Here is a 55,881-nt window from a genome sequence, read left to right as displayed (position 1 = left end):
CGGCGGCCAGGGTGTAGGTGCCGCTCGCCAGTTTGGCGATGACGGTGTCGGTACCCGAGGTGTCGGAAATCACGTCGCCGGCGACATCGACGATGTAGGTGTCGTCTCCAGCGCCACCGATGAGGCTGTCGATACCGGCGCCACCATCGAGGGTGTCGTTGCCGTCGCCACCGTTCAGGATGTTGACTGCGGCATTGCCGGTGAGGACGTTGTCCAGAGCATTGCCGGTGAGGTTGTAGGCGACGGTGTTGGTCAGGGTGGCATTCTCGAGGTTGTCACCCAGGGTGTAGGTGCCGTTGGCGGTGGCGATCGCGACCTTGACGAGGTCGGTGCCTTCGCCTGGATTCTCGGTGACGGAATCGCCGGTGCTGTCGATTACGTAGGAGTCGTCACCGGTGCCGCCGCTCAGGCTGTCGTTGCCGGTGCCACCGTCGAGGCTGTCGTTGCCGGCTCCCCCCTCAAGCGTGTCATCTCCGCCATTGCCCTTGAGCGAATCGTTTCCGGTGTAACCGTTCAGGAGATCGTTATATGCCGATCCATTGAAGGTGTCGTCGTTCTGAAAGATGTAGGAAATCAGACCGTTGGCATTTCCGCTATTCACATAGTTGGCAACGGTGACGGCGCTATAACTGCCACCTTTAATGTCATAAATCTTCCTTCCGAACTCATAGTAGTCCGTTGAGCTTACTGTGCCGGCAACAATTTGATCGTAAGCATACGTGAACCCTGACCCGTAATAATTCTGGACATAGTCGCCGCTGCTGATCTGGATCTGATTGGACGTTGCAATGGTGACGTATCCATACCAGGTTTGAGCATTGCTCATGATGGTCGGGTAGTAGGCGGTCGCTATGGCCATTGCTTGGTTTTCCTGTTGTGAGCCTGTGGAGATAGTTCTCTATGATCTTTGAAAAATAAGCAAAATGAAATTAAGACAAAGGTCATAGCCTTATCTGGGACCTTGTTGTTTGCCCGTGTTTATCTAGCGCTAATGCAGCGCATACTGCCCGGTCGATAGTTCAAAACTGAATAATTGCTCCACCCTGGAGCCGCCAGTTCAGGGCCCCCAGGGCGCGCGTTTGCCCTTGGTCTCCAGGGCGCAGGTCTGTGGATTGGCGGCGAGCGGGACGAAATGGCGGCTGTTGCCGTCGAGGGCGTCGATCGAGCCACTGGCGATGTCATATACCCAGCCGTGCAGGTTGAGCCGGCCTTGCTCGAGCGCCAGCGCGACAGCCGGGTGGGTGCGGATGTTGGCGAGCTGGGCGATGACGTTCTCGCGCACCAAAGCATCCATGCGCGCCTGCGCCGTCGCGTGCTGGCGCGCATCGATCACGACTTTGGCCGAATCGGCGTAGCGCAGCCAGTGCGCCACCGCCGGCAGGTGGGCCAGGCACTGGCCGGTGGCGATGGCGCCTATCGCGCCGCAATCGGAGTGGCCGCAGATGACGATGTCGCTGACCTTGAGCACGGCCACCGCGTATTCCACCGAGGCCGAGACGCCGCCCGGCTCCGGCCCGTAGCTGGGCACGATGTTGCCGGCATTGCGGATCACGAAAAGATCGCCCGGGTCCTGCTGGGTGAGCAGTTCGGGCACGACCCGGCTGTCCGAGCAGGTGACGAACAGGGCGCTTGGACTCTGTGCCTTGGCCAGGCGCTGGAACAGTTCGCTGTGTTCGGGAAAGACGTTCTGCTGGAAGTTCAGAAAGCCGTCGATGATTTTTTGCATGCGCTCAGTTCCTGTGATGGTTGCGGTAGAAATGGACTGTTTCTGCCAGGCGGCCGGGTGGAAAGTTCGGCCAGGACTGCCGGCGGCACGGCCAGACCTCGTGCCTTCGCCGATTTGATGGCGCTGTGGTGCGCCGCACGGTGGGCAGCCAGACCGGCCCGGCTGTAACCCTGCTGCACGACGCCGGGCGGCAGGCAGCCTCCGCCGCGTTGTTCCGCCGCCGCCAGGATCAGCGGAATCGACAAGCCGGCGCCGCGCTGCCGGGCGGCGATCCACAAATACGAACCGTGATAGAAACCGACGATGCGCCCGTCCCGGAACAGCGCGCTGCTGTAGCCGGTTGTCGCCTGGCGGATCGTATGGCGACCCAGATCGGTCAGCGGCGCTTGCCAGGCCAGCCCGGCCAGTCGCGCAAGCAGGCTGGCGGCCTCGTCATCGCTGACGCGCATCAGCTCGGAGGGATGCCGGATGCCGGCGCCGGCAAAAGCGATGAAACTGCGCTGCCATGCCGCTCCTTGTGGCGCGGCCAAATCGTTCAAATGCAATGTTGTGCAACCATGAAGCAAAAAGAAGCCCGCACGCGGCGGGCTAAACTCACTCCGAAGGAGAGGAGGAGGAGACAAGGCCAGTCTACCGAGGCAGCAAGGGGCATGGGGCAATGCTTTTTGATGTTATGCTTAAGTCTGGCTAATGCATGGCAAGTTGCCGGACGGCAGCCTGGCGGCCATTGCTTCGGCGTGGCGGCGTATCACTCCCGGAAAAGAAGGCGCAAAAAAAGCGGCCGTAGCCGCTTTTTGCCGATCTGTTGAGGGCCAGATCAGAATTCGTCCTTGACGATGGGGAAGCCGAGCGCATCCCAATCCAGCATGCCGCCGCGGTAGTAGTAAATCTTGTCCACCGGGAAGCCGTCGCGCACCATGGCATTGATCGCGGTCGGGCTTTGCGGGCAGACCGGGCCGTTGCAGAAGGCGTAGACCTTCTTGGCTTTGCTGCAATCCCACTTGCCGCCGGCCTTGCTGCAGCCGAGCTCGTCCATGCGCCCGGAAACCAGAGTGTAGGGAATGTGGTACGAGTTGGGGATGGTGCCCTTGATGCGGTCGTCCGGCTCACGCATGTCGACGATCAGTGCATCCTTGTCGTTCATGGCATGCAACATTTCGATTTCGGTGACCGGATGCACGCCGGGCACCGGAATCAGCGGCTGCAGCCAGCCCTTGTTCTTGGCGCAAGGCGTCATGGTGCGGGTGATGACGAAGGGGCCGTTCTTGGTTTGCACGACGAACTGCTTGTCTTCGCCGATGATGCGCAGCAGCTCCTTTTCCTGCGCCATGACGCCGGTCGTGACAGCGAGAATCGCCGCGGCTGCGAGTAGTTTCTTGATCATTGGTTTACGCCTCCTGTTATAGGTATAAGTGCCGCCACATAAGCGGTCACGAATATTCTAAATTAACAATGTTGCAGGCAGCAAACCGGCGTGTGTTCGGGTGGGCTTTCCCTGGCGCCGGGCCTGACGGTATGCTTGTCTGCCTGCGCCTATCGGTCGACCATGAAATTTTCGCGAATTTTCCTGAACCGCCTGCAAAACCAGGTCGACACCGCTGACACGGTGGTCGTCATCGACGTACTGCGCTCGTTTACGACGGCAGCGGTAGCGCTGGCCAACGGGGCGACGGCGATCTATCCGGTCGAGGGGATTGCGGCGGCACAGGTGCTGGCCGGGCGCATTGCCGGTGCGCTGTCGGTTGGCGCGGTCGGCGGCGGCGATCCGGTGCCCGGCTTCGATTTCGGCAATTCCCCGTCGGCCTTGCTGCCGGTCGACCTGCGCGGCCAGCCGATGGTGATGAGTACGGCGGCCGGTGTGCGCGGCCTGCAGCGTTACCGCCAGGCGCGCCGGCTCTACGCGGCGAGCCTGGTCTGTGCGCGGGCGACGGCGGAGGCGATCCGCGCCGCCGGGGCCGATGAAGTCTGTTTCGTGATCACCGGCGAATGGGTGGATCGCGATGGTGACGAGGACATCGCCTGCGCCGACTACATCGAGGCCCTGTTGTGCGGTCAACCGGTGGAACCTGCGGTATTTGCCGAACGGGTGCGCACATCCGATTTCGGCCGCCGTTTCACGGCCGGTACCTGGCCCAACCTGCCGCTGGCCGATCTGGATCTCTGCGCCGAGGTCGATCGTTTCGACTTTGCCATGCCGGTGCTGCACGACGGCGAGCATCTGGTCATTCGCTGATCTTTCAGGCGCCCGGCAGTGGCTCGGGCGGCATGGCTTTGCCGGTGTCGCGCTCTTCCAGCAGACTTTCGATTTTGCGGACCGCAGCGGTCAGCGGTTCGAGATAGCGCGCGGCGGCATCGGCGACCGGCATCGCCTTTTTCAGGAAGACGACGTTGATGCTGGCCAGCACTTGCCCCTTGTGGCGGACCGGCATGGCGATCGCCGCAATCTTGCTCTGCTGGCCCCATTCGCCTTCGTTGGCGGCGTAGCCCTGGCGCCTGACCTTTTCCAGCAATTGCTCGATCAGCACGCGGTTGCGCGCGAAATTGGCTTGCTCGTCGTTGCCGGCGACCAGCAGATGCAGCACTTCGCGCCTTTCCTCTTCGCCGCAGAAGGCGAGGTAGGCGCGCCCGGCCGAGGTGAACAGCACCGGCATGCGCTGGCGGATCATCGCGCGGTGGAAGGAGAGCGGGCTGAAGCGGTGCGTTGTTTCACGCACCAGCATGTTGTCGCCGTCGAGCGTGCACAGGTCGGAAGGCCAGACCACTTTTTGCAGCAATTCGCCGAGCACCGGGTTGGCGATTTCGGAAATCCATTCGTCGTCGGTGAAGCCGTCGCTGAGCTGGCGGATTTTCTGGTTCAGGCGGTAGCTGTCGTCGGACGCGCTGCGCCGGACATAGCCTTCGGCCTGCAGGGTTTCGAGCAGGCGGCGCACGGTGGTGCGGTGCAGGCCGGTCTTGGCGCTCAGCTCGGCGATGCTGGCCCAGCCGTCGGCCGACAGGTTGATCGCATGCAGGATGGCGAGGCCGCGGCTCAAACCCTGGACATGGCGATAGCTTGCACCGCTCGATGGTCGCATTTTTGTTCCATTTTTAAATAAAAGTTATTGTAAAAACAATGTTGTGCATATTGTGCACAATCCGGAGATAAATTTTCTTCGGCGCTTGCGTCTCCCTAGAATGGCCTCACCAAATAAAACAACGAGGCGTGGAGATGAAATCGATGGATCGCGACATGGATACCGGCCAGGCGCCGGCGCAAGACCGCTAGTTCAGCCGGTCAAGCTTATTTCCCTACCCACAATCTGGCCGTAACGCCCGGGAAGGCAAGCCCTCCCGACGGGAGCGGCTTGCCTGAAGTCTGCAAGGAGCATGCATGAGCATCAAGTTGAAATGCCTGTCGCACACGCCGTTACGCGGCCTCAACGACCCCGGCGCCGATGTCGTCCGCGAGGTCGATGAGATTCTCGCCAAGGCGCGCGCCGAAGTCGAAGCCTTCGACCCGGAGTTGATCGTCGTCTTCGCGCCGGATCACTACAACGGCCTGTTCTACGATCTGATGCCGCCGTTTGTGATCGCCACGGCGGCCGACTCGGTCGGCGATTACCAGACCCAGCTCGGACCGCTATCGGTCGACAAGGATCTGGCCCTCGAAATGGCCAAGTTCATTCTCGACAGCGACATCGATATCGCCATCTCGCACCGCCTGCAGGTCGACCACGGCTGCACGCAGACGCTGGAAGAAATGACCGGCAGCCTGACGCGCTACCCGGTGATTCCCATCATCATCAATTCGGTGGCGCCACCGTTCGGCCCTTATCGCCGGGTGCGCAAGCTCGGCGAAGCGGTCGGCAAGTTCATCGCCAAGCTCGACAAGCGCGTGCTGATCCTTGGCACCGGCGGTCTGTCGCACGAACCGCCGGTACCGCTGCTCGCCGGTGCACCGGAGGAAATCGCCAATTTCCTGATCGCCGGGCGCAACCCGACGCCGGAATTCCGTGCCGCCCGCCAGGCCCGCACCATCGCCACCGGCAAGATCTTCGGCACGCCGGACTGCGAGCTGACGCCGCTCAACGCCGACTGGGACCAGGCCTTCATGCAGCTGCTCCAGGACGGTCGACTGGCTGAAATCGACGATTTCTCCATCGAGGAGATTTCCCGCGCCGCCGGTCGTTCGACCCACGAAATCCGCACCTGGGTCGCTGCCTTCGCAGCGCTCGCCGCTGCCGGCAGCTACACCGCCCGCCAGGATTACTACCGCTCGATCAACGAATGGATTGCCGGCTACGGCGTGCTCAGCGCCGAACAGGCCTGATCCGTCGCTCGCCACCACACCGATGCATCACACCTTTGGAGATGTAAACACATGAACATGACCGAAACCCTGATCCCGAGCGAAGCTGAAATCGTCCAGCGCGCCCACGACATGATTCCCATGCTGCGCGCCCAGGCCGCCGACTGCGAAAAGAACCGCATGGTTTCCAAGGAAGTCATCCAGGCCTTCAAGGACGCCGGTTTCTTCAGGATCCTCCAGCCCAAGCGCTGGGGCGGCTACGAAATGAACCCGAACGTGCTCAACAAGGTGCTCATGGAACTGGCGCGCGGTTGCCCGTCCAGCGCCTGGAACGTCATGGTGCTCGGCGTGCATCCGTTTGAAGTGGGCCTGCTGCCGGCCAGCGTCGGTGACGAACTGTGGGGCGAAGACAATACCAAGCTCGTTTCTTCTTCCTACGCGCCTTTCGGTACGGTTTCCAAGATCGAAGGCGGTTACAAGCTGAACGGCGAATGGCTGACTTCCAGCGGCTGCGACCACGCGGCCGGCGGCGCCTTCGTCGGCGGCCGCGTCGAGGAAAACGGCGAACTGGTCTTCCGTTCCTTCTGGGTTCAGCGCAGCGATTTCGAGATCGTCGATGACTGGTTCGTCGTCGGCCTGGCCGGCACCGGCTCCAAGAAGCTGATCATCAAGGATGTCTTCGTTCCCGACTACCGCAGCCACGCCATCGGCGCCTACGACGAGCACTCGCACGGCGGTGTCGAGAATCTCTACAAGATGCCCTTCTTCTACGTTTTCTACGCTGCCGTGTCGTCGGTCATCATCGGTATGGCGCGCGGCATGGTCGATCTCTACGTCGAGCACATGGTGCCGCGTCAGAACCTGAACCAGGCGGTCGGCGCCGCGGTGAACGATCCGTTCATCAAGAGCAAGCTGGGCGAGGCCTACGCCAAGATCATCGGTGCCGCGTCGCGCGTCATCCAGAACACCGAGGAAGCCTGGAGCTTTGCTTCCAAGGGCCAGATGGTGCCGCTCGACATCCGCATCCGTCACTTCGCCACGAACCAGTTCACTGGCGGCGAGTGCTTCGAAGCGGCGCACATGATCTTCAAGAAGACCTCGACCCGCGGCGTCTGGATGAACTGCCCGATGCAGCGCCAGATGCGCGACATCCTGGTTGGTGCCAATCACATCACGCAGAACCAGGACAACATCGGCGACCTGCTCGGTGGCTACCTGCTCGGCAATCCGCTGCCGCAACCCAATCCGTTCGGCGCCAAGCCGGCCGCGACCACCCAGTACCAGTGAGGCGGGCATGAGCCAGGACATCAACCAACTGCTCGACTGGACGCCGAACGCCCGGCTGGCTGCCTTGCCGCCGGTCACTTCGGAAGAGCACCGCTACGGCATGCGCCACTTTGCCGTCGGCGTCACCATCATCACCGCCCGCGACGGTGAGACGCGCGCCGGCCTGACCGCCACAGCGGTCTGCTCGGTGACCGCCGATCCGCCCCGGCTGGTCGTCTTCGTCAACAAGAACGTCGCCGCCAGCGACGTCATCCTGAACAGCGGCGCGCTCTGCGTCAATGTGCTGGCCGGCGACCAGGAAGAGGTCGCCAAGGTCTTCGCCGGCATGCTCAAGGAAGTCCATGGCGAGGCCCGCTTCGAGCACGGCCGCTGGCGTGAGCTGGCGACCGGCGCGCCGACGCTGGATGGCAGCCTGGCCAATTTCGACTGCCGCGTCATCAAGGTGTTCGACGAAAGCACGCACCACGCATTTCTCTGTGAAGTGCTCGCCACCTGCGAGCGCAACGACGGTGAAGCGCTGATCTACCTGAACGGCGCCTTCCGCCGCATTCCGCAATAACGATTTTCCTACCCCATCGAGGAGACATAACAATGAAACCGAACAAGATCCTGAGCCTGTGCATTGCCGCCCTGGCCGCCACCCCGGCCTTTGCCGACATCAATATCGGCGTCATCGCCTCGTTGACCGGTCCGGCCGCCGCCCTCGGCGCCGAAACGCGTAAGGCCGTGGCGCTCTTCCCGGCCAGCGTCGGCGGCGAGAAGGTCAATTACATCCTGCTCGACGACGGCACCGACCCGACCAATGCCGTCAAGAATGCGCGCAAGCTGATTTCCGAAGACAAGGTCGACGCCATTCTCGGCCCCAACCTGATCAGCACCGCCGTCGCCATCGCCGATGTCGCCAACGGCGAAAAGACGCCGATGGTTTCCGTCGCGCCGCTCGACGTCTCTGGCGACAAGCGTGGCTACATTTTCCGCAGCGAGCCGTCGGCCGACCTGATGGTCAATCGTATCGTCGCCGACATGCTGGAAAACGGTGCCAAGACAGTCGGCTTCATCGGCTTCTCCGATTCCTGGGGCGAACTGCTCCTCAAGGCGCTGACCAAGGCGAGCGAAGGCAAGCTGCAGATCGTCGCCAGCGAGCGTTACGGTCGCGCCGATCCGAGCGTCCAGGCGCAGGTGCTGAAAGTCCTCGCTGCCAAGCCCGATGTGGTCTTCGTCGGCGCTTCCGGCACGCCGGCCGCGATGCCGCAGATCACGCTGCGCGAACGCGGCTTCAAGGGCCGGATTTATCAGTCGCATGGCGTGACCAGCAAGGAATTCCTGCGCGTCGGCGGCAAGAATGTCGAAGGGGCGCTGATCCCGGTCGGTCCGGTGCTGGTGGCCGAACAACTGCCGGACAGCCATCCGGCCAAGAAGAACGCCGTTGCCTTCGTCAAGGAACTGGAAGCCAAGAACGGCCCGGATTCACGCTCGACCTTCGCCGGCGCCTCGTGGGATGCCTGGCTGCTCGCCCAGAACGGCATCAACGCAGCGCTCAAGGCCAAGACCAAGCCGGGCACGCCGGAATTCCGCGCCGCGCTGCGTGACGGTATCGAAAAGAGCAGCAAACTGGTCGGCACCAATGGCGTCTACAGCATGTCGGCCACCGATCACGCCGGTTACGACGCCGCGGCCATCGTCCTGATCAAGGTCGAGAACAATCACTGGAAACTGGTCAAGTAATGGGCGCCGATCAAATGCTCAGTACTGAAGCCGCTGCCGCCCTGCTCATGGCGGCAGCCCGCAGCGGCCAGCCCATCGCGCCGCTGCGCGAGCGCCTGGCGGCGACCAGCCAGGAAGCCGCCTACGCCGTCCAGGAGGTCAATACCCAAGCCTGGCTGGCGGAAGGCCGCCGCCTGGTCGGCCGCAAGATCGGCCTGACCTCGCTCGCCGTGCAGGCGCAGCTGGGTGTCGATCAGCCCGATTTCGGCATGCTGTTTGCCGACATGGCGGTCGGTGACGGCGAGCCGGTGGCCTTGTCGCGCCTGATCCAGCCCAAGGTCGAAGCCGAAATCGCCCTGGTCATTGGCCGCGACCTGACGCACGAACGCCATACCTACGCCGACCTGATCGGCGCCACCGAATACGCCGTGCCGGCCATCGAGATCGTCGATAGCCGCATCGAGAAGTGGAACATCCGCTTCGTCGATACGGTGGCCGACAACGCCTCGAGCGGCCTGTTCGTGCTGGGCGGTCAACCGCGCAAATTGAGCGATTTCGACATCACCGACTGCGCCATGGAAATGCGCCGCGGCGACGAAGTCGTCTCGCGCGGCAATGGTCGCGCCTGTCTGGGCAGCCCGCTCAATGCGGCGATCTGGCTGGCCGACGTGATGGTGCGCTGCGGTCGCCCGCTGCTTGCCGGCGACATCATCCTGACCGGTGCCCTCGGACCGATGGTTGCCGTTAGCGAGCCCAGCCGCTACGACGTGCGCATCGCCGGTCTCGGCACGGTCAGCGCGCTGTTCGCCTGAACTTCATTCCCCACGGAGAAACCCCATGAAAAAAATCAAATGCGCGTTGATCGGGCCCGGCAACATCGGCACCGATCTGCTCTACAAGCTGCAACGCAGCCCGGTGCTCGAGCCGGTCTGGATGGTCGGCATCGACCCGGAGTCGGAAGGCCTCAAGCGCGCCGCCGAGATGGGCCTGAAAGTCACCGCCGACGGTGTCGACGGCCTGCTGCCGCATGTGCTGGCCGATGAAGTGCAGATCGCCTTCGACGCCACTTCGGCCTACGTGCATGCCGAAAACACCCGCAAGCTGAACGCCCTCGGCGTGTTGATGATCGACCTGACGCCGGCCGCGATCGGTCCCTTCTGCGTGCCGCCGGTCAATCTCAAGGAACTGGTCGGGCAGGGCGCGATGAACGTGAACATGGTGACCTGCGGCGGGCAGGCGACCATTCCGATGGTCGCCGCGATTTCCCGCGTGCAGAAGGTCGGCTACGGCGAAATCGTCGCCACGATCAGCTCGAAGAGCGCCGGGCCGGGCACGCGCAAGAACATCGACGAATTCACCCGCACCACCTCGGGCGCCATCGAGAAGGTTGGCGGCGCCGAGCAGGGCAAGGCGATCATCATCATCAACCCGGCCGAGCCGCCGCTGATCATGCGCGACACCGTGCATTGCCTGACGGTCGACACCCCGGATCAGGCCAAAATCACCGAATCCATCCACGCCATGATCAAGGAAGTCCAGAAGTACGTGCCCGGCTATCGCCTGGTCAATGGTCCGGTCTTCGATGGCAAGCGCGTCTCGGTCTTTCTCGAGGTGCAGGGGCTGGGCGACTTCCTGCCGACCTATGCCGGCAATCTCGACATCATGACCGCCGCCGGTGCGCGCACCGCCGAAATGTTCGCCGAGGAAATCCTCGCCGGGCGCCTGGTCCTCGCGCCGACCGCGACGGCCGGCGTCGCCAAGACTGCCGGTTGCGGCGCGCACTGAGCGCCGCACGAACCCCAGGAGAAAAAGATGAATCTCAAAGGCAAGAAAGTAACCGTCCACGACATGACCCTGCGTGACGGCATGCACCCGAAGCGCCACCTGATGTCGCTCGAACAGATGATCGATATCGCCACCGGCCTCGACGAAGCCGGCGTGCCGCTGATCGAGGTGACCCATGGCGACGGCCTGGGCGGCTCGTCGGTCAACTACGGTTTTCCGGCCCATACCGACGCCGAATATCTCGGTGCGGTGATCCCGAAAATGAAGAATGCCAAGATCTCGGCGTTGCTGCTGCCCGGCATCGGCACCGTCGATCACCTGAAAATGGCGCACGATCTCGGCGTCCATACCATCCGCGTCGCGACGCACTGCACCGAGGCCGATGTCTCCGAGCAGCACATCAAGATGGCGCGCAAGCTGGACATGGACACCGTCGGTTTCCTGATGATGGCGCACATGGCCAGCCCGGAAAAGCTGGTCGAACAGGCCCGCCTGATGGAAGGCTACGGCGCCAACTGCATCTACGTTACCGATTCGGCCGGCTACATGCTGCCGGACGACGTCAAGGTCCGCCTGAGTGCGGTGCGCGCCGCGCTCAAGCCGGAAACCGAGCTTGGCTTCCACGGCCACCACAACATGGCGATGGGCGTCGCCAACTCGATCGCCGCCGTCGAAGCCGGCGCCAACCGCATCGATGCGGCGGCTGCCGGCCTCGGTGCCGGGGCGGGCAATACGCCGATGGAAGTGTTCATCGCCGTGTGCGACCGCATGGGCATCGACACCGGTGTCGACACCTTCAAGATCAGCGATGTCGCCGAAGACCGCGTCGTGCCGATCATGGATCACGTCATCCGCATCGACCGCGATTCGCTGACCCTGGGCTATGCCGGCGTCTATTCCTCCTTCCTGCTGTTTGCCAAGCGGGCCGAGCAGAAATACGGCATTTCAGCGCGCGAGATTCTCGTCGAACTGGGCCGGCGCGGCATGGTCGGCGGTCAGGAAGACATGATCGAGGACACCGCGATCACCCTGGCGCGCGAGCGCGGACTGACCGTCTGATGAGGCCGGGGCGGACGCCTTGAGGCCCGTCCCGGTTTTTGCCCTGTCCTGATCGTCGACCGCTGCGCTTTGTCATCGCACAAGCGCAGCGTTTGCACTGGAGTTCTTCCGCATGGATGTTCAAATCTTCGCATTGCTGGCGCAGGACGGTATCACCAACGGTGCCGTCTATGCCTTGCTGGCCCTGGCGCTGGTCCTGGTGTTTGCCGTCACCCGGATCATCTTCATTCCCCAGGGCGAATTCCTCGCCTGGGGCGCCCTGACCATGGCGCTGCTCGAAAGCGGCCGTTATCCGGGCACCGTCTGGCTGCTGCTCGGGGCCGGCGTACTGACCCTGGGCGCCGATATCCTGGCCAGCCGGCCCGGACGCCGCCAGCTCGGCGGCTCGCTGCTCTGGAATCTCGCCTATCCGCTCGCCCTGGCGGCGCTGCTCTGGGTGCTGCCGCTTGGCGAGCTGCCGCAACTGCTCAAGGTGGTGCTCACCCTGGCCATCGTCGTGCCGCTCGGGCCGATGCTCTATCGCGTCGCCTTCCAGCCGGTCGCCGAGGCGCCGGTGCTGGTCCTGCTGATCATCTCGGTCGCCCTGCATCTGCTGATGGTCGGGCTCGGGCTGCTCGTCTTCGGTCCGGAAGGTTCGCGCACGCTGCCGTTTAGCGAGGCGCAGGTCGAAGTCGGATCGCTGCTGGTCGGCGGCCATACCCTGGTCGTGCTGGCGGTGTCGCTGCTGCTGATCGTCGGTCTCTACCTGTATTTCGACCGCACGCTGGCCGGCAAGGCCCTGCGCGCCACCGCCATCAACCGCAACGGCGCCCGCCTGATGGGCATCTCGCCGGCTTTGGCCGGCCGTCGGACCTTCTTCTTTGCGGCCCTGATCGGCACGCTGTCCGGCCTGCTGGTGGCGCCGCTGACCACGATCTATTACGACAGCGGCTTCCTGATCGGTCTCAAGGGCTTCGTCGCGGCGATCATCGGCGGCCTAGCCAGCTATCCGCTCGCCGCGGCCGGCGCCATCGTGGTCGGTCTGCTCGAATCCTTCTCTTCCTTCTGGGCCAGCGCCTTCAAGGATGTGCTGGTATTCACGCTGATCATTCCGGTGCTGGTCTGGCTGTCCTGGAAGACCCACCATGTCGAGGAAGAGGAAACGGCGCAGGTGGTGACGACGGCGCGGCGCGACGGCTGGATCAGCCCGCGTTTCGTGCTGGCGGCATTTTTGCTCATTCTGGCCGGTGCACCGCTGGTTTTGCCCGAGTTCTACGTCACGCTGCTCAACTACGTCGGCCTCTCGGCCCTGGTCGCGCTCGGCCTGGTGCTGCTGACCGGCGTCGGCGGTCTGACCTCCTTCGGGCAGGCGGCCTTTGTCGGCCTCGGTGCCTACACCACGGCCTGGCTCAGCACCTCTGCGGAATTGCCGGCGTGGCTCGGCTTCGCCGGCGGTTCGCCCTGGGCGGCATTGCTCATCGGCCTGCTGCTGACGGCGACGGTGGCCCTGATCATCGGTTCGGTGACGCTCAAGCTGTCCGGGCATTACCTGCCGCTGGGCACCATGGCCTGGGGGATCAGCCTGTTCTTCCTGTTCGGCAACATGGAATTCCTCGGCGGCCACGCCGGCCTCTCCAACCTGCCGGCGATCAATGTCTTCGGCGTCGAGCTGCTCGACAACCGCGCTTACTACTATCTGGTCTGGGCTTTCGTGCTGGCGGCGCTGTTCACCACCAAGAACCTGCTCGATTCGCGCGAAGGCCGCGCCATCCGCGCTCTCAAGGGCGGCATGGTGATGGCCGAGGCGATGGGCGTCGATACCTCGCGGGCGCGCATGGTGATCTTCGTCATCGCCGCCCTGCACGCCTGCGCCGCCGGCTGGCTCTATGCCCACCTGCAGCGCTTCGTGAACCCGACGCCGTTCGGCCTGCACATCGGCATCGAGTACCTGTTCATGGCCGTCGTCGGCGGTGCCGGGCAGGTCTGGGGCGCGCTGGTCGGGGCCGGGGTGATCACCGTCCTCAAGCAGTGGTTGGGCGACATCCTGCCCAAGCTGTTCGGTTCGGCCGGCAATTACGAAACCATCGTCTTCGGCCTGTTCATGATCGTCCTGCTGCACCGGGCACGCGACGGCCTGTGGCCGCTGCTCGCTCGCCTGCTGCCGGTGCGCATTGACGCCAAGGTGGTCGATCAGAATGCCGAGGCCTTGCCGAAAAAGGCGCAGCCGCCGCACGGCGAGGTCATCCTCGAAGCCAAGGCGGTGACGCGCAAGTTCGGCGGTCTGGTGGCCAACAACAACATGAGCCTGCATGTCGAGGCCGGCGAGATCCTGGCGCTGATCGGCCCGAACGGCGCCGGCAAGAGCACGATGTTCAACCAGCTTTCCGGCGTCGATACGCCGACTTCCGGCGAAGTGCTGTTCCGCGGCCAGCCGGTGGCCGGCCACAGCTCGCGTGAAATCGCGGCGCTCGGCATGAGCCGCACCTTCCAGCATGTCCGCCTGCTGCCCAACATGAGCGTCCTCGAAAACGTCGCCATCGGGGCGCATCGGCGCGGCAGCAAGGGTGTATTGCCGGCGGCCTGGCGTCTCGATCGCGTTGAAGAGGCGCGCCTGCTGCGCGAAGCGGCGATCCAGGTCGAACGCGTCGGCCTGGGCGAGTTCATGCACGTCGAAGCCGGCAGCCTGGCACTCGGCCAGCAGCGCATTCTCGAAATCGCGCGGGCGCTGGCTTCCGATCCCTGCCTGCTGCTCCTCGACGAGCCGGCCGCCGGCCTGCGCCTCAAGGAAAAGCAGGCGCTCGCCGAACTGCTCAAGCGCCTCAAGTCGGAAGGCATGGCGGTGCTCATCGTCGAGCACGACATGGATTTCGTCATGAGCCTGGTCGACCGCGTCGTGGTCATGGAATTCGGCGAAAAGATCGCCGAAGGCCTGCCGGAAGAAATCCAGAAGGATCCGGCGGTGCTTGAAGCTTATCTAGGGGGCGTCTGAGATGGCCAACGTACTTGAAGTCAAAGACCTCTCGGTCGCCTACGGCAAGGTCGAGGCGGTCAGCAAGATCAGCCTGGAAGTGGGCGAGGGCAAGATCGTCACCGTGATCGGCCCGAATGGTGCCGGCAAGACGACGACGCTGTCGGCGATCATGGGCCTGCTGCCGTCTTCCGGCCAGGTGGCGTTCGACGGCAGCATCGAACAGGTGCCGGAAGTCGAGCGCATGGTCGTGCGCGGCATGAACCTGGTGCCGGAAAAGCGCGAGCTGTTCGGCACCATGAGCATCGAGGACAACCTGCTGCTCGGCGCCTTTCAGCGCGACCGGCACGGCCATCGCGATCACCGGCAGACGATGGAGGAGGTCTATGCGCTCTTCCCGCGCCTGAAGGAGCGCCGGCTGCAGCAGGCCGGCACGATGTCGGGCGGCGAGCGCCAGATGCTGGCGGTCGGCCGCGCGCTGATGGCCAAACCCAAGCTGCTCATGCTCGACGAACCCAGCCTTGGCCTGGCGCCGCTGATCGTGCGCGAGATCTTTCGCATCATCGCGGAACTGCGCCGGCGCGGCGTCTCCATCCTGCTCGTCGAGCAGAATGCGCGCGCCGCGCTGCAGGTCGCCGACTACGCCTACGTGCTGGAAAACGGTGCGGTCAAGATGCAGGGCGAGGCCGAAATGCTGCGCAACGATCCGCGCGTCATCGAAAGCTATCTCGGCCTGGCGAGCAAGCACCAGGAACTGCTGTCGACCTGACGGCGATTGGAGAACAGACATGGAAGCACTACACATCATCGGCGAGGAGCACCAGTCGCTGGCCGCCATCCTGCATGCCGTCCGTTTCATGCTCAAGGAAGTTGCCGCCGGCAAGCTGGCGTCCGACCTGCCGCTCTTCCAGGCCATGGTGCATTACCTCGACGCCTACGCCGAGAAGCGCCATCACCCGAAGGAAGACCTGCTCTTCCGCCGCCTGCCGCAGCGCACCGCCGAAGGTGCCGAGGCGCTGGTCAAGCTCGGCCAGCAGCATGCCGCCGCGCCGCAGCGCATGGCGGCGCTGGAACAGGCGCTCGCCGCCTACGTTGCCGATGCCGGCCGGTTCAATGAGTTTGCCGCTGCCTTCGAAACCTATGCCGAGTTCTACCGCGAGCACATGCTGCTCGAGGAAGAAGTTGTCCTGCCCCTGCTGCGCAGCCACCTGACGCCCGCCGACTGGACCGAACTGGATCAGGCCTTCCGCGCCGAAATGGCCGCCAAGTCGGGCAAGGATGGCAATGAAGAGAATTTTTCCGCGCTTTTCTCGCGCCTGGTCGATTGCGCTCCGGCGCCGATCGGCTTCGGCCCGCGCCCGTTCGGCAACTGACCCCACCCCATATCAAGAAAGGAACACCCATGAGCACAGCACCCCTGAGCGAAGCCGCCAGCAGCCGTTTTGCCCGCATCAAGGAAGGCGATCTCGACCTGCAACTGCACTACAACGACTGCGGCAGCGGCGCCGAGACGGTGGTCATGCTGCACGGCTCCGGCCCCGGCGCCAGCGGCTGGGCCAATTTCAACCGCAACGTCGAGCCGCTCGTTGCCGCCGGCTACCGGGTCATCCTGATGGATTGCCCGGGTTGGAGCAAGAGCGATCCCATCGTGTGCACCGGCTCGCGCTCCGACCTCAACGCCCGCGCACTCAAGGGCCTGCTCGATGAATTGAAGCTCGATCGTGTGCACGTCATCGGCAACTCGATGGGCGGCCACTCCGCCGTCGCCTTCGCGCTCGCCAACCCGGGCCGCGTCGGCAAGCTCGTCCTGATGGGTGGCGGCACTGGCGGCCCCAGCCAGTTCGTGCCGATGCCGACCGAAGGCATCAAGCTGATCCAGGCGCTCTACCGCGAGCCGAGCATCGAGAACCTCAAGAAGATGATGGCCGTCTTCGTCTTCGACAGCAGCAGCCTGACCGAAGAGCTCTACCAGGCCCGCCTCGACAACATGCTGGCGCGGCGCGATCACCTGGAAAACTTCGTCAAGAGCTTCGCCGCCAACCCCAAGCAATTCACCGACTACGGCCCGCGCCTCGGCGAAGTCACCGCCCCGACCCTGATCATCTGGGGGCGCGACGACCGCTTCGTTCCCATGGACATCGGCCTGCGCCTGCTCTGGGGCATGCCCAACGCCGAACTGCACATCTTCAACCGCTGCGGCCACTGGGCCCAGTGGGAACACGCCGCCAAGTTCAACCGCATGGTGCGCGAGTTTTTGCAGGATTGAGCGGCGCTTTCGTCTCTGCGGTACCTTTTGCCGCCCTTGGGCGGCATTTTTTTGGTTTTGTGCCGTTCTGGACGGTCGACCGGTTGGAAAGGCCGGTTTTTGGAAATTGGCCAGGAGGGTTTGGCTGGCTAGCTAGCAGCCATTTTTATCGGATCCGGTTGGGATGGGTGATGTCTGGTGTGTGCCCTGAACTGCCGCTGCCAGCAATCGAAAGAGGCCACTCAGAAGCTTAGGGGATTGATACCAGACTCAATACTTCGGGAGGAGCCGAAATGCTTTGAACGAGCCCATCTTCTCCCCAAATGACCAAATATTCATCCCAATTTGCTGTCCAATATTTCCATTCGGCCTGGGATAATGCCTTTGTGCTATCGGTCCGCGGATAGCCTAGAGAGATAACGACTTGCTCCCGAGTCATTCCTTTGCATACTTTGCCGGCGGCAATTGCCTCCTGGATTCTCGGCGGATAATTCTTGATCCTAGTTTTTGGATCATTATTTACCATGAGCTTTGCCAAATACTGCTCTTTGGTCTCTTGTTTTCGACCGTAGTCATGGCCAATTCGCATTTCTCGCGAATCTATGAGCACGCTGGCACGGTTAAATCCGAAACCTTTTAGCACGATTGGCGTTCCAGCCGGAATCATTGGCAACGTTGTTTCATTTGTATCACTGATCCAATCGTCTTTGTAGTGAAGGTTGCAACATGTAAATTGTGCTCCAGCCATGGCTTTTTGAGCGTCTCCGGCTATTTCAAGATCAATAATCTTTTCACCGACTTGAGTACCTGTGTTCCACTCCGTAAGCCATACCTCTCTCCTTAGCGGTTCAAGTACGCCTGCGACCCGATAGATCATGTCAGGCTTAAGTTCCACATCAATTTCACCGGATACCTTTGCGAACGATGAGGGTCGTAATAGATACTCAATTGGCGCTGCCGTTCCAAACTGACCCGTAAGCGTTAAACGATGCTTTCCGGCAGCCACATAACGCTCCACTGGCATCGGATACAAGTTTCGTCCTCGCCCAATATTCGCGCGAATGCTTCGCTTCATCGAGTTTTCTTCGATGGGCGTACCGTCTACAGCAGTTAAAACGAAGAAAGCGGCCCGCCCTCCATCTTCGCTGAGTGCCGAGTCCCAGATAAGAGCACTTGGGTAATCGGGTTTGACGACAATATGGGTTTGGCTACATCCGCCCAACAGGAAAATACTCATTAGCGAAAGTGCTGAGCGAAATTTCATGACTTCCATAACATGGTTAGCGGCGTTGCTGATTGGGGAGTAACTGAACTTCATTGCAAATAATACGGACACGATTGAATCAACTCAAAATTTTTGAATGACAATGAGATTATCCGATGCCGCTCTCCTTATCAATCAACAATAATATGAGCAGAGCCAATGCACGCTATGGTGAACTTTCGTAGGGGCCGCTCCTGGTCGACTCCTTCCACCGAAAGCAAATAACCCCCACCGGTAAACAGCCCAAGGGCCGCGCTTTTGGCGCGGCCCTTGTCTTTTTGCCTGGTTGGCTCGTCGCCAATCTGTCGGGGTTGCTGTTCTCCCCTGGTCAGGCCTTACTACACTTGCTCAGTGCAACGACAGCACCCACTGGATGGCCGCTTTCAGGTCTTCGTCGCTGATCTTGTCGGCGCCGTGCGGGGTCATCGGGATTTCGCCCCAGTTGCCGCTGCCGCCGTGGCGGACTTTGTCGAACAGTTTGCCGGGGGCGCTCTTGTCGCCGTGGTATTTGGCGGCGACGTCCTTGTAGGCCGGGCCGACGCGTTTGACGTCGACGGCGTGACAGGCGACGCAGCGGGCCTTTTTGACGATATTTTCGCCGTCGACCGCCTGGGCCGCGCTGGTGCCGGCGAGCAGGGTGCCGCTCAGAATGAGGGTGAATAGTTGTTTGTGCATGGATGTTTTCCGATGGTTAAACGACGCCGGTGGCCTGCAGTTCGGCCCATTCCGCATCGCTGAACAGGCGCGAGCGGGTGAGAAATGACTTGCCGGTGTTGCCTTCGAGCGAGAAGGTGCCGCCGTGGCCGGCGATGACGTCGATGATCAGTTGCGAGTGTTTCCAGTATTCGTACTGGGAGGCGCTGATGTAGAACGGCACGTCGCCGATGTGGCCGAGCTGGATGTCGTAGGGGCCGATGCTCAGGTCGGTTGGCAGGTAGCAGTTGGGCGAGCTGTTGTCGCAGCAGCCGCCGGACTGGTGAAACATCAGGGCCGGGCCGTATTGCTGTTTCAGGAGCTCGATCAGTTCGAGCGTTGCCGGGGTGGCGATGACGCGGTCGACCATGTGAATTTCCCGAAAACCGGTGTCTGAAAAAAAGGGGCGGTTGCCCGCCCCCGAAGTTTGCCCGCAACTGGGCTAGTGGAGGAGATGCAGCGTTGCGCGGTTAGAAGAAGCCCAGTTTCTGTTCGGCATAGCTGACCAGCAGGTTCTTCGTCTGTTGATAGTGGTCGAGCATGACCTTGTGGGTTTCGCGACCGATGCCCGATTCCTTGTAGCCGCCGAAGGCTGCGTGCGCCGGGTAGGCGTGGTAGCAGTTGGTCCACACGCGGCCGGCCTGGATGGCGCGACCCATGCGGTAGGCGACATTGCCGTTACGGCTCCAGACGCCGGCGCCAAGGCCATAGACGGTGTCGTTGGCGATGGCCAGGGCTTCGGCTTCGTCCTTGAAGGTGGTCACGGCCAGAACCGGCCCGAAGATTTCTTCCTGGAAGATGCGCATCTTGTTGTGGCCCTTGAACAGGGTCGGCTGGATGTAGTAACCGCCTTCGATGTCGCCGCCGAGGTGGGCGCGTTCGCCGCCAATCAGGCATTCGGCGCCTTCTTCCTTGCCGAGCTTGAGGTAGGACTGAATCTTTTCCATCTGGATCAGCGAAGCCTGGGCACCCATCATGGTGTCGGTGTCGAGCGGGCTGCCTTGCTTGATGGCGGCAACGCGCTTGAGGACGCGCTCGATGAACTTGTCGTAGATCGATTCCTGGATCAGGGCGCGGCTCGGGCAGGTACAGACTTCGCCCTGGTTGAAGGCGAACAGCACCATGCCTTCGATAGCCTTGTCGAGGAAGCCGTCATCCTTGTCCATGATGTCGGCGAAGAAGATGTTGGGCGACTTGCCACCCAGTTCCAGCGTCGCCGGGATCAGGTTGTTGGCAGCGGCCTGGGCGATGACGCGGCCGGTGACGGTGGAGCCGGTGAAGGCGATCTTGGCGATGCGCTTCGACGTGGCGAGCGGCATGCCGGCATCGCGACCGAAGCCGTTCACGATGTTGAGCACGCCCGGCGGCAGGATGTCGGCGATCAGTTCGGCGAGGACCAGGATGGAGATCGGGGTCGATTCGGCCGGCTTCAGCACGACGCAGTTGCCGGCGCCGATGGCCGGGGCCAGTTTCCAGGCAGCCATCAGGATCGGGAAGTTCCAGGGGATGATCTGGCCGACGACGCCGAGCGGCTCATGGATGTGATAAGCCATGGTGTTTTCGTCGATTTCCGAGATGCCGCCTTCCTGCGAGCGCAGGCAACCGGCGAAGTAACGGAAGTGGTCGACGGCGAGCGGGATGTCGGCGGCGAGGGTTTCGCGGATCGGCTTGCCGTTGTCTACGGTTTCGGCGTAGGCGAGCAGTTCGAGATTCTGTTCGAGACGGTCGGCGATCTTGAGCAGGATGTTGGAGCGGGTGGCGGCATCGGTCTTGCCCCACTTCGGGAAGGCAGCGTGCGCGGCATCCAGTGCCAGTTCGATGTCTTCAGCGGTCGACTGGGCTGCCTTGGTGTAAACCTTGCCGTTGACCGGGGTCACGACGTCGAAATATTGACCCTTGACCGGGGCGACCCATTTGCCGCCGATGAAGTTGTCGTATTGGGCCTTGTAGCTGATCTTGGCACCAGCGGCGCCGGGGGCTGCATAAATCATGGTTGTCTCCAGTTTTTGATTGGGTTGCGTAACGGGCCGATCCGGCTGAACTGCTGCAAGTTGCTCAGCCGTGTCTCGTGCCAGATAGTTCGCAACCGGCGTGCCAGGCCATGACTTTTGCAGAAAAAGGCTTATTAATCAGCAGGCGAGCCGAGTTGCCTGGCTTTTTTGCGACGCTTGGTCTGATCCGTTGCTGCTCAGGCGCTCAGCAAGTGTTCAGGAATGGAGCAGTTGCTTCCCGCGTCGGTGAGGCGTGGCGTCGCGGTCGGTGCAAAACTTCGTTTGGCGGATGGTGTCCGATATGTCGGATAATAAAAAATCAGATTTACGGCTTTTTCCGATGTCGACCGTCAGACCTCCCTTTTCGCATCCGCCTGATTGCCAGGACATGTCTTCCGCCGCCTCGCCGGTGACGGAGCGCCTGATGCCGCTGCACGACATGCGCGCCATCCTCGATCACGTGCCGGCCATGATCGGCTACTGGGATCGTGACCTGCGCAACCGCTTTGGCAATTGCGCCTATCAAACCTGGTTCGGCATTGATCCCGCGGTGCTGCCGGGCATGCACATCCGCGAGGTGATCGGCGAGGAGCGCTATCGTTTGAACCTGCCGTTCATCGAGGCGGCACTGCGCGGCGAGGAACAGGTTTTCGAACGGGTGATTCCGGATCCCGACGATGCATCGCGCCTGCGCCATTCTTTTGCGCACTACATTCCTGATATCGTCGATGGTGTAGTTCAGGGCTTTTACGTGCTGGTTTCCGACATTACGCCGATCAAGGAAATCGAAGCGGCCTACCAGGCCAGCGAGGCGCGTTACCGTGCCGTGCTGATGGATCAGACCGAGCTGATCAGCCGTATAAGCCGGGATGGCCGCTTTGTCTTCGTCAATGAGGTCTATTGCCGTTTCTTCGGTAAAGTCGAGAGCGAGTTGCTGGGTAAAAGCTGGCAGCCGGTCGTGCTGGCCGAGGATTTGCCATTGATCGAGGAAAAACTGCGGCAGATGACACCGGATCAGCCGGTGGTGAGCATCGAGAACCGCGTTTATTCGGGCGCAGGCGAGTTGCGCTGGATGCAGTTCGTCAATCGCGGTTTTTACGCACCAGACGGTCAACTGCTCGAAGTGCAGTCAATTGGTCGTGACATCACGGATCGCAAGAATGCGGAAAATGCCCTGCGCCGGACGCATGACGAGATGGAGCAGCGGGTTGTCGAGCGCACCGAGCAATTGCGCAATCTGGCCATCGAGGCGACGCTTTCGGAAGAGCGTGAGCGCCTCGCCATTGCCCGCGATCTGCATGACGAGCTCGGGCAGTTGTTGCATGTGGCCAAAATCAAGCTCGATACTCTGGGCAAGTCGCTGCCGGCCGAGCAAAGGGGAGCGGTCAGGGAGCTTGATACGCTGCTCGCCGATGCCAGTCGCCAGGTGCGTTCGCTGACCTCGCAACTGACGCCGCATGTCTTGCGCAATCTCGGTTTGCCTGCCGCCCTGCGCTGGTTGTGTGGTGAAATGCAAACGCACTATGGCCTGGAACTTGAGTGCGATGTCGATGACTTGCCTGCCGATATCGCGCTTTCGCCCGCCCAGGAAAGCATCCTGTTCCGCGGGGTGCGGGAGTTGCTGTTCAATGTTTTCAAACATGCCGGCAGCCCCTGTGCCCGGGTCAGCCTGAGTTGCGTTGCCGCGGAGTTGTGTATTGTGGTCGAGGACAAGGGCGTCGGCATGGCCGTCGTTGCGGCTGACGAGCGGTCTGCCGGTAGCGGCTTCGGCTTGCTCAGCATCCGCGAGCGCCTGGCCTATCTGGGCGGCAGCATGGTGATGGATAGCGGCAGCAGTGCCGGCCTCAAGGTTCTGCTCAGGATGCCTCTGCTGGCAAGCGCCGGTACAAGGATTGGAGAATGAAATGGCGATAAGGATTGCCCTGGTGGATGATCACCGGATGTTTCGCGATGTGCTGCGAATTGCCCTGGCTGCCGAGCCGGGGATAGAAGTCGTCGGCGAAGGCGGGAGCGGGGCTGAGGCGCTGGCACTGCTGTCGACGCTGCCCCTGGATGTCCTGGTCCTCGATATTGCCCTGCCCGACATGAGTGGTGTCGAGGTGGCACGCCGCGTCGGGCGGGATTATCCCGGTCTTGCCGTCATCGCCTTGTCGGGTTACGCCGATCGCCTGTTCATCGATGAAATGCTCAAAGCCGGGGCGCACGGCTACGTTCTCAAGTCGGCTGGTGCCGACGAATTGGTCATGGCAATTCGTGCGGTTGCCGGTGGCCGGCTTTTCCTTTCCGCCGAGGTTGCCGACTGCATGCTGAACCGGCTTGCCGCCGGCCAGCCGGGGGTGACGCCGCCGGTCACCGTGCTCGGCAAGCGCGAGCAGGATGTCCTGCGCCTGATCGCTGCCGGCAAGCGTTCGGCCGAGATCGCCAGCGCGCTGGGGGTGGCGATTGGTACGGTGAGCGTGCATCGCAGCAATCTGAAAAAGAAGCTGGGCCTGACGTCGACCGCCGAGCTGACCCGCTATGCCATTCGGGAAGGTTTGCATGCGAGTTGAATTTTTCGACTGCTGGCTATATACAAGTGCATAGCAATATTATTTGTTAGTTGTAATTGTCTTGCTGATACGTAAAGACTATCTTGCCCGGCACAAGTACAGGTTTGACCTGAAAAAGCGGCCGCATCTTCCCGAGTATGCAATTTGTTTTTTTCGCGATGGCCTGTGAATAGCTGCGGTCTGTCTGCAGTCCGGGGCGAGGAAAATCAGGGGGAAGTTCATGAGCATAGCCAAACGTCTGGCCATTCTGGTCATCTCATCCATCGTGGCGCTGCTGTTGCTCGCCGGAATCAATCATCAGCAGATGAACCGGGTGTTCGAGGCGACCAACTTCAGCAACGTCAACGTTGTACCCAGTATCAGGATACTGAACGAGGTGATGCTCGATTTCAGCCGCATTCGCATCCGTGTCTATCGCCATGTCTTGGCCAATGATGCGAAATCCATGGCGGAAGTGGAAAAGACCATCCAGGAGGCGCGCGACAAGACCGACAAGGCGCTGCGTGAATACGAAAAATTCCTCAGTGACGACGAGGACAAGCGCCTGCTTGAGGCCGAGCGCGCCTTGTTTGTCGAATACAACGCCGATGTCGAGCGGACGCTTGCGATTTCCCGTCAGAACAAGAAGGAAGAGGCGATTGCCGATCTGAAAAATGCGGCGGCGGTGGCCGGGAAGCTGAACGATGCGCTGGTGGCGCACATGAAATTCAACGACGACTTTGGCCAGAAGTCCGCCGCCGAGGGCGAGGCAGCCAAAAACCGGGCGGACTGGATATCGGTCGTCATCACCTTGCTGGCATTGGCAACCATGGCCGCACTTGGTACCGCCATCGTGCGCAGCCTGGTGGCGCGGGTGGAAAAAGCCAACCAGCTCGCCGAGCGTATTGCAGCCGGTGATCTGAGCCAGTCGGCGAGCAGCGAGACCGGTGATGACGAAGTTGGCCGCCTGCTGCAGTCGCTGGAAAAAATGCGCGCCGATCTGGCCAGCACCATTCGCGATATCGTCGCGCAGGCCAATACCGTGCAGGCTTCGGCCAGCCAGGTGTCGGCCGCGGCGCATCAGGTGGCGATCAGCAGCGAAAACCAGTCGCAATCGACGTCTTCTGCCGCCGCGGCGGTCGAGGAACTGACGGTCAGTATCGATCACGTTGGCAGCAGTGCCGACGATGCCAGCGAGCGGGCGCGCAGTGCCGAACAAATGGCGGTTTCCGGCGCGCACGATGTCGACCAGGCGTCGCAGCAGGTGGTCGATGTCGCGCATCGGGTCGATGAGACGGCCGGTCAGATCCAGTCGCTCTCCGAGCAGGTGCAGAAGATCGGCAACATCACCGTGGTCATCCGCGACGTCGCCGATCAGACCAACCTGCTGGCGCTCAATGCCGCGATCGAGGCGGCCCGGGCCGGCGAGCAGGGGCGTGGCTTTGCCGTGGTGGCCGACGAGGTGCGCAAGCTGGCCGAGCGCACGACGCAGTCGGTGCAGGAAATCACTTTGATGGTCTCCGGTATCCAGGGCGATGCCGTCAAGGCGGTGCACAGCATGCAAGGCAGTCGTCAGGTGGTCAATGACGTGGTCGCCAGCGCCGAACGCGCCAGCGGCTCGATGCAGGGCATCCGCGCTTCGTCGGAAACCGTGCAGTCGTCGATTGCCGGCATTTCCGATGCCCTGCGCGAGCAGCGTGCCGCGTCGGTCGAACTGTCGCGCAATGTCGAAGCCATCGCCCAGATGTCGGAAGAAAACTCGAGCGCCGTCGCCTCGGTGTCCGAAACTGCGCATCAGCTGGAAAGCGTTGCCGTCAACCTGAAAAACAGCGTGTCGCGTTTCCGCTTCTGACGGTTTTGCCGGTTTTTCACCGGTCGACCGCCGGAAAACCCGGTTTTTGCCTGAGCCAATGAAAAATCCCCGGGGAGTGCCCGGGGATTTTTTTGCATCAGGTCGGGATCAGAACTTGACGTTCATCCCGACATAGAGCGAGCGGCCCATGCCGGGAACGGTGTAGCCAAGCGGCGGGTTGCCGGTCGAGGTCCAGGTGGTATTGGTGCCGCCCAGCGACATTGTCTTCCCCTGGCCGATGTAGGCACCGCCGAGCGGCAGCGAGTATTGCTTGTCGAAGGCGTTTTCAATGCCGAAGTCGAAGCGCAGGTTTTTCCAGGTGTAGCTGCCGCGCAGGTTGAGCAGCGCATAGCCGCCGGTTTTCGTCTCGTTGCGTACCGAGGAGACGTCGTTCTTGGCGCTGACCAGTTGTTCCTCCACGGTCGTCGACCAGTTGCCCAGACGATGGTCGATCGCCAGGCGGGCATTGAGCGGCATGATGTTGTACAGGTTGTCGCCGGTCGTCAGATTTTTGCCGTCGACATAGGCGATGATGCCGCGCGCCGTGAAGTCGCCGATGCCGGCGATGCGGCCGAGTGCCATGTAGCCGGAGAGATCGATCCCGAACAGGCGGGCATCCTGATTGACCAGCTTCAGGTAGTTGTACTGGGTCGAGGTGCAGGCACGCACTGTCGTGTCGCAGGCGGCGTCGATATAGTTCTCGACGTAGCTGTAGTAAGGCGTTGCCTTGACACCCCAGGAATTCTTGTCGGCGCCGTGCCAGTCGCCGGTGAAGCTGACGGTGTGGGCGACTTCCGGCTTGAGGTCGAGATTGCCGCGGTAGCCGTTGCCGTCATTGACCCAGTTGTTCATGGTCATCGCCATCATGCCGTTCGACCAGGTGTAGCGTTCGTACAGGCTGGGCGAGCGTGTCTTGCGCGAATAGCCGCCCTCGTAGCTCTGGTTTGCATCCGGCGTGTAGCGGGCAAGGGCGCTGAGGTCGATGTTGTGGTCGGTACGGCTGCGCTCGGCCGCGTTGAAGTAGCCGGCCTTGCCTTCCGTCGTGCCGGCATAGGTGGCCGTCGTGTTATAGCCTTGAATCTCGTCGGCATTCATCATCACCGTGCTGCTGCGTATTCCGATCTGGGTTGTCCAGCGGGCAGTCCAGGCGGCCTCCCATTCGCCGAACAGATCGAAACGATCGCGCTGACCGTTGTTGATGTTCCAGAAGGTATTCGGTTGCATGCCGCCTGTCATGTTGCCACCCGCATCGTAGCCGAAGGAGGCCGGCCACCAGTCGTTCAGGCGATAGCGCTGGTATTCGCCGCCGACCCGGAACAGGTCGCGTTCGGAGTGATTGATTTCTGCCTTGACGACGAGGCCGCTGTTCTTGCCCTCGGTATTCATCGGCATGCCGGGAATCATCACCGGGTTGGCAGTCGAGCCATACCAATACATCTTGTCTTCCATGAAGTTCATCTCGTGTTTCGTTTCTTCATGGTAGGCGCGGGCTTCCAGCTTGCCCCAGTCGTATTTGCCGGTATAGGCGAGGTTGACCTGAGTGCTCTTGTTGTCGGTCATGTCCATGTGCTGGTTGGGGAACCCCTGATAAGGGATGTGCTGGTAGCCGAGCTTGAGTTCAAGCAGATGCTTGTCCAGTCGATAGGCCAGGCCCAATGCGTGGTTCTCGGCTTTGTAAGCGGTCGACGCCACTTCGTCGCCCGGAATCAGGTGGCTACCGGCGGTTGTGTAAGTGGCAAGGACATCGTTCTTGAATGCTTTCGCCGACTTGTAATTCTGCGACTCGGCGGTCGAGCCGCTGTAAGTGAGGCTCAGGTTCTCGTTGGCGATCGCTGCCGCGGCATTGACCCCCCAGGCGTTGCCGTTCGAGCGGTAGAAAGTGCCGAGTTCGCCGCTCGTCAGCAGGCCTTCGCCGGCCCTGGCGAAGCGCGGTTCGCGCGACTTGACGATGATGCTGCCGCCGATGCTGTCGCCACCGACGCTGACCGGCGTGATGCCGGTGTACACCTTGATCTGCTCGACATTGCTCGGGTCGATGTAGGAGAGCGGCGAGTTCATGTGATTGGCACAGGCCGAGATCAGGTCCATGCCGTCCACCTTGATGCGCAGGCGGTCGTCGGCCAGGCCGTGGATGGCGGGCAGGCTCGATACGCCGCCGGCGCTGTTCAGGCTGACGCCGGGAACGTCCTTGAGCAGTGTCGCGGTATCGCTGGTCGCCGGGCGCTGGGTGCGAACCTGTTCATTGCTGACCGAGTCGGATTGCGCAGCGATACCGTCGGTACGGCTGGCGCGCACCAGCACGTTGTCCATGACCTGATCCGGAGTGCCGGTATGGGCTGCGGTCTGGCTGAAGGCTGACGATGAAAAGACGAGCGCCATGGCGGCGACTAATGGATGGATGCGCAAGAGCATGGATTTCCCCGGTAATTTTTAACCGGCGGATTCTCTTAGAGTTGATTGCGCACAGGAATGCGGCAAATTGCCGCATATGACATCGGCGAATTTTTGCTGCGAAACAGGACTTGCCGCTGATCAGCAGAATAGCAGCGGTTTTGCTACTGCGACGGTGATGCTGGCAGCCGACTCAGCGCTGGTGATTCATCAAGGCCTTGAGTCCATTGACATCGAGAATGCGGATGTGTTTCTGCTGCACGGCGATGTAGCCTTCTTCCTGGAAGCGCGAGAAGGCGCGCGACACGGTTTCGAGCTTGAGGCCGAGGTAGCTGCCGATTTCCTCGCGCGTCATGCGCAGGTAGAACTCGGCATGCGAGAAACCACGTGCCGTGAAACGTTGCGACAGGTTGAGCAGGAAGGCGGCGAGGCGCTCCTCGGCGCGCATCGTGCCGAGCAGCATCATGACGCCGTGATCGCGCACGATTTCGCGGCTCATCACCTTGTGGAAATGGTGCTGCAGATTGTGGATTTCGCGCGACAGGCTTTCCAGCCGGGAGAAGGGAATCGAGCAGATTTCGCTGTCTTCGAGGGCGATCGCATTGCAGGTGTGAAATTCGGTGCTGATGCCATCCAGGCCTAGCAGTTCGCCGGCCATCTGGAAGCCGGTTACCTGATCGCGACCATCCTCAAGCAGTACGTCGGTCTTGAAAAAGCCGCTGCGGATCGCGTAGATCGAATCGAACGTTTCGCCGGCCCGGTACAGGTGGTCGCCGCGCTTGATCCGGCGCCGGGTCGAGATCAGGTCATCAAGGCGTTCCAACTCCTCAAGGCTGAGCCCGAAGGGCAGGCAAAGCTCGCGCAGGTTGCAGTTCGAACATGCCGTCTTGATGACGGAGAGGGAAATTTCCTGAATGGCCGTGTTTTGGGGCATTATCAACCTGCGTTCGCTTGATCCAAGTCAACGGAAATTGTGCAGCGCCGCAACATAATCCAATCAAAATTTGCCGGTATGTTTAATGAATTTCGCAACTGAAAACCTCGTCTTCGATCCTCAGATCATTCGCCGCTTCGATGTGAACGGCCCCCGCTATACATCGTACCCGACAGCGGACCGATTCGTTGAGGCTTTCGATTCGGACGCCGCCAAACTGTGGCTGGGCAAGCGCAACATCGGCGGTATCAGCCGACCGCTCTCATTATACTTCCACATCCCCTTCTGCAACACCATCTGTTACTACTGCGCCTGCAACAAGATCATTACCAAGGATCATGCCCGTAGCGGCAAGTATCTGAAGTACCTGGCCAAGGAGCTGGACATGCAAGCGGCCTGCCTGGAAGGGCGCGACGGCGAGCACGAGGTCATCCAGCTGCATTGGGGCGGCGGTACGCCGACCTTCCTGTCGCACGACGAAATGCGCCAACTGATGGGCGAGACGCGCAAGCACTTCAAGTTGCTCGAAGGCGGCGAATATTCGATCGAAGTCGATCCGCGCAAGGTCGATACGGCTACTGTGGCGCTGCTTGGTGAGCTCGGCTTCAACCGGATGAGCGTCGGTGTCCAGGACTTCGACGAAAAAGTTCAGGTTGCGGTCAACCGCGTGCAGAGCGAGGAAGAAACCTACAGCGTGATCCGCGATGCGCGTGCCAACGGCTTCAAGTCGATCTCGATCGACCTGATCTACGGTTTGCCGCACCAGTCGGTGATGGGTTTCAACCGGACGCTGGAGCGCGTTCTGGCGATGGATCCGGATCGCCTGTCGATCTACAACTATGCGCACATGCCCAGCCTGTTCAAGCCGCAGCGCCGGATCAACGATGACGACCTGCCGTCGGCCGATACCAAGCTGCAGATCCTTGCGCTGGCGATCAAGAAGCTGACTGAAGCCGGGTACGTCTATATCGGCATGGACCACTTTGCCAAGCCGGACGACGAACTCGCCGTGGCCCAGCGCCAGGGGCGTTTGCACCGCAATTTTCAGGGCTATTCGACCTACGCCGACTGCGACATGCTGTCTTTCGGTATCTCGTCGATCAGCAAGGTCGGGCCGACCTACAGCCAGAACGTCAAGACGGCGGAAGAGTATTACGACCGTCTCGATGCCGATCTGCTGCCGGTCTTCCGTGGTATCGAGCTGACTGCCGACGACATCCTGCGCCGTTCGATCATCCAGGCCCTGATGTGTCATTTCGAACTCTCCATCGAGTCGATCGAAAGCTCGCACCTGATCGATTTCCACAAGTATTTCGCCGACGAACTCGAGGAAATGCGCGAGATGGAGCGTGGTGGTCTGCTCAAGATCGAGCGCGACTGGATTACTGTTCTGCCGCCGGGGCGGATGTTGGTCCGTGTCATTTCCATGGTCTTCGACCGTTATCTGCGTGCCGATCGGCAGCGCAAGCGCTACTCGAAAGTGATCTGAACGGGGTGTCGGCATCGGGGCGGCGGGTTAAACTGCCGCTCATGATGTCACCCTCGTTTTTTCATGCCTGATTCCGGCTTTCTCGCGCTGTTCCTGGTCGGCCTGCTTGGCGGCACGCACTGTGTCGGCATGTGTGGCGGCATTGTCGGTGCCCTGTCGATGGGGGCGCCGGCACGCTGGTCGATGCATCTCGCCTATAACGCCGGGCGCATCCTCTCCTATGTCATCGCCGGCGCCATTGCCGGTGCGCTTGGCGCGGCCAGTCTGGGCCTCGAAGGCCAGGTGCCGGTTCGCCTTGTTCTCTATTTTCTTGCCAACCTGATGCTGGTTGCGCTCGGCTTTTATCTGCTGGGGGTGACCAGTACCCTGGCTTTTACCGAGCGCTTTGGTCAGCATCTGTGGCGTATGCTGCAGCCGCTGACGCGTCGGTTCTTGCCGGCGCGCAGCGTGCAGCAGGCCTTTCCGCTCGGTCTGCTGTGGGGCTGGTTGCCCTGTGGCCTGGTCTATAGTGCCCTGGCCAGCGCCCTGACGGCCGGGACAGCCGGGCGCGGTGCCTTGCTGATGCTGGCTTTCGGTCTTGGAACCTTGCCAAATCTGCTGCTCGCAGGCATCGTGTTGGCAAGGTTGAACGAGTTTGTTCGCCGGCCTGCGGTCCGCTTGTCTTCCGGGCTGCTGGTTCTCGGTTTCGGTCTGTATGGCTTGCTTGGGCTGATGCGCTTGCTGCACTGGATTTAGGATGCACGATGACGATTAAAATTCTTCTGCCGGTTGATGGTTCGGCCTGTTCGCTGCGCGCTGTCGACCATTTGCTGGCGCACGCCGCCTGGTTTGCCGAGGTGCCCGAAGTGCATTTGCTGCACGTGCATCCGCCGATTCCGATCGGTCGTGTGCAGGCCCATATCGGCAAGGAAACCTTGCATGGCTATTACCTCGAAGAGGGCCAGGCCAGTTTGCTCGATGCGCAAAAGAAGCTCGATGCCGCCGCTCGTTTCCATACCACGCACATCCACGTCGGGCAGCCGGCCGAAGTGATTGCTCACGTTGCCACTGAACTGGGCTGCGACCTGATCATCATGGGCACGCATGGGCAAAGTGCGCTGGCCGGCGTGTTGACCGGTTCGGTTGCGACGCGCGTCCTGCATCTGGCGCCTTGCCCGGTCTTGCTGGTCAAATGAGCGAGCCGGAGGGCGGGCGGGTCGTCGAGTTTTCGATTGGCGGTATGACCTGCGCGGCCTGTTCGGCGCGCCTGGAAAAGGTACTCAATCGTCAGCCCGGCATGCAGGCCAACGTCAATCTGGCGGCTGAACGCGCGCGGATTCGCTTGGCCGGAACGGCCGATGAAGCGGCCGTGGTGGCGGCGGTGGCGAAAGCTGGTTTTTCCGCGGCCGTGGTCGATGGACAAACCCGGGCGCGGGAAAAAGCGGAAAAACAGCGCGTCTACCGTCGGGAAATCCGCCAGTTCCAGATTGCCGTTGCCTTGAGTCTGCCGCTGGTCGGGCAGATGTTCTTCATGTTCGGCGAGCACGGCCAGCACAATGAATTGCCGCGCTGGCTGCAGTTTTTGCTGGCAACGCCGGTCCAGTTCTGGATCGGCTGGCGTTTCTATGCCGGCGCGTTCAAGGCGTTGCGCGGCGGCGGGGCCAACATGGATGTGCTGGTCGCGCTCGGCACCAGCATGGCCTGGGGTTTCTCGGCCGTGGTCACCTTGTTCGCTCTTGATCAGCACGTCTATTTCGAAGGCGGCGCGGCCGTCATTACCCTGGTTCTGCTCGGCAAGTTGCTTGAAGCGCGGGCCAAGGCGCATACCTCGGAGGCGATTGAGGCCTTGATCCGCCTGCAGCCGAAAACGGCGCGCGTCGAGCGTGACGGGCAATGGATTGAAATGCCGGTCGATGCGCTGATGCCGGGCGATATCTTCATGGTTCGGCCGGGTGAGAGCGTGCCGGTTGATGGCGAAGTGGTCGATGGCGACTCCAGCGTCAATGAATCCATGCTCACCGGCGAAAGCATGCCGGTCGGCAAGTCGACCGGTGACCGCGTCTTCGCGGCGACGGCCAACGGTCAGGGCGCCTTGCGCTGCCGGGCGACCGGGGTTGGCGAACAGACCCTGCTCGCCGGCATCATCCGCCTGGTCGGCGAGGCGCAGGGCTCGAAAGCGCCGGTGCAGCGTCTGGCTGACCGGATTTCGGCGATCTTCGTGCCGGTCGTATGTGCGATTGCGCTGGGCACTTTTGCCGGCTGGTGGTGGTATTCGGCCGATTTCGCCACGGCCCTGGTCAATGCCGTGGCGGTGCTGGTGATTGCCTGTCCGTGTGCGCTCGGGCTGGCGACGCCGACTGCGATCATGGTCGGTACCGGGCAGGGGGCGCGGGCCGGCGTTCTGGTCAGGAATGCCGAAGCACTGGAGCGTGCCGAACGGATCACGGTGCTGGCGCTCGACAAGACCGGCACGCTGACCCTGGGCGAGCCGCAGGTGGTTGATCTGCAAGTCATGCAGGGCAGCGCGGCTGAAGTGCTGCGTCTGGCCGCGGCGCTGGAGCAGGGCTCCGAGCATCCGCTGGCGCGGGCTATCTTGGCGCGGGGCTCGACGGTTGACTTGCCACAATGTGTCGATTTCAAGGCGCATGCCGGTTTTGGTGTCAGTGGCAGCGTCGATGGTCTGGCCCTGCGCTTGGGGGCGCCTGCCTGGTTTGGCATTGACGGCGACGCTCGCGTCCAGTCTCTGCAACAATCCGGCAAGACTGTCGTGGTCTTGTTTGGTGGCGATCAGTTGCTGGCGATTTTTGCCATCGCCGATGCCTTGCGTCCGACTTCGCCGGCGGCGGTGCGTCGTCTGCGCGAACGCGGAATTCGGGTGGTGATGTTGACTGGCGACAACATTGTTACGGCGGCTGCGATTGCGGCCGAAGCCGGAATCGCCGAATTCCGGGCCGGCATCCTGCCCGGCGAGAAAGCCGCGGCACTGGCCGAATTGAAGGCTGGCGGAGCCCTGGTGGCGATGGTCGGAGACGGCATCAACGACGCACCGGCCCTGGCGGCAGCCGATGTCAGCTTCGCGATTGGCGCCGGTTCCGATGCGGCGATCGAGGCGGCCGACCTGACCCTGATTCGCAGCGACCTGAACGGCGTTGCCGATGCCATCTCGCTTTCCGCCGCGACACTGGGCAAAATCCGGCAAAACCTTTTCTTCGCATTCATTTACAATGTGGCGGGAATTCCACTGGCTGCAATGGGATTTCTTAATCCGGTCGTGGCGGGGGCTGCGATGGCGATGAGTTCGGTATCCGTGGTGTCGAATTCGCTGCTGTTGAAACGCTGGCGGCCGGGAAAATAACAGGCAAAAGGGGAGCAGGAGTTTCGATGACCGTTGCGGGCGGGGGGCGAGTGCAGGAACCGTTGCTTGTGGCGGACGCTGCTGCCAATCTTCTGGCTGAGCAGGAAGCCCATTTTCTGGCAACCATGGATGCGGCGCAGGTCGGCATCTTTGTCGTGCAGGACCGCCTGTTCAAATACGTCAATCCCTGTTTCCTGCGCCTGTTCGGTTTTACGGCCGAAGAGCTGGTTGACCGCAAGGGGCCGCTCGACCTGATCATTCCCGAGCAGCATCCCTTCGTCCTCGATCAGATGCAGCTGCGTGCGGCGGGCGTCAGCGGTCACAATTACGAGCTGACCGCCGTGCATCAGAATGGCTCGACCTTTCCCGTGCAGATCCTCGGTTCGCCATCGTCTTATGGCGGGCGGGCGGCTTCGGTCGGTACCCTGCTCGATCTCTCGGCGCAGAAAGCGGCCGAGCGCAGAATCCGCGAATTGGCCGATTTTGATCCGTTGACCGGTCTGCCCAACCGGCGTCTGCTGCGCGACCGCTTTGCCCAGTTGCTGGCTGCTGCCGAGCGCGAAGAGGGCGAAATCGCGCTGATCTTTCTCGATCTCGATCATTTCAAGCGGATCAACGACTCGCTCGGCCACAGCGTCGGCGACGACTTGTTGTGCGAGGTTTCCGGGCGCCTGTCGGCGGCGGTGCGGCGCATCGATACGCTGGCCCGGCTGGGCGGCGACGAATTCATTTTTGCGCTGCCGGGCATCCACGCGGCAGCGGCGGCCGAAGTGGCGCGGCGTCTGCTCGATGTCTGCGTGACGCCTTTCGTGGTCGGCGGGCATGAACTGACGATCACGCCATCGCTCGGGATCAGCATTTATCCGCAGGATGGCAAGGATCTCGAAACCCTGCTCAAGAATGCCGATGCGGCGATGTACCGGGCCAAGGAAGTCGGGCGCAATACTTTCCAGTTCTACGCCAGCGAGATGAATACGGCGACGCTGGAACGCCTGTTGATGGAAAGCAATCTGCGTCGCGCGCTGAACCAGAACGAATTCGTTCTCTATTACCAGCCCCTGGTCAATCTGCAGAGCGGCCTGATCATCGGCGTCGAGGCGCTGATCCGCTGGATGCATCCGGATCTCGGCTTGATCATGCCGGATCGTTTCATCCACGTCGCCGAAGAGACCGGCCTGATCAATCCGATTGGCGACTGGGTGCTGTGCGAAGCCTGTCGCCAGGCGCAGGCCTGGTGCGACGCCGGCTTGCCGCCGATCACCATGGCGGTGAATGTGGCGCCCGTGCAGTTCCGCCAGGCCGGCTTTGTCGCCGTCGTTGCCGGCGCGCTCGCCACCTCGGGCCTGGAGGCGGCTCGGCTGGAGCTGGAAGTGACCGAACGCACCGTGATGTACGATGCCGACATCAATCTCGGTACACTGTCGGCGTTGCACCGGATGGGCGTCGAGTTGTCGCTCGATGACTTCGGTACGGGTTACTCTTCGCTCGCCTATCTGAAGCGCTTCCCGGTCGGCAAACTGAAAATCGACCGCTCTTTCATCAATGATCTGGAAGTCGATTCGGATGACCGGGCGATTGCCTCGACCATCGTCAGCATGGGGCGCAACCTGCGCCTGACCGTGCTCGCCGAAGGGGTCGAAAATGCCGAGCAGCTTGCCCTGTTGCGCCAGATGGGCTGTGACATGGCGCAGGGTTTTCACTTCAGCCGCGCCTTGCCGGCCGAGGCGATCGCCAGGCTGTTGGCCGAACAACCTTTTTTGAACAAGGAAGCATGATGGAAACTACGCAGATCAAGATCGGTGGCATGAGCTGCCAGGGCTGTGTCAAGAATATTGGCGGCGTGCTCGGCGCGCTGGCCGGTGTTGCCTCCGCCGAAGTGTCGCTGGAAGCGGCCGCGGCGACGGTGGCTTTCGACCCGCAGGTGGTCAGTCGCGCAGCGCTGCTCGATGCGATCGAAGATGCCGGCTTCGACGCCGAGTAATCGCGCGTCCGGAAGCTGTAATTGGAATTGTTGTTGAAGCACAGAAGTCAGGGAGAAACAGGCGTGCCAGAATCCGAAATCAAACTTACCCGTCTATCGCACGGTGGCGGTTGCGGCTGCAAGATTGCGCCGGACGTGCTGCAACGGATACTGGCCAACACCACGCCGGGCATCATCCCGTCGCAACTGCTGGTTGGAACCGAAACCAGCGACGATGCCGCGGTCTATCAGATCAACGGCCAGCAGGCGATTGTCGCGACCACCGATTTCTTCATGCCGATTGTCGATGATCCGCATGATTTCGGCCGTATTGCCGCGACCAACGCGATATCCGACGTCTATGCCATGGGCGGCACGCCGCTTTTCGCTCTCGCCCTGGTCGGCATGCCGGTCAAGGTGCTGCCGGAAGAAACGATCGGTCGGATTCTCGAAGGCGGGGCGGCGGTTTGCCGCGCGGCGGGCATTCCGATTGCCGGCGGTCATACCATCGATTCGGTCGAGCCGATTTATGGCCTGGTTGTCATCGGCCTGGTCAATCCGGCGCATCTCAAGCGCAATTCAACGGCCCGGCCGGGCGACAAGCTGATCCTCGGCAAGGCGCTCGGGGTCGGCGTGTACAGCGCGGCGCTGAAAAAGGACGGCCTTTCCGAGAGCGAATATCAATCCATGCTCGAAAGCACCACCCAGCTCAATACGCCGGGGCCGGTGCTGGCCTGTCTTGATGGCGTGCACGCGGTGACCGATGTCACCGGCTTCGGCCTGCTCGGGCACCTGATGGAAGTCTGCAAGGGCAGTGGCTTGCGTGCCGAACTGAATTTTGCCGATGTGCCCTTGTTGCCCAAGGCCATGGAGTTCGCGCAACAGGGGAGTGTCACCGGCGCGTCCGGGCGCAACTGGACGAGCTACGGGGGCGGCGTCCAGCTGGCGGCCCATCTGGGCGATGCCGAGCGTGCCTTGCTGACCGATCCGCAGACTTCGGGCGGTCTGCTCGTCACCTGCACACCGGAAACGGTGACCGAAGTGCTGTCGATTTTCCTGCAGCAGGGCTTCAGCCATGTTTCGGTGATCGGCGAGCTGGCTGAGGGTGAGCCGGGAGTTACCGTCGCCTGAGTCGCAGGGCGGTATTCGGCAGGCAAAAACAGGTTTTTTGCGGGGTTGACCGCTGGCGCAGCCAGCGGGAGCCTGCGCCTTCTCAGACTCAGGCGGCGAGGCGCAGCGTTTTGCCGGGTTTGTCCTCGCCGGCGTGTGCTTCACGCAGGCATTCGCGGGCGCAGGAGGCGCAGCGGCCGCAGTCGCGCGTCACGCCGAGATCGCGGCGCAGGTCTTTCAAGGTTCGCGCGCCACCCTCGGCGGCTTCGCGAATCTGGCGGTCGGTTACGGCCTGGCAGACACAGACATACATGGTGTTCTCCGCAAACTGGACTGTTTTCTAAACAGGAATAATTCTCATTTTATACAGATGAGAATCACTGTCAACAACAATCACAGTATTTTTTGCGTCCGTCATGTTCAGCGGTTGACGCGTCGGGAAAAGCTGTTTTCAGGGCTTTTTCAAGGCCTGGTGCGATTGCTCGATGGCGTCATCGAGATAGCCCTGGTAGAAGTCCGGCAGGCGCGTGCCGATGATCGGCTCGGCCAGGCGTTGCCCGTTCGGGCCGTAGAAGGCCACGACCGGCACCAGCTTGATCTTTTCGCTGGCGGCCAGGCGGGCGTGCGTCGTCGCTTCGCCGCGAAAGCCGGTGAGCGGTGCATCGCTGTCCTGGTTGATCTGGCGTACCAGCAGGCGCGCCTTGTGGCGCGGATCGTCGGTGAGCGGTTTCAGGTAGTCGCGGCGGATGGCCTCGCAGAAGCGGCAGTCGGCGCGGCTGTACATGATGATCAGCGGGCCGCCGTAACGGGCCGCCTGTGCGGCTTCGGCGCGCAGGTCGCTGGCCACGGTCAACGCGTTATTCTGGGCAAAAACCAGCGCCGGCAGGGCGAGCAGGGCGGCCGGCAGCAGGCGGCGCAGCGGGGTGCGGTCAGTTTTCAAAGCGGTAATAGTGCTTGTTGAGCCAGGCGGCGACATGGCCTTCCTCTTCGGGGAACCAGCCGGCGTTCATGGTCGAGTTGCAGGAGGCGACGCGCTGCAGGATCTCCAGTTTGTTGGAGAGCATGCGCCCGTCGCGTGTGTAGATCTTGCTGCCGTCGCCGCCATACATTTTCGTGTGGCAGCCGGTGCAGGCTTTTTCGTGCAGTTCCTTGGCGGCCTTGTGGTCGATTTCCTTGGCCCAGGGATCGCTCGCCATGGCCTGGATGCTGAGCAGGGTGAGGCAGGCAGTGATGAAATGGCGCATGGAAAACTCCTTGTGACAGCCAGCGGTCGACGCTGGAAAATGCTCAAAAACCGGCAGCTTCGGCTTCAAGATAGGCGAGGCTGACGTATTTTCCGATATTGGTCTCGAAGCCCTTGGTGTCGCGCGCCCGACTGGCGACGCGGCTGTCCTTGAGCACCAGCGCCTTGGCTTCTTCCAGCCCGAGGCCGTCGCGGATGGCCTGTTCGCAGGGGCGGTATATGCCTTCGAACAGTTCGCGGTTCCAGCTCAGGACATTCGGCCCCGGCTCGCCGTGGCCGGGCAGCCACAGCGTGCTGCCGGTCTTTTCCAGTGCCGCGTAGGCCTTCAGCGTGCCGAGGTAGGAGCCGTCGTCCATGTTGGCAATGCGTCGGTCCATCGCGACATCGCCGAGCAGCGTGACGCCGTCCTCGACGACTTCGACGCAGAGATCGAAGGGCGTGTGTACGGTGCCGTACTGATGGATGCGCAGCGTGACATCGCCGAACTTGAGCTCGGCGCCGTCCTCGAGCGGTTGGCTCGGCGGCACGACACGGGTGCCGAGCGTGGCCTGGTTGGTCCATTGTTCCATCAGCGTCCGCCACATGTTGCCCTGGACGCCCTGGATCGCCGTGATCGTGCCCGGGTGCGAGTAGATCGGCAGGCCCTTGCCGTAGGCGTCGACGTAAGCATGATTGCCGAGCCAGTGATCGCCGTGGTAATGCGTGTTGATGATCGCAATCACCGGTTTCTTGAACGCCTTCTTGATCTGCCGGATGGCCATTTCGCCGATCTGCACCGAGGCGCCGGAATCGACGACGATCAGGCCCTTGGCGGTATTCACGAAGGTGATGTTGCACATCATTCCCTGGTTTTCCGGGGTCGGGAAGCCGTCCGGCGAGAAGATCATCCAGACATGCTTCGAGACCTGGCGCAGCGGATGATCCTTGACCACCGGTCCACGCACGAATTCGTCCATTTCTTTGGCGAAGGCGCTGATCGTCTGCCAGGGCGCAAACTCGGCAGCGCTGAGCAGCGTAAAGGCGGTGGTGCTCTGTAGAAAACGGCGGCGGTTCATCGGTGTCTCCCGAATGGTTTTACCATGGTGCGATTCAGACCAGCCTTTTCTCGGACGCTGCCGGAGAGGGGCGGGTTCCTTTTAAATTGAAAGGCAAGTGTAAGCGAATTATTATTTAATAATAAACGTGTCGTGTACAGATAAAAAAGGGGTGGTGAATTGACAGACAAAAAGAGTCTTCTGCTGGTTGGTGGCGCCTTGCTCGCCCTGTTCAGCTCTGTGGTGCGGGCGGATGCCTCCGCCGATCTGGCGCGTGCCGAGGAAATCGTTTCCGGGCGCTGCTTCCTGTGTCATGGTCTGGAAGGCGAGTCGGCGAGTCCGGTCTTTCCGCGCCTGGCCGGTCAGCATTCGGAATACATCGCCAAGCAGCTCAGCGATTTCAAGAGCGGCAAGCGCAAGAGCGACACCATGAAGCCGCAGTCGGAGGAACTGACCAAGGCCGAGATGAAGGCGCTAGGTGCCTTCTTCGAGAGCAAGCCGGCTGCCGCGCGTAGCCTGCGCGATGCGGAACTGGTCGCGGTCGGCAAGTACGTTTTTAACCGTGGCAACCAGTTCACCGGTCTGCCCTCCTGTGCCAGCTGCCATGGCGCCAAGGGCTACGGCTCGCCGCTACTGCCGCGCCTGGCCGGCCAGCATCCGCGCTACATCGAGGATCAGCTCAAGCAGTTCAACAAGCGTGAGCGGACCAACGACAACGCAGTGATGCACACCGTTGCCTCGAAGCTCTCCGAGCTGGAAACCCACGCTGTCGCCGAGTACATCGCAACGCTCGACTGAGCGCTGCCTTCCGGACAAACAAAAGGCCGCAAATGCGGCCTTTTGTCATGGTTGCAGCAGAAAACTCAGGCCAGCATGTCGGCCCAGATATTCTTTGCCCAACCCAGGGCGACCTTGCCTTCCAGTTCATTGCGCGCCGCCGAGACACCGCCCGCGCCCTTGACCGGCTGGACGAGCTTGGTGGCTGCGTCGTACTGGTGGATGGACGAGACGTGGATGACATTCTTGCTATCGACGAAGCTGTAGCAGGTGTTCATCACGACCGGGGCCGGGTTCGGCTCCTGACCGGCGAGCAGGTTGAGGATGGCGGCTGCGGCAAGCTTGCCGTGCTGGTTCGCCATGTGGCCCGACTTCGGCATGGTCGGGGCCGGGAACACGGCATCGCCGAGCACATGCACGCCCGGCGTGCTGGTCGACTCCATCGACAGCCAGTTGACGTCAACCCAGCGGTTGTTGATCAGCTTGAGGCCGGCGCTGGCGGCAATGTTGCCGGCCCGGTGCGGCGGGATGACGTTCAGCACGTCGGCCTTGAACTTGTCGAACTCGAGGATGGCGGTCTTGCTGGCGACATCGACTTCCTTGACCTCGCTGTTGTTGCGGTATTCGACCATGCCCTTGTAGAGATCGCTCCAGGCCTTGGTGAATAGCGCCTTCTTCGACATCACGTCTTCGTTGGCGTCGAGGATGACGACCTTGGACTTCGGCTTGTTCTTCTTGAAGTAATCGGCGACCAGGCAGGCGCGCTCGTACGGTCCGGGCGGGCAGCGGTAGGGCGCCTTGGGAATGGAAATGGCGTAGGTGCCGCCGTCCTTCATGTTTTCCAGTTGCTTCCTGAGCGCGATGGTTTGCGCGCCGGCCTTCCAGGCGTGCAGAATCTTGCCCTGGGCGTCGGCATTGTCGAGGCCGCCGATCTGGTCGAACATGAAATCGACGCCCGGCGACAGGACCAGGCGGTCATAGCTCATGGCGCCGCCGGCCTTCAGGGAAATCGTCCTTTTTGCCGCGTCGACCGCTACGACATCGTCCTGGATGACGCGCACGCCCCATTTGTTCTTCAGGCCGTCGTAGCTGACGGTGATGTCTTCCATGGTTTTCGTGCCGCCGATCACCAGATTGGAAATCGGGCAGGAAATGAAGGTCGGGTTGCGTTCGATCAACGTCACCTGGACGCTGCCTTCGCTCCACATGCGCAGGTACTTGGCGACGGTGGCGCCGCCATAGCCGCCGCCGACCACGACGACATGGCCGCCGGCCTTGTTGCCGCCGGCACAGCCGTAAAGCGAGGCGAGCGCACCGGCAGCCGCGCCGGTCTTGAGGAAATCACGTCTTTTCATCAGCATCATGTCGTTCTCCCCTTATTTTTGTGCGGCGAAATAGCCGGCGATCAGGTCGAGTTGCTCGTCGGTGTAGCCCTTGGTGATCTGGTGCATGATCGACGCCGGCTTGTCGCCGCTCTTGAAGTCGGCCAGCTTTTGCAGGGTCTTGGCCTTTTCCATGCCGGCCAGGGAATCCATGCCGGAGCCTTTGACGGCATGGCCGTTGGTGCCGTGGCAGTTGGCGCAGGTGGCGGCCAGATTGCGGGCCAGGTGGGGGTCGGCAGCAAAAGCGCTGGTTGATGCAACCAGGCCGGCGGCTGCGATGACGGTGAGCAGCTTCATAGGGACATCTCCTCTGAGTGATATTGAGTTCATACCGGCGTTATGTTGCATTTTTTTGTCGCGGCATGGGAGCTAGGTTATAGGCGTTTGCCGGAAATTGCATGCTGCGTCGCAACAATATTAGCGGTTGACTATATAAGTATGCAGTAATACATTGTTTGCTGATTTAGATCAAAAAAACGACATGGACGAGACAATTCAGGTGTTCAACCAGGTGGCGCATTACTTCGGACTGCTTTCGGATCCGACGCGTCTGCGCATTCTCTCGGTTCTCTGTCTTGAAGAAAGATCGGTCAACGAGGTGGTCGAGAGGGTGGGCTTGACCCAGGCCAATACCTCGCGGCACCTGAATATTCTGTACCGGGCGGGGGTGGTGGACCGCCGGCGCGAAGGAACTTCCATCCTGTATCGCGTGGTGGATCCCAACTTTGTCGATATCTGCCGCACCGTCAGCATTGCGGTGGCCAGTCGCGACATCGTCGGACAAAACGATTTGATGGCAGCGCATTGTCTTAGCTGAAATTCAATACTCTGGAGGGGACTCATTTCTATGGTCGATAAAACAAAACAACCGGGGCGTCTGCGGCCCGCACCGGAAAACTTCCTGTCGGAAGATCAGGTCAAGGCCGTTGGTGCGGGGCGGCGCGATTTCCTGCGCAAGAGCTTCCTCGCCGCCGGCGCTGCCATCGCGGCGCCGCTGGCAGCGCGTGCCGCGGAAGGTGATCCGAACATTCTCGAAAATCCGGCGTGGACGACTTCGCTCGGTCAGCCGGTGGCAACCAATCCGTACGGCATGCCGTCGAAATACGAAAGCCAGTTGTTGCGCCGCGAGTCGCCGGGCCTGGCCCGCGTCGGCGGTGCCTCGGTGTCGTTCTGCCCGCTGCAGGGCCTGTTCGGCATCATCACGCCGTCCGGTCTGCATTTCGAGCGGCATCACCAGGGCTGGCACGATATCGATCCGTCCAAGCATCGCCTGATGGTCAATGGTTCCGATGCTTCGCTGCTGAAGAAAGCCAAGGTCTATACGCTCGATGAGCTGATGCGCCTGCCCTCGGTGTCGCGCATCCACTTCATCGAATGCGGTGCGAACACCGGCCTGGAGTGGGGCAACGTCGCGGTGCCGACCGTGCAATACACGCACGGTATGGTGTCCTGTTCCGAATTTACCGGCGTGCCGCTCAAGCTGCTGCTGGAAGATTGCGGCGTCGATTACAAGAAGGCCCGCTATGTGCTGGCCGAAGGCGCCGATGGCTCCTCGATGACGCGCACCATTCCGATGGAAATGGTCGAATCCGGCGAAGTGTTTGTCGCCTACGGCCAGAACGGCGAAATGCTGCGTCCGGAAAACGGCTATCCGCTGCGTCTGGTGGTACCCGGCGTCCAGGGCGTGTCCTGGGTCAAGTGGCTGCGCCGCATCGAAGTCGGTGACAAGCCTTACGCCACCAAGGACGAAGCGGTGCATTACATCGACCTCCTGCCGAGCGGCCTGCATCGTCAGTACAGCTCGATCCAGGAAGCCAAGTCGGTGATCACCACCCCATCCGGCGGCCAGACGCTGCTCGACAAGGGTTTCTACAACGTCTCCGGCCTTGCCTGGTCCGGTCGTGGCCGCATCAAGCAGGTCGATGTCTCCTTCGACGGCGGCATCAACTGGCAGACGGCACGTCTCGAAGGGCCGATCCAGAACAAGGCGCTGACCCGTTTCAACACCAACTGGGTGTGGGACGGCAGTCCGGCCATCCTGCAGTCGCGCGCCATCGACGAAACCGGCTTTGTCCAGCCGAGCTACGGCCAGCTGCGCGCCGTGCGCGGTACCAAATCGATCTATCACAACAATGCCATCCAGTCCTGGAAAGTGGCCGAGAGCGGGGAGGTCAGCAATGTCCAGGTTCTATAAGTCCATTCTCGTTTTGGCCCTCGCCGGCGCGTCGACCGCTGCGCTGGCCTTCGACAACTACGGCGGCGTGGGTCGTCCGGCCACCGCGGCCGAAGTGAAGGCCTGGGACATCGACGTGCGTCCCGACTTCAAGGGCCTGCCCAAGGGTTCGGGTTCGGTCGATCGTGGCCAGGAACTGTTCGAGGAAAAGTGCGCGTCCTGTCACGGCTCCTTCGGCGAATCGAACGAAGTCTTCACGCCGCTCGCCGGCGGCACGACCAAGGAAGACAGCAAGAACGGCCGCGTCAAGGGCCTGTCTTCCGGCGAACTGCCGCAGCGCACCACTTTTACCAAGGTGGCGACGATTTCGACGGTGTTCGACTACATCCAGCGCGCCATGCCCTGGACCTCGCCGAAGTCGCTCAAGCCGGATGACGTCTTTGCCATCCTCGCCTACCTGCTCAACCTGCAGGAAATCGTGCCGGCCGATTTTGTCCTTTCCGACAAGAACATCGGCGACGTCCAGAAACTGCTGCCCAACCGTAATGGCATGACCACCGACCACGGCATGTGGCCGGGGGCTTCGGTCAAGAAGGGCGGGATCGGCAACGGCGGCGTTCCTGATACGAAGAACACGGCCTGCATGAAGAACTGCAAGAGCGAAGTGCTGATCGGTTCGCGTCTGCCCGAGTACGCCCGCACTGCGCACGGCGAACTGGCCGACCAGTACCGCAGTTTCGGCCCGGTCCGCGGCACCCGCACGCTCGGCCCGGAAGCCGCCAAGAAGGCGGCCGAAGCCGGTACCTTCGATCTGGCGACAAAGAGCGGCTGCATGGCCTGTCACGGCATGAAGAGCAAGATCGTCGGTCCCGGCTATGCCGAGGTGCAGGCCCGCTACAAGGATCAGACCGATGCCGAAGACCGTCTGGTCGCCAAGGTCAAGGCCGGCGGTCAGGGCGTCTGGGGCTCGATCCCGATGCCGCCGAACGGGCATGTCAAGGACGAGGACTTGAAGACACTGGTCAAGTGGATTCTGTCCGGCGCGAAGTAATCAATTTTCACAGAGGAGATACCATGAACAAGCAACGTCGCACTGTACTCAAAACCGGCTCGGGAGCCGCGCTCCTGACCGTTCTCGCCGCTGCCGGCATCATCACCCCGGGCATGGCCCTGGCCGACTGGAACAAGAACGCCTTTGACGCCAAGAGCATGGCCGACACGCTCAAGGCCCTCGGTGCCAATGCGCATGTCGACAGCAAGGACGTCCAGGTCACCGGCCCGGATATCGCCGAAAACGGTGCCGTCGTGCCGGTCGGTGTCGCTTCCTCGCTGCCCAACGTGACGATGGTCGCCATCCTGATCGAAAAGAACCCGAACGCGCTGGCCGCCAGCTTCATGCTGCCGGAAGGCACCGAAGCCAACGTCCAGACCCGCGTCAAGATGGGCCAGACCTCGAACGTCTACGCGCTGGTCAAGTCGGACGGCAAGTTCTTCATGGCGACCAAGGAAATCAAGGTCACCCTGGGCGGCTGCGGCGGCTAAAAACGGGTCCGAAGCTACTGCGCTCGACATGACTTCGTTGCGCTTGCTCGCCGTGCAGATTGCACTGTCTCGCAAACGCGCCTCGTCCTGTCATCGCTCGCTACGCTTCGTTTCCCGTTTTCATTAATAAAGAATTTAGGAGAAATACTCATGGGCAATCCGATGAAAATCCGCGCCGCCAACAAGGACGGCGTTACCGAAGTCAAAGTGCTGGTCAGCCACGAAATGGAAACCGGTCAGCGCAAGGATGCAGCTGGTGCTGTCGTGCCGGCCTGGTTCATTACCGAGCTGGTCGCCAAGCACAACGACAAGGTCGTTCTGAACAGCGAGTTTGGTCCGTCCGTCTCGAAGAATCCGTACCTGGCCTTCAAGTTCAAGGGCGGCGCCAAGGGCGACAAGATCGTTGTCAGCTGGAAGGACAACAAGGGCGATACGCGTAGCGACGAAGCGGTTGTCGCCTGATTATTGAAAAACGGCAGCCAGATGGCGTAGACCGGACGCTGCCGGCCGTCTTTCCCCGGAGGAGATGAAATGATTCATCGCTCGATTCAATCGCTGGCGGCGCTCGCCGTTGCCGCAACATTTGCCGGCCCGCTGTTCGCCCAGGACAGCAAGGTCGCCGACGAGCTGGCCAAGTACCGCGAGGCGCTGGCCGACGGCAATCCTGCCGACCTGCTCGAAGTCAAGGGCGAAAGCCTGTGGAGCGAAAAGCGCGGCCCGAAGAAGGCTACGCTCGAGCAGTGCGACCTCGGCCTCGGGCCGGGCAAGCTCGATGGCGCTTATGCGCAGTTGCCGAAATACTTCAAGGACACCAACAAGGTCATGGACGTTGAGTCCCGCCTTGTCCATTGCATGGTCACGCTGCAAGGTTTCACGCAGGCAGAGGTGACCAGGCAGTGGTATTCGAAGCCGGGCAAGGAGTCCGATATCGAGGCCCTGGTCACCTTCGTCGGCGCCAAGTCGAACGGCAAGCCGATCAACGTGCCGGCGACGCATCCGGCCGAAGCGAAGATGGCGAAGATGGGCGAATACATCTTCTATCGCCGCTCCGGACCGCAAGATTTTTCCTGCGCCATCTGTCACGGCCAGGAAGGCAAGCGCATCCGCCTGCAGGATCTGGGCAACCTGACGACCAAGGATGGCGCCGGTACGGCGATGAAGACCTGGCCGTCCTACCGCGTGTCGCAAGGCGCCGTGTGGACCATGCAGCGCCGCCTGATCGACTGCATGCGCCAGGCGCGCTGGCCGGAGCCGGAGTATCTGGCGGATTCGGTGATTGCCCTCGAAACCTACCTGCAAAAAACTGCGACCGGCACCGTCATGGAAACGCCGGGAATCAAGCGCTGAAAAGGGGATGACCATGAAACTGAAAATAGCCCTTTTTTCTGTGTTGACCGCTACGCTCTCCTTTGCTGCCCAGGCCGAGGCGCCCGGCGGCAAGTTTGCCGGCGAGGCCGAGCAGATGTTCCGCAGTTCGTTCAAGGCCGAGAATCCGAAATACTGGATGAAGCGTCTGGACCAGGACGAAACGATGAAGACCTGCGGTATTTACCGCGACAACCCGCCGCGCAAGATCGGCGAAAAGCTGGAAAAGCAGAACGCCGCAACCATCCGCTACCCGGTCGACGGCAAGCTGATCGGTGACTGGAAGGAAGGCGAGAAGCTCGCCGCGGTCGGCACCGGCGGCCACATCGGCTTCATCCAGCCGGATCCGGCCGGGCGCGTGCGGGGCGGCAACTGCTACGCCTGCCACCAACTGGCGAAGAAGGAACTGGCCTACGGCACGATCGGCCCCAGCCTGCAGCAGTTCGGCAAGGTCCGCGGCAGTTCGGAAGAGATCATCAAGTACACCTACGACAAGATCTACAACTCGAATGCCTTCACCGCCTGTACCAACATGCCGCGTTTCGGGCTGCACAGCTGGCTGACGCCGGAGCAGATCACCCATATCGTGGCCTTCCTGATCGATCCGGAGTCGCCGGTCAACAAGGACTGAGTTTGCGTGATTGGCCCGGCCGGGTCACCGGCCGGGCATTTTTTACGTCGTAAAACAAAATTCAAGGAACACAACATGAGCATGAATCGTCGCGAGTTTTTGCAGGTCATGGCCGTCGCTGCTGCTGGTGGTATGAGCCTGCACAGTGATTTTGCCCTGGCCGAGAAGGGCGCTGCCAAGCTGTACGACCTGCCGAAATTCGGCAATGTCAGCCTGCTCCACATCACCGACTGCCATGCCCAGTTGCTGCCCATCTATTTCCGCGAGCCGAACGTCAATCTCGGCTTCGGCGAGCAGTTCGGCAAGGTGCCGCACCTGGTTGGCGACAATTTGCTCAAGCACTTCGGCTTCAAGCCGAACAGCCTGGAAGCGCACGCCTACACCTACCTCAATTTCGAGAAGGCGGCCGAAACCTACGGCAAGGTCGGCGGTTTTGCCCACCTGGCGACGCTGGTCAAGCGCATGAAGGCGAATCGTCCGGGGGCGCTGCTGCTCGACGGCGGCGACACCTGGCAAGGCTCCGGCACGGCGCTGTGGTCGAACGCTCAGGACATGGTCGATGCCTGCAAGGCGCTCGGCGTCAATGTCATGACCTTGCATTGGGAATCGACCTACGGCGAGGCGCGGGTCAAGGAAATCGAGGAAAAGGATTTCGCCGGCCAGATCGACATCGTTGCCCAGAACGTCAAGACCACCGACTTTGGCGATGCCGTGTTCAAGCCCTTCGTGATGAAGAAGATGAACGGCGTGCCGGTCGCCATCATCGGCCAGGCCTTCCCCTACACGCCGATCGCCAACCCGCGCTGGCAGACGCCGAACTGGAGCTTCGGCATCCAGGAAGAGAACATGCAGAAGACGGTCGACGAAGCACGTGCGGCCGGTGCGCAGGTCGTCGTCGTGCTCTCGCACAACGGCATGGACGTCGACCTCAAGATGGCATCGCGCATCAAGGGCATCGACGCCATCCTCGGCGGTCACACCCATGACGGCATGCCGGCCCCGGTTGTCGTCAAGAATGCCGGTGGCCAGACGCTGGTCACCAATGCCGGCTCCAACGGCAAATACCTCGGCGTGCTCGATTTTGACGTCAGGAACGGCAAGATCGCCGCTTACCGTTACAAGCTGTTGCCCGTCTTCGCCAACCTGCTGCCGGCCGACAAGGACATGCAGACGCTGATCGACAAGGCGCGCGCGCCTTATCTGTCCAAGTTGAACGAAAAGCTGGCCGTCACCGAGGGCCTGCTCTATCGCCGTGGCAACTTCAACGGTACTTTCGACCAGGTCATCCTCGACTCGCTGCTCAAGGTCAAGGATGCCGAAATCGCCTTCTCGCCAGGCTTCCGCTGGGGTACCTCGCTGCTGCCCGGCCAGCCGATCCTGATGGAACATGTGCTCGACCAGACAGCGATCACCTATCCGTGGACGACGGTGAGCAACATGAGCGGCGAGATGATCAAGACGGTGCTCGAAGACGTCTGCGACAACCTGTTCAATCCGGATCCTTACTACCAGCAGGGTGGCGATATGGTGCGGGTCGGCGGCCTGCAATGGACCTGCGATCCGACGGCGAAAATGGGTAGCCGTATCCAGAACATGATGCTCAAGGGCAAGCTGATCGATCCGGCCAGGACCTACAAGGTTGCCGGCTGGGCACCGGTTTCCGAAGAGGCGAAGAATGCCGGCGAACCGATCTGGGACGTCGTCGCCAAGTACCTGCGCGACATCAAGACGGTCAAGCCGGTCAATCTCAACCTGCCGACGCTGAAAGGCGCCGCCGGCAATCCGGGGATCGCATGATGCGCCGGGTTCTCAAGACGGCTTTGCTGGCCGGCCTGCTGGCCGGTGCGACACTGACTTTTGCCGCCGACTGGGCGCCAGGAACGAGCGACTGGGACAAGCTGCCCGAAGTCAAAAAGAGCAAGCTGGCGCTCTACCTGACGCCGCAGCAGGCTTACGACATGAAGAAAGCCAATCCGAAGGGCGTCGCCTTCTTTGACGTGCGCACCCGGGGCGAGGCGATGTACGTCGGTTGGCCGGGGGATGCCGATGCGCTGGTGCCCTATGTCGAGCATCCCGAGTTGATGAGTGATTGGGATGAAAAGCGTGCGATGTATGCCCTCGAGCCGAACCAGGACTTCATGCCCGAACTCGAGCGCCGACTCAAGGAGAAGAGCCTGGGCAAGGACGCCTCGATCATCCTGATCTGCCGCTCCGGCGATCGCAGTTCGAAGGCCGCCGATCGCTTGCAGATGGCCGGCTACACCAGGGTCTATTCGATCGCTGAAGGATTCGAAGGCGATATGGCGAAGGATGGGGCGAAGAGCGGTCAGCGCGCGGTCAACGGCTGGAAGAACGCCAATTTGCCGTGGACCTACAAGCTCGACAAGGCAAAGATGTATTTCCCGCGCTGAGCTTCCGGCTCAGGGCTGTACTGCCGCATCGGCCACGCCTGTTTCGGGTGTGGCCGTTTTTTCTTGCAGTTGCGGGCGGTCGATGAGCGCATTGGCCAGGCCGCCGCCCAGCCACATGCCGGCCAGTGCCAGCCAGGCGGTCAGGGCGAAGATCGCCGCGCCGGAGACGCCGGCCCCGACGGCACAACCGCCGGCCAGCATGCCGCCGAAGCCCATGCAGATCGCGCCGGCGATATAGCGGCGCATACTGCGCCCGTCCTGGAAACCTTCGAGTTTCAACTCGCCGCCCCACAAGGCCGCCAGGAAGGAGCCGAGGACGACGCCGGGCACCAGGCCGATATCGAAATCCCAGGGCTGGCCGGGCGGTGACAGGACCAGCATCAGCATGTCGGCCGACGGACCGGTGAAACTCAGGCTTTGTACCGGAATGATCTCGAAGGACTGGCTGCCGAGCAAGTGCGTGGTCAGCCAGGCCAGCGCGATGCTCAGGCCGACGCCGCTGCCACACAGCCACTCGCGGCGGCTGATCCCGGCACGGCGGGCAAAAATAATGGCGGCAGCCAGCCAGACCAGACCGAAAACGATGCCGCCGCTGTGCCCGAGGTGGGTCGTGGCCAGCAGATCGCGGCTGGCTCCGCCTTCTATGGTCCACAAGCCGGATAGCCAGGTGCGCACAGGTGAGAGCAGGCCGTTCAGCGAAGCTTGCGCGGCGACGGCAAAGATCAGTCCGGTGAGCAGGGCGCGCAGGTTGCCGTTGGCGGCCAGGACCAGCATGCGGCTCGAGCAGCCGCGGGCGAGAATCATGCCGATGCCGAACAACAAGCCGCCGATGATGGCCCCGGACAGGCTGCCCGCTGCCGCGAGCTGACGGGCCTGGCTGACGTCAAGCCAGCCTAGAGTGATGCAAAGCTGGGTGCCGATCACTGCCGCTGAAAAGGCGAAAAGCCAGACGGCGAGCTTGGCTGTGCCCTGGCGATTCCAGAATTCGACGACGGCGGAGCGCATGCAGAATTTCGAGCGCTGGGCGAAGACGCCGAAGAAAACCCCGATCAGCAGGCCGGCCAGCGCGATGCTGGTTTTCTCGCCAAAAAATTCGATCAGGTTCTCGATATTCATGAATTTCGTTCCATTTGGCCAGTCGACCGGTAGACACCGGTTTGTTCCGTTAGCTGTGCCAAGTCAGTTTAGCCAGCGGCTTGCGAGTTTAGCAGTTGTGCCGCCTTGGCGCGTTGCTGCGGGCCAGCCAGGTCAGCATGGTTGCGAAGAGTTCTTCCGGATTGACCGGCTTGGCAATGAACTCGTTCATGCCGGCCGCAAAGCAGCGTGCCTTGTCTTCGACAAAGGCATTGGCGGTCATCGCCAGGATCGGGGTTGTCGCATTTTCGGGCAGGGCGCGAATCTGCCGCGTGGCTTCCAGGCCATCCATGTTGGGCATCTGCATGTCCATCAGGATCAGGTCGTAGTGGTGGATGCGGGCCAGTTCGACGGCGACACGACCGTCTTCGGCAATATCGATGAGCAGGCCGGTTTCGTCGAGCATCATCAGGGTGATTTCACGGTTGATCGGTTCGTCTTCGGCAAGCAGGACGCGGCAGCCGGCGTAATCCCGTTTGAGATGCTCCTCGGCCATTTCCGGCTCGATCAATTCACCGGCGGTGATGGCATGGCTCTTTTTCAGCCGGGCGGAGAACCAGAAGGTGCTGCCTGCGCCTGGTGTGCTGCTGGCACCGGCGTCGCCGCCCATCAGGCGGGCGAGTTTGCGGGTGATCGAGAGGCCCAGCCCGGTGCCGCCATATTTGCGGGTGGTCGTGTTGTCGGCCTGTTCGAAGGTCGAGAACAGCTTGGGCAGAACGTCCGGTGCGATACCGATGCCGGTGTCGCTGACTTCGAAACGGAGCAGCGCGCTGTCCTCTCCTTCTTCGATGAGACTGACCCTGATGCTGACGCCGCCATGGTCGGTGAACTTGATGGCATTGCTGGCGAAGTTGAGCAGGGCCTGCTGCAGGCGGGTCGGGTCACCCAGCAGGTGATGCGGCAGTCCGTGGGTGCTCGTGTTCAGGTACAGATGCTTGGCCTGGGCGCGTTCGTGCAGCATCGACGTGACATTGCCGAGCAGGCTTTCGACCCGGACAGCGGTTTCTTCCAGGACAAATTTCCCGGCTTCGATCTTGGAAATGTCGAGGATGGCATTGATGATATCGAGCAGATGAGTACTTGCTGCCTCCAGTTTGCCCAGGCGTACCGCTTGTTCTTCTGAAAGTCCGGCGCGGCGGATCAGATGGGCCATGCCGGTGATGGCGTTGAGCGGGGTCCGGATTTCGTGCGACATGTTGGCGAGGAAGGCACTCTTGGCAATGCTCGCGGTTTCCGCCGCCTCCTTGGCGGTCGCAAGTTGCTCGGTCCGTTCGGTCACCAGTTCTTCGAGATGGTGGCGGTGGCGTTCCAGCTCGCTTTCATCTGCCTTGCGCTTGCTGATGTCGCGTGCAGCGGCATACAGATAGCTTTCGCCATCGACGGTGAACCGGCTCATATTGACTTCGACGTCGAGCACGTCACCGTTTTTTTGCCGGTGGCGAGTTTCCAGCGTGATTGGCGTCGAATCCGGAGATAGTCCGCGCCATATCTTTTCCTGCAGGATGCTTTCCGGCCATTGGGCATCCCACAGGGTCACGCTGGCCCCGATCAGTTCATCCCGGCGATAGCCGAGCATCTGGCAGAAGCGGTCATTCGCTTCGACCAGGCGGAGCTGTTTGTCGAGAATGTGAATGCCATCGCTGGCGCGTTGCAGATAAAGCTGGTTGCGCCTGCTTTCGCGCGTTGTGCGCTTGAGGAAGTGCAAGGCGAAGCCACCCAGTGCTACAGACAGGAGAAGGAAACTGGCGGCGATGGCCGAGGTTTGATAGACCTCGGTCATCCATTCGGTCAGGTACTCTTCCTTGTCGATGCCGATAATCGCCAGCATCGGAACCTTGTCGAGACGACGGAAGGTGACAATGCGCTGATGGCCGTCGCCGCTGGCCTGGGTGTGAAAAGTCGCCTGTGTCGTGCCGGATTCCGCCAAATGCTGGAATTCGGGGGCGATGACCTTGTTGCCGATCTGGCCGGCCGGTTTGTCGGGAATGGCCGGAATTCGTGTGATCAGGCCGAGGTCGGTATCACGCAATGAAATCGTGCCACCGTCGCCGAGCTTGAACTGGGAAATCAGCTGTAAAAGATGGTCGACCGCTACGGGGGCCGAGATGACGCCGGCAAAACGTCCATCCGGATAGTTGTAGCGCTGGGCGAAGCCGACGATATATTGCTTGGCGACGCGCCCCAGGCGCGGCTTGGAAATCTGCAGTCGGCGATCGGCGTGCTCGCGGTGGTAAATGAAAAAGTCGCGGTCAGCCCAACTGGCGGGGTTTGCCTTGCTGACCCCCTTGCCGAGGATGACCAGTCCATCTGCGTTGGCGACACGGAAGGCTTCCGTTATCGGCAAGCGCTCTTCCTGGCGGGCGAGAAAGACATTCATCGCTGCTTCGTCAATGCCCTTGCCGGCCAGCTGACGCTCAAGTTCGTCGGCGACTGTACGCAGCGACAGGTCGATCCGCTCGATGCTGCCGGATAAATTGAGATCGAGTGCGCTGGCGATATTGCGGGTCAGGTCTTCGGCGCGCAACTCGTGTTGCTGCCGGCTTTGCTGCAGCGAGAATCCAGACAGGGCGAAGACGAGGATGTTGGAGAAAACGAGGCCCACAACCAGCAAGGTTTGCAAATGCCTGGAGGGTGTTGTGGCGAGACTCACGAGTCCGGGTCCGGTGCTATTTTCTTGTCATCGCGACACTTGCTGTGTCGCATCCCCTGTACTTTGCGCGTGATTCTACTCCACTCGAATCTACCTGTTTGCAGGTATTTCCCGATGTCTTGCCAGCGCTTTCCGGTCAGTGCATGACATGCGGTTTTCGGGCGAAAAAAAGCCGCAGTCGATGCTGCGGCTTGTGCTGGAACCAGGTTGGTTGCTTAGTCGCCACCCGGCTCCATGTGGGCCTGCAGATAATTCGGCAGGGTCACATCCTTGATCAGGGTCTGTTGCGTTTCCAGCCAGTCGATTGCTTCCTCGCAGTGTTCCAGCAGATCCTCCAGCAGGTCGCGGCTGACGTAATCCTGCAGTTCCTCGCACAGGGCGATGGACTCGATCAGCAGCGGGCGCTGGATTTCACGCTCGTACTTGAGGTCGCCGGCCAGGCATTCGACGACGTTTTCGCCGATCAGCAGCTTGCCGAGATTCTGCAGGTTGGGCAGACCCTCGAGGAAAAGGACGCGTTCGATGATTTCGTCGGCTTCCTTCATGACGCGGATCGACTGCTTGTACTGGTAGTCGTTGAGCTTTTCCAGGCCCCAGTTGCGGAACATGCGGGCATGCAGGAAATACTGGTTGATCGAGGTCAGCTCGTTCTTCAGCACCTTGTTCAGGGCTTCGATGACTTTCTTGTCGCCTTTCATGCCTGCTCCTTAAGCCGGGGTGCCCGAGCCCATCTGGCTCTGCTGGTAATTCTGGAGGCCGACCAGTTCGATCAGCTTCAATTGTTTTTCGAGGAAGTAGGCGTGATCCATCTCGGTATCCTCAAGCTGCACGGCCAGCATGTCGCGGGTCACGTAGTCCTGGGCCTTTTCACAGGCGGCGATGGCTTTCTTGAGTTCGCCATCGACCTTGTATTCGACGTTGAGGTCGGATTTGAGCATTTCCGGTACGTTCTTGCCGATTTTCAGGGCATCGCGTCTGGAAAGGTCCGGCTTGCCTTCGAGGAACAGGATGCGCTGGATGATGGCGCGGGCGTGCTGGCGTTCGTGGTCGGACTCGTGGATGGACTTCTCGGCCAGTTGGCCCAGTCCCATGTCGGCGTACATCTCGCCATGGATCAGGTACTGGTCGACGGCGGTCAGTTCGCCGGCCAGCAGATCGTTCAGGATGTCGATGATTTTCTTGTCGCCCTTCATTGCATTCTCCGGAGTTCGTTGAAAACTGGCGGCTGGCTGGCGAATATCGGCTGGCTTGCCTGGAGCGGCCATTCTAGTCGGGTGAAGCGTGCTTTTCCACCCAGATATGGCGTGCGACAGCATGTTCCAGGGCAAGTTCCACTTCGTCGGCAAGAATGACGGTCATCGGCTTCTGCTGCAGCACCCGAATCGGCCGGTTTTCGGCCAGGCCGTAGGCAGTCAGTTGCTCGCGCTGAAGCGGGTCGATCTCGTCGCCCAGCGCAACCAGACGGACTTCGCTGCCCGGCGTGATGAAGGCGAGGGGGAGGCGGGCTTCGTGTTTCGGACTCATGGGCTTACCAGACGGCGTGCAGGATGATGTTGAACAGGCCGCCGACAAAAAAGGCGAAGGGGACGATGACGGCGACCATGCCGATGGCGACTTTTGCTCCTTGCTCCTTGACCATCATCATCAGGCTGGCAAAGCAGGGGATGAACAAGGTGATGGTGATCATGCCGACCACGGCCTGGATCGGCGACAAATCGTGGGCCATCGCAAACAGGCCGGTGGCGCCGAAATCGCGGCGCAGGAAGCCCATCACGAAGGCGGCCGAAGCCTCTTTCGGCAGGCCGAGCCAGCCCGATACCAGCGGTTCGCCGGCTTCGATGATGGCCGGCAGGCCGCCGCTCTTGTCCAGCACATACATGATGAAGGTGCCGAGCAGGAAGAGCGGGATGACCTCGAGCAGATACCACTTCAGGCGACCGCCGGTTTTCTTCAGCACATTGCCGATGATCGGCAGGCGCATCGGCGGTAGTTCGGTGACCAGCGGAATGCGCCGGCCGGGAATCAGCTTGGCGGCAAGGAAGCCGGAGAGCAGCAGGATGGCAACCATGGCCAGCGCCCAGACCAGCACGGCGGTAAAGGAAACGCCGCCGAGCATGCCGAGCACGACACCGAGCTGCGCCGAGCAGGGAATGGCCAGGGCGAGCAGGAAGATGGTGATCATCCGTTCGCGCGGGCTGTGCAGGATGCGCGTCGTCAGGGTGGCCATGGTGACGCAGCCCAGCCCCAGCACCATCGGCAGAACGGCGCGGCCGTTGAGGCCGATCAGCGCGAACAGGCGGTTGGCGATCACGGTCAGGCGCGGCAGGTAGCCGGAATCCTCGAGGACGCCGAAGGCAAAGAAGAAGGTGGTGACGATGGGCAGGATCAGCGCCAGCGCGTAGGTCATGCCCATGGTCCATAAACCGTACTGGCCGACCAGCAAATCGGCCAGCCAGGGCAGGTTGACCGTTGCGGTGACGAAATCGGTGAAGGCCGGATTGAGGATGCCTTCGAAAAGGTCCTCCTCAAGCAGGCCGACCAGAGTGGTTGCACCAAAGACGCCGACGAACTGGTAAACCACGTAGAGTACGCCGAGCAGGATGGGGATGCCCCAGACCGGATGGACGACGTACTGGCCGAGGCGCTGCGACAACAGCGGGCTGCTCCTGACGGCGCGCTGGATGACGCTGGCGGCGAGCGCGTCGGCTGCTTCGGTGCGTTCGCGGGCAAGCAGTGTCGGCAGATCGCCGTCGGTATGTTCGGCGGCAGCGCGACAGCGTTGTTCGAGTTCGGCGAAATGTTGGCCGGCGGTTTCCCTGAGCCAGTCGGCAACGGCCGAGTCACCGCCGAGGAAAAGAATGGCCAGGCCGCGGGCGGCCAGTTTCGGGTGCGGGGCAAGGCGCGTGATGGCATCGGCCATGGCGCCGATTTCGGCTTCGAAATCCGCGTCGT

55 protein-coding genes and 1 pseudogene (2 of these 56 running past the window's edge) are annotated in these 55,881 nt (G+C 61.6%); 33 read left to right on the top strand and 23 right to left on the bottom strand.

From position 1 onward, the window contains the following. The 4 genes from KIG99_RS20750 to KIG99_RS04980 form a co-directional block, all read right to left on the bottom strand. Positions 1-859, bottom strand: the 5' end (the start) of a protein-coding gene (locus KIG99_RS20750) for a hypothetical protein (protein WP_319002358.1). Its footprint begins 7,073 nt before the window's first position; 859 of the gene's 7,932 nt are visible here — the first part of the coding sequence; it begins with the start codon at positions 857-859; its stop codon lies beyond the left edge, outside the window. A 198-nt stretch (positions 860-1,057) separates the two neighbouring features. Then, complete coding sequence (locus KIG99_RS04990; RefSeq protein WP_226459139.1) at positions 1,058-1,726, bottom strand: carbonic anhydrase; 669 nt, start codon at positions 1,724-1,726, stop codon at positions 1,058-1,060. Then, complete coding sequence (locus tag KIG99_RS04985) at positions 1,699-2,265, bottom strand: hypothetical protein (RefSeq protein ID WP_226459138.1); 567 nt, start codon at positions 2,263-2,265, stop codon at positions 1,699-1,701. Before KIG99_RS04985 ends, KIG99_RS04990 begins: the two co-directional genes overlap by 28 nt. Positions 2,266-2,543: 278 nt before the next feature. Further along, on the bottom strand, positions 2,544-3,110 hold the full coding sequence (locus KIG99_RS04980) for a rhodanese-like domain-containing protein (protein ID WP_226459137.1): 567 nt from the start codon (positions 3,108-3,110) through the stop codon (positions 2,544-2,546). 162 nt (positions 3,111-3,272) lie between these two features. Between KIG99_RS04980 and KIG99_RS04975 the strand changes: the two genes are divergently transcribed. Beyond that, entirely contained in the window at positions 3,273-3,959 is a 687-nt protein-coding gene (locus KIG99_RS04975; RefSeq protein WP_226459136.1) for a 2-phosphosulfolactate phosphatase, read from the top strand. Between the two features lie 4 nt (positions 3,960-3,963). Here the strand turns inward: KIG99_RS04975 and KIG99_RS04970 are convergent, their stop codons facing one another. Then, positions 3,964-4,800: a DNA-binding transcriptional regulator gene (locus KIG99_RS04970; RefSeq protein WP_226459135.1), complete on the bottom strand. Its 837-nt coding sequence runs from the start codon at positions 4,798-4,800 to the stop codon at positions 3,964-3,966. A 296-nt stretch (positions 4,801-5,096) separates the two neighbouring features. Here KIG99_RS04970 and KIG99_RS04965 point away from each other — a divergent pair, with 296 nt between their 5' ends. The 12 genes and pseudogenes from KIG99_RS04965 (at position 5,097) to KIG99_RS04910 (ending at position 17,062) form a co-directional block, all read left to right on the top strand. Next, positions 5,097-6,035, top strand: a complete 939-nt coding sequence (locus KIG99_RS04965) for a 3-carboxyethylcatechol 2,3-dioxygenase (protein WP_226459134.1) — start codon at positions 5,097-5,099, stop codon at positions 6,033-6,035. Positions 6,036-6,086: 51 nt separating this feature from the next. Continuing rightward, positions 6,087-7,301 carry an acyl-CoA dehydrogenase family protein gene (locus KIG99_RS04960; protein WP_226459133.1) on the top strand — a complete coding sequence of 405 codons (1,215 nt, stop codon included), beginning with the start codon at positions 6,087-6,089 and terminating at the stop codon, positions 7,299-7,301. Between the two features lie 7 nt (positions 7,302-7,308). Next, positions 7,309-7,860, top strand: coding sequence for a flavin reductase family protein (locus KIG99_RS04955; RefSeq protein WP_226459132.1), 552 nt, complete (start codon positions 7,309-7,311; stop codon positions 7,858-7,860). A gap of 32 nt (positions 7,861-7,892) precedes the next feature. Next, positions 7,893-9,026 carry an ABC transporter substrate-binding protein gene (locus tag KIG99_RS04950; protein WP_226459131.1) on the top strand — a complete coding sequence of 378 codons (1,134 nt, stop codon included), beginning with the start codon at positions 7,893-7,895 and terminating at the stop codon, positions 9,024-9,026. Continuing rightward, positions 9,026-9,817: a 2-keto-4-pentenoate hydratase gene (gene mhpD / locus KIG99_RS04945; RefSeq protein WP_226459130.1), complete on the top strand. Its 792-nt coding sequence runs from the start codon at positions 9,026-9,028 to the stop codon at positions 9,815-9,817. Before KIG99_RS04950 ends, mhpD begins: the two co-directional genes overlap by 1 nt. Before the next feature lie 25 nt (positions 9,818-9,842). Then, positions 9,843-10,790 carry an acetaldehyde dehydrogenase (acetylating) gene (locus KIG99_RS04940; RefSeq protein ID WP_226440891.1) on the top strand — a complete coding sequence of 316 codons (948 nt, stop codon included), beginning with the start codon at positions 9,843-9,845 and terminating at the stop codon, positions 10,788-10,790. Positions 10,791-10,817: 27 nt separating this feature from the next. Next, complete coding sequence (dmpG, locus tag KIG99_RS04935; protein ID WP_226459129.1) at positions 10,818-11,849, top strand: 4-hydroxy-2-oxovalerate aldolase; 1,032 nt, start codon at positions 10,818-10,820, stop codon at positions 11,847-11,849. A gap of 112 nt (positions 11,850-11,961) precedes the next feature. Then, a pseudogene (locus tag KIG99_RS04930) lies at positions 11,962-12,990 on the top strand (branched-chain amino acid ABC transporter permease); the annotation flags it as partial. Between the two features lie 39 nt (positions 12,991-13,029). After that, the gene (locus tag KIG99_RS04925) at positions 13,030-14,817 is read left to right on the top strand and encodes a branched-chain amino acid ABC transporter ATP-binding protein/permease (protein ID WP_226461787.1); all 1,788 of its coding nucleotides are present in this window, start codon (positions 13,030-13,032) and stop codon (positions 14,815-14,817) included. Position 14,818: 1 nt separating this feature from the next. Next, positions 14,819-15,565 (top strand): ABC transporter ATP-binding protein, encoded by a 747-nt coding sequence (locus tag KIG99_RS04920; RefSeq protein ID WP_226459128.1) that lies wholly within the window; start codon positions 14,819-14,821, stop codon positions 15,563-15,565. 19 nt (positions 15,566-15,584) lie between these two features. Continuing rightward, entirely contained in the window at positions 15,585-16,169 is a 585-nt protein-coding gene (locus tag KIG99_RS04915; protein WP_226459127.1) for a hemerythrin domain-containing protein, read from the top strand. Between the two features lie 29 nt (positions 16,170-16,198). Further along, the gene (locus KIG99_RS04910) at positions 16,199-17,062 is read left to right on the top strand and encodes an alpha/beta fold hydrolase (protein ID WP_226459126.1); all 864 of its coding nucleotides are present in this window, start codon (positions 16,199-16,201) and stop codon (positions 17,060-17,062) included. A gap of 229 nt (positions 17,063-17,291) precedes the next feature. On the opposite strand, the gene KIG99_RS04905 is transcribed toward KIG99_RS04910, so the two are convergent. The 4 genes from KIG99_RS04905 to exaC all read right to left on the bottom strand — a co-directional run bounded on the left by KIG99_RS04905 (position 17,292) and on the right by exaC (position 20,989). After that, entirely contained in the window at positions 17,292-18,278 is a 987-nt protein-coding gene (locus KIG99_RS04905) for a hypothetical protein (RefSeq protein ID WP_226459125.1), read from the bottom strand. Positions 18,279-18,653: 375 nt separating this feature from the next. Beyond that, positions 18,654-18,980: a c-type cytochrome gene (locus KIG99_RS04900; RefSeq protein WP_226459124.1), complete on the bottom strand. Its 327-nt coding sequence runs from the start codon at positions 18,978-18,980 to the stop codon at positions 18,654-18,656. Between the two features lie 16 nt (positions 18,981-18,996). Further along, positions 18,997-19,368 (bottom strand): DUF779 domain-containing protein, encoded by a 372-nt coding sequence (locus KIG99_RS04895; RefSeq protein ID WP_226459123.1) that lies wholly within the window; start codon positions 19,366-19,368, stop codon positions 18,997-18,999. A gap of 100 nt (positions 19,369-19,468) precedes the next feature. Beyond that, positions 19,469-20,989: an acetaldehyde dehydrogenase ExaC gene (exaC, locus tag KIG99_RS04890; protein ID WP_226440878.1), complete on the bottom strand. Its 1,521-nt coding sequence runs from the start codon at positions 20,987-20,989 to the stop codon at positions 19,469-19,471. Positions 20,990-21,377: 388 nt separating this feature from the next. On the opposite strand from exaC, the gene KIG99_RS04885 reads away from it, so the two are divergent. From KIG99_RS04885 to KIG99_RS04875, 3 genes are all read left to right on the top strand, one after another. Beyond that, entirely contained in the window at positions 21,378-22,892 is a 1,515-nt protein-coding gene (locus KIG99_RS04885) for a PAS domain-containing sensor histidine kinase (protein ID WP_226459122.1), read from the top strand. 1 nt (position 22,893) lies between these two features. Beyond that, positions 22,894-23,538, top strand: coding sequence for a response regulator (locus KIG99_RS04880; RefSeq protein ID WP_226459121.1), 645 nt, complete (start codon positions 22,894-22,896; stop codon positions 23,536-23,538). A 220-nt stretch (positions 23,539-23,758) separates the two neighbouring features. Next, entirely contained in the window at positions 23,759-25,369 is a 1,611-nt protein-coding gene (locus KIG99_RS04875) for a methyl-accepting chemotaxis protein (RefSeq protein WP_226459120.1), read from the top strand. A gap of 108 nt (positions 25,370-25,477) precedes the next feature. Here the strand turns inward: KIG99_RS04875 and KIG99_RS04870 are convergent, their stop codons facing one another. Together KIG99_RS04870 and fnr are read right to left on the bottom strand one after the other, a co-directional pair. Continuing rightward, positions 25,478-27,781 (bottom strand): TonB-dependent receptor, encoded by a 2,304-nt coding sequence (locus KIG99_RS04870; protein ID WP_226459119.1) that lies wholly within the window; start codon positions 27,779-27,781, stop codon positions 25,478-25,480. A 172-nt stretch (positions 27,782-27,953) separates the two neighbouring features. Next, a complete protein-coding gene (gene fnr / locus KIG99_RS04865; protein ID WP_226459118.1) occupies positions 27,954-28,694 on the bottom strand; it encodes a fumarate/nitrate reduction transcriptional regulator Fnr in 741 nt (246 codons plus the stop codon). A gap of 85 nt (positions 28,695-28,779) precedes the next feature. Between fnr and hemN the strand changes: the two genes are divergently transcribed. From hemN to selD, 7 genes are all read left to right on the top strand, one after another. Beyond that, the gene (gene hemN, locus KIG99_RS04860) at positions 28,780-30,183 is read left to right on the top strand and encodes an oxygen-independent coproporphyrinogen III oxidase (protein ID WP_226459117.1); all 1,404 of its coding nucleotides are present in this window, start codon (positions 28,780-28,782) and stop codon (positions 30,181-30,183) included. Positions 30,184-30,246: 63 nt separating this feature from the next. Continuing rightward, on the top strand, positions 30,247-30,918 hold the full coding sequence (locus KIG99_RS04855; RefSeq protein ID WP_226459116.1) for a sulfite exporter TauE/SafE family protein: 672 nt from the start codon (positions 30,247-30,249) through the stop codon (positions 30,916-30,918). Between the two features lie 8 nt (positions 30,919-30,926). Beyond that, entirely contained in the window at positions 30,927-31,358 is a 432-nt protein-coding gene (locus KIG99_RS04850; protein WP_226459115.1) for a universal stress protein, read from the top strand. Continuing rightward, positions 31,355-33,517 (top strand): heavy metal translocating P-type ATPase, encoded by a 2,163-nt coding sequence (locus KIG99_RS04845; protein WP_226459114.1) that lies wholly within the window; start codon positions 31,355-31,357, stop codon positions 33,515-33,517. Before KIG99_RS04850 ends, KIG99_RS04845 begins: the two co-directional genes overlap by 4 nt. 26 nt (positions 33,518-33,543) lie before the next feature. Further along, positions 33,544-35,292 carry a putative bifunctional diguanylate cyclase/phosphodiesterase gene (locus KIG99_RS04840; protein ID WP_226459113.1) on the top strand — a complete coding sequence of 583 codons (1,749 nt, stop codon included), beginning with the start codon at positions 33,544-33,546 and terminating at the stop codon, positions 35,290-35,292. Further along, positions 35,292-35,498, top strand: a complete 207-nt coding sequence (locus tag KIG99_RS04835) for a heavy-metal-associated domain-containing protein (RefSeq protein ID WP_226459112.1) — start codon at positions 35,292-35,294, stop codon at positions 35,496-35,498. Before KIG99_RS04840 ends, KIG99_RS04835 begins: the two co-directional genes overlap by 1 nt. Positions 35,499-35,561: 63 nt before the next feature. Further along, a complete protein-coding gene (gene selD / locus KIG99_RS04830; protein WP_226459111.1) occupies positions 35,562-36,608 on the top strand; it encodes a selenide, water dikinase SelD in 1,047 nt (348 codons plus the stop codon). An 88-nt stretch (positions 36,609-36,696) separates the two neighbouring features. Here the strand turns inward: selD and KIG99_RS04825 are convergent, their stop codons facing one another. From KIG99_RS04825 to KIG99_RS04810, 4 genes are all read right to left on the bottom strand, one after another. Beyond that, entirely contained in the window at positions 36,697-36,900 is a 204-nt protein-coding gene (locus KIG99_RS04825) for a (2Fe-2S)-binding protein (RefSeq protein ID WP_226459110.1), read from the bottom strand. 138 nt (positions 36,901-37,038) lie between these two features. Further along, positions 37,039-37,527 carry a thioredoxin domain-containing protein gene (locus tag KIG99_RS04820; protein ID WP_226459109.1) on the bottom strand — a complete coding sequence of 163 codons (489 nt, stop codon included), beginning with the start codon at positions 37,525-37,527 and terminating at the stop codon, positions 37,039-37,041. After that, on the bottom strand, positions 37,517-37,831 hold the full coding sequence (locus KIG99_RS04815) for a cytochrome c (RefSeq protein ID WP_226459108.1): 315 nt from the start codon (positions 37,829-37,831) through the stop codon (positions 37,517-37,519). The genes KIG99_RS04820 and KIG99_RS04815 overlap by 11 nt, the downstream gene beginning before the upstream one ends. Positions 37,832-37,874: 43 nt before the next feature. After that, positions 37,875-38,885 carry an MBL fold metallo-hydrolase gene (locus tag KIG99_RS04810; protein ID WP_226459107.1) on the bottom strand — a complete coding sequence of 337 codons (1,011 nt, stop codon included), beginning with the start codon at positions 38,883-38,885 and terminating at the stop codon, positions 37,875-37,877. A gap of 159 nt (positions 38,886-39,044) precedes the next feature. Between KIG99_RS04810 and KIG99_RS04805 the strand changes: the two genes are divergently transcribed. Then, complete coding sequence (locus tag KIG99_RS04805) at positions 39,045-39,662, top strand: c-type cytochrome (RefSeq protein WP_226459106.1); 618 nt, start codon at positions 39,045-39,047, stop codon at positions 39,660-39,662. 65 nt (positions 39,663-39,727) lie between these two features. Here KIG99_RS04805 and KIG99_RS04800 read toward each other — a convergent pair whose 3' ends face one another. Then, entirely contained in the window at positions 39,728-41,005 is a 1,278-nt protein-coding gene (locus tag KIG99_RS04800; protein ID WP_226459105.1) for an NAD(P)/FAD-dependent oxidoreductase, read from the bottom strand. A gap of 12 nt (positions 41,006-41,017) precedes the next feature. Next, complete coding sequence (locus tag KIG99_RS04795; RefSeq protein ID WP_226459104.1) at positions 41,018-41,320, bottom strand: c-type cytochrome; 303 nt, start codon at positions 41,318-41,320, stop codon at positions 41,018-41,020. Between the two features lie 184 nt (positions 41,321-41,504). On the opposite strand from KIG99_RS04795, the gene KIG99_RS04790 reads away from it, so the two are divergent. The 9 genes from KIG99_RS04790 to KIG99_RS04750 all read left to right on the top strand — a co-directional run bounded on the left by KIG99_RS04790 (position 41,505) and on the right by KIG99_RS04750 (position 49,145). Beyond that, the gene (locus KIG99_RS04790) at positions 41,505-41,840 is read left to right on the top strand and encodes an ArsR/SmtB family transcription factor (RefSeq protein WP_226459103.1); all 336 of its coding nucleotides are present in this window, start codon (positions 41,505-41,507) and stop codon (positions 41,838-41,840) included. Positions 41,841-41,870: 30 nt separating this feature from the next. Further along, positions 41,871-43,217 (top strand): sulfite dehydrogenase, encoded by a 1,347-nt coding sequence (soxC, locus tag KIG99_RS04785; protein ID WP_226459102.1) that lies wholly within the window; start codon positions 41,871-41,873, stop codon positions 43,215-43,217. Continuing rightward, positions 43,201-44,247, top strand: coding sequence for a c-type cytochrome (locus KIG99_RS04780; protein WP_226459101.1), 1,047 nt, complete (start codon positions 43,201-43,203; stop codon positions 44,245-44,247). The genes soxC and KIG99_RS04780 overlap by 17 nt, the downstream gene beginning before the upstream one ends. Before the next feature lie 23 nt (positions 44,248-44,270). Further along, entirely contained in the window at positions 44,271-44,738 is a 468-nt protein-coding gene (gene soxY, locus KIG99_RS04775; protein WP_226459100.1) for a thiosulfate oxidation carrier protein SoxY, read from the top strand. Between the two features lie 150 nt (positions 44,739-44,888). Next, on the top strand, positions 44,889-45,200 hold the full coding sequence (gene soxZ, locus KIG99_RS04770; RefSeq protein WP_226459099.1) for a thiosulfate oxidation carrier complex protein SoxZ: 312 nt from the start codon (positions 44,889-44,891) through the stop codon (positions 45,198-45,200). 69 nt (positions 45,201-45,269) lie between these two features. After that, the gene (soxA, locus tag KIG99_RS04765) at positions 45,270-46,085 is read left to right on the top strand and encodes a sulfur oxidation c-type cytochrome SoxA (protein ID WP_226459098.1); all 816 of its coding nucleotides are present in this window, start codon (positions 45,270-45,272) and stop codon (positions 46,083-46,085) included. Between the two features lie 13 nt (positions 46,086-46,098). Continuing rightward, a complete protein-coding gene (gene soxX, locus KIG99_RS04760; protein WP_226459097.1) occupies positions 46,099-46,734 on the top strand; it encodes a sulfur oxidation c-type cytochrome SoxX in 636 nt (211 codons plus the stop codon). Between the two features lie 75 nt (positions 46,735-46,809). Beyond that, positions 46,810-48,531 (top strand): thiosulfohydrolase SoxB, encoded by a 1,722-nt coding sequence (gene soxB, locus KIG99_RS04755; RefSeq protein ID WP_226459096.1) that lies wholly within the window; start codon positions 46,810-46,812, stop codon positions 48,529-48,531. Further along, on the top strand, positions 48,528-49,145 hold the full coding sequence (locus tag KIG99_RS04750) for a rhodanese-like domain-containing protein (protein WP_226459095.1): 618 nt from the start codon (positions 48,528-48,530) through the stop codon (positions 49,143-49,145). The genes soxB and KIG99_RS04750 overlap by 4 nt, the downstream gene beginning before the upstream one ends. Positions 49,146-49,154: 9 nt before the next feature. On the opposite strand, the gene KIG99_RS04745 is transcribed toward KIG99_RS04750, so the two are convergent. The 6 genes from KIG99_RS04745 to feoB all read right to left on the bottom strand — a co-directional run. Beyond that, positions 49,155-50,261: a YeeE/YedE family protein gene (locus KIG99_RS04745; protein ID WP_226459094.1), complete on the bottom strand. Its 1,107-nt coding sequence runs from the start codon at positions 50,259-50,261 to the stop codon at positions 49,155-49,157. A gap of 88 nt (positions 50,262-50,349) precedes the next feature. Then, a complete protein-coding gene (locus KIG99_RS04740; protein ID WP_226461786.1) occupies positions 50,350-52,881 on the bottom strand; it encodes an ATP-binding protein in 2,532 nt (843 codons plus the stop codon). Between the two features lie 263 nt (positions 52,882-53,144). Further along, positions 53,145-53,627, bottom strand: a complete 483-nt coding sequence (gene bfr / locus KIG99_RS04735) for a bacterioferritin (RefSeq protein ID WP_226459093.1) — start codon at positions 53,625-53,627, stop codon at positions 53,145-53,147. Positions 53,628-53,636: 9 nt separating this feature from the next. Beyond that, positions 53,637-54,122 carry a bacterioferritin gene (bfr, locus tag KIG99_RS04730; protein WP_226440842.1) on the bottom strand — a complete coding sequence of 162 codons (486 nt, stop codon included), beginning with the start codon at positions 54,120-54,122 and terminating at the stop codon, positions 53,637-53,639. A 73-nt stretch (positions 54,123-54,195) separates the two neighbouring features. Further along, on the bottom strand, positions 54,196-54,453 hold the full coding sequence (locus KIG99_RS04725; protein WP_226459092.1) for a ferrous iron transport protein A: 258 nt from the start codon (positions 54,451-54,453) through the stop codon (positions 54,196-54,198). Positions 54,454-54,457: 4 nt separating this feature from the next. Beyond that, positions 54,458-55,881: the 3' portion of a ferrous iron transport protein B gene (gene feoB / locus KIG99_RS04720; protein ID WP_226459091.1), read on the bottom strand. 523 nt of this gene lie beyond the right edge of the window; the window shows 1,424 of its 1,947 coding nt (coding positions 524-1,947); the start codon falls outside the window, past its right edge; the stop codon is at positions 54,458-54,460.

It is taken from the genome of Quatrionicoccus australiensis (genome assembly GCF_020510425.1).
Taxonomy (GTDB): domain Bacteria; phylum Pseudomonadota; class Gammaproteobacteria; order Burkholderiales; family Rhodocyclaceae; genus Azonexus; species Azonexus australiensis_A.
Note: the sequence above shows the minus strand (reverse complement) of the source record. Positions and strands in the feature narration are given on the sequence as shown.

What these genes read in the sequence shown, in the direction of transcription:
- KIG99_RS04990 (WP_226459139.1), bottom strand. Translation starts at nt 1,726, where the DNA reads ATGCAAAAAATCATCGACGGCTTTCTGAACTTCCAGCAGAACGTCTTT.
- KIG99_RS04980 (WP_226459137.1), bottom strand. Translation starts at nt 3,110, where the DNA reads ATGATCAAGAAACTACTCGCAGCCGCGGCGATTCTCGCTGTCACGACC.
- KIG99_RS04975 (WP_226459136.1), top strand. Translation starts at nt 3,273, where the DNA reads ATGAAATTTTCGCGAATTTTCCTGAACCGCCTGCAAAACCAGGTCGAC.
- KIG99_RS04970 (WP_226459135.1), bottom strand. Translation starts at nt 4,800, where the DNA reads ATGCGACCATCGAGCGGTGCAAGCTATCGCCATGTCCAGGGTTTGAGC.
- KIG99_RS04965 (WP_226459134.1), top strand. Translation starts at nt 5,097, where the DNA reads ATGAGCATCAAGTTGAAATGCCTGTCGCACACGCCGTTACGCGGCCTC.
- KIG99_RS04960 (WP_226459133.1), top strand. Translation starts at nt 6,087, where the DNA reads ATGAACATGACCGAAACCCTGATCCCGAGCGAAGCTGAAATCGTCCAG.
- KIG99_RS04955 (WP_226459132.1), top strand. Translation starts at nt 7,309, where the DNA reads ATGAGCCAGGACATCAACCAACTGCTCGACTGGACGCCGAACGCCCGG.
- KIG99_RS04950 (WP_226459131.1), top strand. Translation starts at nt 7,893, where the DNA reads ATGAAACCGAACAAGATCCTGAGCCTGTGCATTGCCGCCCTGGCCGCC.
- mhpD (WP_226459130.1), top strand. Translation starts at nt 9,026, where the DNA reads ATGGGCGCCGATCAAATGCTCAGTACTGAAGCCGCTGCCGCCCTGCTC.
- KIG99_RS04940 (WP_226440891.1), top strand. Translation starts at nt 9,843, where the DNA reads ATGAAAAAAATCAAATGCGCGTTGATCGGGCCCGGCAACATCGGCACC.
- dmpG (WP_226459129.1), top strand. Translation starts at nt 10,818, where the DNA reads ATGAATCTCAAAGGCAAGAAAGTAACCGTCCACGACATGACCCTGCGT.
- KIG99_RS04920 (WP_226459128.1), top strand. Translation starts at nt 14,819, where the DNA reads ATGGCCAACGTACTTGAAGTCAAAGACCTCTCGGTCGCCTACGGCAAG.
- KIG99_RS04915 (WP_226459127.1), top strand. Translation starts at nt 15,585, where the DNA reads ATGGAAGCACTACACATCATCGGCGAGGAGCACCAGTCGCTGGCCGCC.
- KIG99_RS04910 (WP_226459126.1), top strand. Translation starts at nt 16,199, where the DNA reads ATGAGCACAGCACCCCTGAGCGAAGCCGCCAGCAGCCGTTTTGCCCGC.
- KIG99_RS04905 (WP_226459125.1), bottom strand. Translation starts at nt 18,278, where the DNA reads ATGAGTATTTTCCTGTTGGGCGGATGTAGCCAAACCCATATTGTCGTC.
- KIG99_RS04900 (WP_226459124.1), bottom strand. Translation starts at nt 18,980, where the DNA reads ATGCACAAACAACTATTCACCCTCATTCTGAGCGGCACCCTGCTCGCC.
- KIG99_RS04895 (WP_226459123.1), bottom strand. Translation starts at nt 19,368, where the DNA reads ATGGTCGACCGCGTCATCGCCACCCCGGCAACGCTCGAACTGATCGAG.
- exaC (WP_226440878.1), bottom strand. Translation starts at nt 20,989, where the DNA reads ATGATTTATGCAGCCCCCGGCGCCGCTGGTGCCAAGATCAGCTACAAG.
- KIG99_RS04885 (WP_226459122.1), top strand. Translation starts at nt 21,378, where the DNA reads ATGTCTTCCGCCGCCTCGCCGGTGACGGAGCGCCTGATGCCGCTGCAC.
- KIG99_RS04880 (WP_226459121.1), top strand. Translation starts at nt 22,894, where the DNA reads ATGGCGATAAGGATTGCCCTGGTGGATGATCACCGGATGTTTCGCGAT.
- KIG99_RS04875 (WP_226459120.1), top strand. Translation starts at nt 23,759, where the DNA reads ATGAGCATAGCCAAACGTCTGGCCATTCTGGTCATCTCATCCATCGTG.
- KIG99_RS04870 (WP_226459119.1), bottom strand. Translation starts at nt 27,781, where the DNA reads ATGCTCTTGCGCATCCATCCATTAGTCGCCGCCATGGCGCTCGTCTTT.
- fnr (WP_226459118.1), bottom strand. Translation starts at nt 28,694, where the DNA reads ATGCCCCAAAACACGGCCATTCAGGAAATTTCCCTCTCCGTCATCAAG.
- hemN (WP_226459117.1), top strand. Translation starts at nt 28,780, where the DNA reads ATGAATTTCGCAACTGAAAACCTCGTCTTCGATCCTCAGATCATTCGC.
- KIG99_RS04855 (WP_226459116.1), top strand. Translation starts at nt 30,247, where the DNA reads ATGCCTGATTCCGGCTTTCTCGCGCTGTTCCTGGTCGGCCTGCTTGGC.
- KIG99_RS04850 (WP_226459115.1), top strand. Translation starts at nt 30,927, where the DNA reads ATGACGATTAAAATTCTTCTGCCGGTTGATGGTTCGGCCTGTTCGCTG.
- KIG99_RS04845 (WP_226459114.1), top strand. Translation starts at nt 31,355, where the DNA reads ATGAGCGAGCCGGAGGGCGGGCGGGTCGTCGAGTTTTCGATTGGCGGT.
- KIG99_RS04840 (WP_226459113.1), top strand. Translation starts at nt 33,544, where the DNA reads ATGACCGTTGCGGGCGGGGGGCGAGTGCAGGAACCGTTGCTTGTGGCG.
- KIG99_RS04835 (WP_226459112.1), top strand. Translation starts at nt 35,292, where the DNA reads ATGGAAACTACGCAGATCAAGATCGGTGGCATGAGCTGCCAGGGCTGT.
- KIG99_RS04825 (WP_226459110.1), bottom strand. Translation starts at nt 36,900, where the DNA reads ATGTATGTCTGTGTCTGCCAGGCCGTAACCGACCGCCAGATTCGCGAA.
- KIG99_RS04815 (WP_226459108.1), bottom strand. Translation starts at nt 37,831, where the DNA reads ATGCGCCATTTCATCACTGCCTGCCTCACCCTGCTCAGCATCCAGGCC.
- KIG99_RS04810 (WP_226459107.1), bottom strand. Translation starts at nt 38,885, where the DNA reads ATGAACCGCCGCCGTTTTCTACAGAGCACCACCGCCTTTACGCTGCTC.
- KIG99_RS04800 (WP_226459105.1), bottom strand. Translation starts at nt 41,005, where the DNA reads ATGATGCTGATGAAAAGACGTGATTTCCTCAAGACCGGCGCGGCTGCC.
- KIG99_RS04795 (WP_226459104.1), bottom strand. Translation starts at nt 41,320, where the DNA reads ATGAAGCTGCTCACCGTCATCGCAGCCGCCGGCCTGGTTGCATCAACC.
- KIG99_RS04790 (WP_226459103.1), top strand. Translation starts at nt 41,505, where the DNA reads ATGGACGAGACAATTCAGGTGTTCAACCAGGTGGCGCATTACTTCGGA.
- soxC (WP_226459102.1), top strand. Translation starts at nt 41,871, where the DNA reads ATGGTCGATAAAACAAAACAACCGGGGCGTCTGCGGCCCGCACCGGAA.
- KIG99_RS04780 (WP_226459101.1), top strand. Translation starts at nt 43,201, where the DNA reads ATGTCCAGGTTCTATAAGTCCATTCTCGTTTTGGCCCTCGCCGGCGCG.
- soxY (WP_226459100.1), top strand. Translation starts at nt 44,271, where the DNA reads ATGAACAAGCAACGTCGCACTGTACTCAAAACCGGCTCGGGAGCCGCG.
- soxZ (WP_226459099.1), top strand. Translation starts at nt 44,889, where the DNA reads ATGGGCAATCCGATGAAAATCCGCGCCGCCAACAAGGACGGCGTTACC.
- soxA (WP_226459098.1), top strand. Translation starts at nt 45,270, where the DNA reads ATGATTCATCGCTCGATTCAATCGCTGGCGGCGCTCGCCGTTGCCGCA.
- soxX (WP_226459097.1), top strand. Translation starts at nt 46,099, where the DNA reads ATGAAACTGAAAATAGCCCTTTTTTCTGTGTTGACCGCTACGCTCTCC.
- soxB (WP_226459096.1), top strand. Translation starts at nt 46,810, where the DNA reads ATGAGCATGAATCGTCGCGAGTTTTTGCAGGTCATGGCCGTCGCTGCT.
- KIG99_RS04750 (WP_226459095.1), top strand. Translation starts at nt 48,528, where the DNA reads ATGATGCGCCGGGTTCTCAAGACGGCTTTGCTGGCCGGCCTGCTGGCC.
- KIG99_RS04745 (WP_226459094.1), bottom strand. Translation starts at nt 50,261, where the DNA reads ATGAATATCGAGAACCTGATCGAATTTTTTGGCGAGAAAACCAGCATC.
- bfr (WP_226459093.1), bottom strand. Translation starts at nt 53,627, where the DNA reads ATGAAAGGCGACAAGAAAGTCATCGAAGCCCTGAACAAGGTGCTGAAG.
- bfr (WP_226440842.1), bottom strand. Translation starts at nt 54,122, where the DNA reads ATGAAGGGCGACAAGAAAATCATCGACATCCTGAACGATCTGCTGGCC.
- KIG99_RS04725 (WP_226459092.1), bottom strand. Translation starts at nt 54,453, where the DNA reads ATGAGTCCGAAACACGAAGCCCGCCTCCCCCTCGCCTTCATCACGCCG.